The organism is Sanguibacter hominis ATCC BAA-789 (genome assembly GCF_012396185.1).
Lineage (GTDB): Bacteria > Actinomycetota > Actinomycetes > Actinomycetales > Cellulomonadaceae > Flavimobilis > Flavimobilis hominis.
On sequence record NZ_JAAXOW010000001.1, the window covers coordinates 689292 to 746962 of the forward strand.

Genomic DNA, 57671 nt, shown 5'->3' on the forward strand with positions numbered 1-57671 from the left:
CACCCGCGCGCGCGGCGGGCGCAGCGGCTACTGTCCGAGCATGGCTGACAACGACGTCATCATCATCGGTGCGGGCCTGTCCGGGCTCGTCGCCGCCGCGACACTCACGGCGCGCGGCACGCGCGTCACGCTCCTCGACGCAGAGCCACGCGCCTCGCTCGGCGGGCAGGCCTTCTGGTCGTTCGGCGGGCTGTTCCTCGTCGACTCGCCCGAGCAGCGCCGCCTCGGCGTGAGGGACTCTCCCGAGCTCGCGTTCGACGACTGGCTCGGCTCCGCGCAATTCGCCCCAGGCGCCGAGCGTGGGGAAGGTCCCGACCGGTACGGCTACGCGTGGGCGCGACGCTTCGTCGACTTCGCCGCGGGCGACATGCGGCCGTGGCTGCACGGCCTGGGCGTGCGCTGGTTCCCGCTCGTGCAGTGGGCCGAGCGCGGCGGTCACCTCGCCGGCGGGCACGGCAACTCCGTGCCGCGGTTCCACGTCACGTGGGGCACGGGGCCGGGCATCCTCGAGCCGTTCGTGCGGGCGGCCGTCGACGCGCACCGCGCAGGGCTGCTCGAGCTGCGCACGCGCCACCGCGTGACGTCGCTCGTGACGACGGACGGCCGCGTCACCGGTGTGCGTGCGGACGTCCTCGCGCCCGACGGCGTGGGTCGCGGCGAGCCGTCGAGCCGCGAGGTCGTGCGTCGGGTCGAGCTGGGTGCGGGCGCCGTCGTCGTCGCGACCGGCGGCATCGGCGCGAACCACGACCTCGTGCGGGCCTCGTGGCCCGCGAGCGCGGGCCGTCTGCCGGACGACATGCTCTCGGGAGTCCCCGACTCGACGGACGGCGAGATGCTGGCACGCGCGACCGAGGCTGGCGCGGCGCTCGTGCACACGGACCGGATGTGGCACTACCCCGAGGGCATCGCGATGCACACTCCGGTCTGGTCGCGGCACGGCATCCGCATCCTGCCCGGGCCGTCGTCGCTGTGGCTCGACGCCGACGGCGGCCGCCTGCCCGCTCCGCTCTTCCCCGGGTTCGACGCGCTCGGTGCGCTGCGGTACATCACCGGGCGCGGCGACTCCTACTCGTGGTTCGTGCTCAACCGGCAGATCATGGAGACCGAGTTCGCGCTCTCGGGCTCGGACCAGAACCCCGACCTGACGGGGAAGGACCTGCGCCTCCTCGCGGAGCGCGTGCTGCCGGGCGCCGTCGGGCCCGTCGCGCGGTTCGCCCAGGAGTCGGAGGACTTCGTGTGGGCGCCGACCGTCCGCGAGCTTGCTGCAGGCATGAACGCGCTCACAGGCGAGGACCGGATCGACGCCGGTGCGCTGGAGCGCATCGTGGCGCTCCGCGACGCGCAGGTCACGTCGGGCCTCGGCAAAGACCCGCAGGTCGTCGCGACGGCGCGGGCCCGCGAGTTCGTCGTCGACCGCCTGATCCGGGTGTCCCCGCCGCGTCCGTTCATCACGCCCGACGACGGTCCCCTCCTCGCCGTGCGCCTCCGCGTCCTCACGCGCAAGACCCTCGGCGGCCTGCACACCGACGTCGACGGTCGTGTGCTGCGTCCTGACGGCGAGGTGCTGCCGGGGCTGTGGGCGGTCGGCGAGGCCGCTGGCTTCGGTGGTGGCGGTGTGCACGGGGAGCGCGCGCTCGAGGGCACGTTCCTCGGCGGGTGCCTGTTCTCCGGGCGGACCGTCGGCGAGGCGATCGGCTGACGGCCGCACGCCCGGTGAAAGAGGGCGCGGCCCCGGTCGATGGGGACCGGAGCCGCGCTGACGGGCGGCGCGCGTTCGGAGTCTCGGGGGATGACTCCGAACGTCTGCGGCAAGGGTGGCAGCACATCTTCTTGGCAGTCGTCGTGGCCACCCGCACCCGTTCATCCCACCTATCGGACGCGCCGCAGGAAGTTGAGGGGTCCGCCAGGTGTGTTCTGACGCCCCTCGCGAGCCCCGTCTCCGCACGCCGCCGCGCGGTCAGGACAGCAGCTCGCGCACGTCCTGCGCGCTGAGGCCCGACCCTCCTGCCGCACCGCCGTCGAGCACCGACGTGAACAGCGCAGACTTGCCCGCCTTGAGCGCCATGACCTTCTCCTCGATCGTGTCCTGCGCGACAAGGCGGTACACCATGACCTGCTTGGTCTGCCCGATGCGGTGCGCACGGTCGACCGCCTGCGCCTCCGCCGCCGGGTTCCACCACGGGTCGAGCAGGATGCAGTAGTCGGCCGCCGTGAGGTTCAGACCGAAGCCACCCGCCTTGAGCGAGATCAGGAACACCTTCGTCCCGCCCGACGTGAACCGCTCGATCGTCTCCTGACGGTTGCGCGTGCGGCCGTCGAGGTACGAGTGCTCGACGCCGCGCGCGATCAGCCCGTCACGCACCTTGCCGAGGAACTGCGTGAACTGGCTGAAGATCAGCACCGAGTGCTCCTCGGCCAGGATGTCGTCGAGCATCTCGAACAGCACCTCGAGCTTGGACGACGGCGCATGATGCTGGCCCACCGCCCCGCCCCCACGGTCCGCGCCGAGTCCGTCGACGGCGTCGTCCCCCGGCTCCGCCGGCGCGATGTGCGGGTCCGCGTCCGCGACGAGCGACACGTCGAGGGCCGCCTGCCGCAGGATCGTCAGAGAGCGCAGCACCTCGAAACGGTGCCCGTCGAGGTCGTCGACGAGCCCGAGGACGCGGGCGCGCTCGCGGGCGAGCAGCCGGTCGTACACCTTGCGGTGCCGCGGGTTGAGGTCGACCTCCGTGACCGCCTCGATCTTCGGCGGGAGGTCCGCTGCGACGGCCTCCTTCGTGCGGCGCACCATGAACGGTCCGACCCGACGCCGCAGCTGCGCGAGCCGCACGTCGTCGCCCTTGCGCTCGATCGGCCGGGCGAAGTGCTCGGCGAAGCGGGTGGGGCTCGGGAACAGGCCGGGGCAGACGATCGACATGATCGACCACAGCTCCATGAGGTTGTTCTCGAGCGGAGTGCCCGTCAGCGCGATCTTCGTCGGCGTGCGCAGCTTGCGCGCGCACTGGTAGCCGACGGACTGGTGGTTCTTGACGAACTGCGCCTCGTCGAGCACGAGCGTCGACCACTCGAGCGAGTCGTACGACTCGAAGTCGAGGCGGAACAGCGCGTACGACGTCACGACGATGTCCGCGTCGCCGATCTCGTCCGCGAGCGTGCGGCCGCGCCGCTTCGCCGCAGTCGTCGAGACGGAGACGGTCGTGAGGTCCGGGACGAAACGCCGTGCCTCGGCGACCCAGTTGCCGACGACGCTCGTCGGCGCGACCACGAGCACGGGCGGGCGCCGCGTGCCCGGAGCTGCGCCGTCGGGCTGGTCCTCACCGAGGAGGTGCGCGACGAACGCGAGCGTCTGGATGGTCTTGCCGAGGCCCATGTCGTCCGCGAGCACACCACCGAGGTGGTGCTCGGCGAGGAACGCGAGCCAGTCGAGGCCGTCACGCTGATACGGGCGCAGCTCGGCGTGCATCGTCGCCGGGACGTCGATGCGCGTGGGCGCCCCGCCCTGCGCGAGGGCTCCGAGCGCGTCGCGCCACTGCGCGGCCTGGTCACCGACGACGCCGATCGCCTCGAGCTCCTCGAACAGCGTCGCCTGAAAGCGGGAGACGCGCAGCGGGCCGCCCGTGCCCTCCTGCATCGCGCGGGCCTCCGCGATGATGTCGCGCAGCCGCTCGAACCGTGGGTCGTCGAGCGCGAAGTAGGAACCGTCCGCCAGGAGGAGGTGGCTCGAGCCGGCCGCGATCGCCCGGAACAGCACCTCGTACGGGACCTCCTGGTCACCCACCGAGACGCGCACCTGAAGGTCGAACCAGTCCCGGTCGTTCTCACGCTCGGTCGTGTCGACCGTGACGTCGACGTGCTCGACGAGGCGATAGTCCACGCCCTCGCCGTGGACGTCGATCTCGAAACCGGGGATGCTCGCGGCTACGGCGTGCAGCTCGGGGAGCTCCTCCGCGAAGAACGTGACCGTGTCGAGACCGCTCAGCTCCTCCGTGCCGACGCCCTGCTCGAAGCCCCGCTCGACGTGCTGCAGCAGGCGTGGCACGACGTCGAGCACGCGATCGAGGATCGCGTTCTCCGCGGCTTCGTCACGCATCGCGCCGAGCGCGGGCGTGCCGAGGTCCGCGGTGAGCAGGGCAGGCCCGAGGGCCTGCGACGCGGCGTCGTCGGCGCCGGTCGGCGCGTACCGCCACTCCCAGCGCAGACGCGTGTCGTGCGACGGGCTGCGGTCGACGTCGAGCCACAGCGTCGGCTCGGGCGCGGCAGGCATCGCGACGCCGTCAGCGACGACCACCTGGTCGACGAGGCCGCGCAGGCGCGGCAGGACCTGCGCGAAGAACCGCTCGACGTCGTCCTCGGGCACGAGCAGCGGCGACGGACGATCGAGCAGGCTGACGACCGACGGGTCGAGCGGACGCGTCGCGGCGAGGCGCAGCGTCGTCGACCGGCCCGGCTCAGCCGTGCCACCCCAGCCGAGGATGCCCGCGGCCGGCTCGCCGAGCCGCACGAGGTTCGGCGTCTCGCGCCACTTGCGCGGCAGGTCGAAGCCCGCCGAGACGCGCAGGCCGCCCTCCTTGCGGCGGCTGTGCGAGATCTTCAGCACGACCGGCACGGGGCGCGGCTCGAAGACGAGCTCGCTGCGGTCCGGGTGCAGGAACGGCACGCCCGTGCGGTGCGCCTCCGTCAACGCTGCCCACAGCGCCGGGCCGGGGAGCCGCTCGATGTGGATGCCGAGGACGGACGAGTTGAGGTAGTCGACGTCGCCGAGAGCCGCGAGCGCACGCAAGGCGGTGAACTGCTCGGGCGGCAGCGAGATCGACGCGTCCGGGTAGCGGAAGTCTTGCCACGACACGCCCTGGCGCACCCACGTGCCCGTGCGGCCCTTCGCGAGAGGGCGGACCGTGACGTTGACTCCGGAGACACCAGCCCCGCGCGACGTGCGGGTCACCGGCGTGACCTCGACCATCAGCGCGACCTCGGTCGTCACGCGCGTCCCCCACGGGGTGAGCGCGGGCGGCGCGGCGCGAGGAGGAGGCGGGGCGTCGTCGAGCAGGCCCTCGAACGTGCGCTGCCACTCCGGCTTGGACGAGTAGTCGCGCGCGGTGCGCTCGCCCTCGCGGCCCGTGGCCGCGTTCGAGCCCGTCGCCCGAGCATCCGGAAGGGTGTCGAGCGAGCGTTCGCGCGCCATGAGCGTCAGGAGCGTCGCGGCGACGTGCTTGCAGTTGAGGCGGACCGGGCAGCTGCACGTACCGTGCCGCGGCCGCGCCGCGTCGCCCGTCCCGCTGAGGTTCACGACGGCGACGTACTGCTCGTCGTTCGACCCGGTCACGTGCCCGACGACGGTGCTCCCGTTGCGCGCGACCGACACGACACGGCCGTTCGCCCGCACGTCCTCGCCCCGGGCGAGCACGGTGCGGCCGACGAGCGCTGCGATCTGGGCGTCGGTGAGCATCTGACCAATTCTTCCACCAGTTGGGGCGAGATGCGGCACCGTCCGCCTCCCGGCCCGCGCACCGGTCGTGCCCGGGACGTAGATTCCTCCCGTGGCCACCGTCCCGATCGACCCCGAGACCCTCGGCCGGCTCCTCGCCGGACCGGGTGTGGTGCTCCTGGACTTCTGGGCTCCGTGGTGCCGGCCGTGCCACTACTTCAAGCCCGTGTTCGAGGCCGCGTCGGAGCGGCACCCCGACCTGGTGTTCGGCAGCGTCAACACGGACGAGCAGCAGGGCCTCGCCGCGCGCTTCCACGTCGCGTCGCTGCCGACGCTCGTCATCCTGCGCGACGGCGAGATCGTGTACTCCCGCGCGGGCGTCGCGCGGCTCACCGAGCTCGAGGCGCTCATCGACGCGGTGACAGCAGGCCGCTGAGCCTGGTCGTGCATGCGAGGCGGCGTCGCGGACGACTGTCGGACACGCCTGACAGACTGCCCGCATGCGCATCCTCGACGGGCGTCCCCTCATCAGCGCGAGCGACATCACCGTCGCCGCGACGTGCGAGCTTGCGCTGCTGCGAACCCTCGATGCCCGTCTCGGACGCATCCCCTCCCTGCCCGTCGACCCGGACGCGATGCTCGAACGCACCGCCGAGCTCGGCGCCGCCCACGAGGCTCACCTCCGCGAGACCTACCTCGGCCGCTTCGGCGCGTACGACCCCACGACGGGCCGCGGCCTCCTCGAGCTCCCCGGCGACCCGCCGCGAAGCACCCAGGACCTGCTCGACCGCCGCGACCTCACGCTCGACGCGCTGCGCGAGGGGGTCGACGCGGTCTACCAGGCCGAGCTCTTCGACGGCACGCTCTCCGGACGCGCCGACTTCCTCGTCCGCACCGACGACGGCTACGCCGTCTACGACACCAAGCTCGCCCGGCACGCCAAGGTCACCGCCGTCCTCCAGCTCGCCGCCTACGCCGACCAGCTCGAGCGGGCAGGCATACCCGTCGCCCCCGAGGCTCACCTCGTCCTCGGCGACCGCACCACGTCGTCCCACCGCGTCGCCGACATCGTGCCGCTCCTGCGGTTCCGTCGCGCCCGCGTCGAAGCCCTCGTCGAGCGGCACATGCGCGCGCCAGGACCCGTCGCCTGGGGCGCACCGGGCATCACCGCCTGCGGACGGTGCGACACCTGCCAGGAGGAGGTCGCCGCCCACCGCGACGTCCTCCTCGTCGCCAACCTCAGCGCCGTCCAGCGCGCCCGCCTCCACACGGCCGGCATCGAGACGATCGACGACCTCGCCGCGAGCGACGGCCCCGTCCCCGGCATCTCGGGCGGGACGCTCGCGACGCTGCGCGCCCAGGCCAGGCTCCAGGTCGTCCAGTCCCCGCCCGGCGGGGACGGCCCGCTCCACCCGGACGGCCGCCCGGTCGTGACGTTCGACGTTTTCGCACCCGAAGCCCTGCGCCGACTGCCTGCGCCCGACCCGGGAGACGTCTTCTTCGACTTCGAGGGCGACCCGCTCTGGCCGCAGGACGGCTCGACCGACTGGGGCCTCGAGTACCTGTTCGGCCTCGTCACCGAACCGACCGCCGGGAGCGACGACCCACCGTTCGTCCCCCTCTGGGCGCACGACCGTGCCGACGAGAAGAAGGCCCTCGAAGCGTTCCTCGCGCTCGTCGTCGAGCGGCGTGCCCAGCACCCCGGCATGCACGTCTACCACTACGCCCCCTACGAGACGACCGCGCTCAAGCGCCTCGTCGGCAGGCACGGCGTCGGCGAGGACGTGCTCGACGACCTGCTCCGGTCCGGCGTCTTCGTCGACCTCTACGCGATCGTGCGCGCGTCCCTGCGGACGTCGCAGCCGTCCTACTCGATCAAGTACCTCGAGCCGCTCTACGCACCAACCGCCCGTGCAGGCGTCACCAACGCCCAGGACTCCATCACCGAGTACGCCGAGGCGTGCCGGCTCCGCGACTCCGGCGACGTTGATGGATTCGCGACGAAGCTCGACCAGATCGGCGCGTACAACCGCGACGACTGCATCTCCACCCGTGACCTGCGCGCCTGGCTCCTCGACCGCGCGAGCGAGCACGGCGTCCGCCCTCCGCTCTCCGGGGCGCCCGCGCCCTCGACCGCCGACGACACGACCATCGCCCAGACCGCCCCGAACGAGCTCAGCCTGCGCATCGAGGCCGCCCAGGCGGCCCTGCATGCGCGCGTGCGCGACGACGTCGCGCGCGCCGACCGCACACCGGACGAGCAGGCGCTCGCGATGCTCGCCGCCGCGATGGACTACCACCGGCGCGAGGAGCGCCCCGCATGGTGGGAGCACTTCGACCGGCTCGCCACACCGGTCGACGAGTGGACCTCACGGTCCGTCTTCCGCCCGACCGAGACGACGCCAGGCACCCTCGACGTCCACGCGTCTGACTGGGTCGCACCGGTCAAGCCGAAGCGCACGTGGTCCCGCACGCTCACCGTCGTCGGCCAGCTCGAGCCCGGTACGGACCTCACCGAGGGCTCGACCGTATGGCCCGTCTACCGCGGACCCGCGTGCGACGGGATGAAGGACTCCGCGACAGGCGACCTCGTCTGGAACCCCTCCGGCGCGACGATCGTGGAGATCCGGTCCGACGGCGAGCAGACCGCGCTCGTCCTCACGGAGACCTGCCCGAGCGGACGGAGCGGCTGGGCCGCGGCCCCGGTCGCGCTCGCACCCTCGATCGCTTCCCTCGGCAAGCCGCTGTCCACGGCCATCACCGCGCTCGCCGAGCACGTCGTCGAGACCCTCGGCGCGCGCCAGGACGGCGAGCCTGAGCTTCCGGCGTCGGCCGTGCTCGACCTGCTCCGCCGCCTCTCTCCGCGGCTGCGCGACGGCGCCACCTGGCCGTCCGAGGACGAGCGCGAGAAGAACCTCCTCGGCGCGATCACCCGCACCGTCCGCGCGCTCGACGGTTCCTACCTGGCGGTCCAGGGCCCGCCCGGGACGGGCAAGACGTATACGGGCTCGCACGTGATCGCGGACCTCGTCGCCAGCGGCTGGAAGGTCGGCGTCGTCGCGCAGTCGCACGCCGTCGTCGAGAACATGCTCCGCGCCGTGGAGAAGGCTGGCGTCGCGCCCAACCGGATCGGGAAGAAGCCTGCCAACGACGCGCCCGCCGTCGCGGGCGACCCCGACCGGCCATGGGTGCCGCTCAAGGACGAGAGGACCTTCACCAGCTTCTTCGCCCGGCACGCGGCGGCCGGCGACGGATACGTCGTCGGCGGGACCGCGTGGGACTTCGCCTCGGCGCGCAAGATCCCCGACGGCGGCTACGACCTGCTCGTCGTCGACGAGGCCGGGCAGTTCGCCCTCGCCAACACGCTCGCGGTCGCAAGGGCCGCACGCAACGTCATGCTGCTGGGCGACCCGCAGCAGCTCCCACAGGTGTCGCAGGGCATCCACCCCGAACCCGTCGAGACGTCAGCGCTCGGCTGGCTCATGGGCGACCACACGACGCTCCCCGACGACCTCGGCTTCTTCCTCGCCCAGTCGTGGCGCATGCACCCCGCCGTGTGCGCCGCCGTCTCGCGGCTCTCGTACGACGACCGGCTCACGTCACGTCCCGGCACGGCAGAGCTGCGTTCGCTCGACGGAGTCGAGCCAGGCGTGCGCACCGTGCTCGTCGAGCACCACGGTGACGCGACCGTCTCGGACGCTGAGGCCGACGAGGTCGTCACCCAGGTCGCTGCGCTCGTCGGGCGCCGCTGGCACGACCCGGCCGCCAAGCCCCCGGAGGACCGGCCGCTCACCGCCGGCGACATCCTCGTCGTCGCGGCCTACAACGCGCAGGTCGACGCGATCCGGCGCCGCCTCGACCGCGCCGGGTTCCATGAGACCCGCGTGGGAACGGTCGACAAGTTCCAGGGCCAGGAAGCACCCGTCACGATCGTGTCGTTCGCTGCCTCGAGCGCCGCCGAGGTACCCCGCGGCATCGGGTTCCTGCTCAACCGCAACCGGGTCAACGTCGCCGTGTCCCGCGCCAAGCATCACGCCGTGATAGTCCGCTCCCCCAGGCTCGTCGACCACCTGCCCAGCACTCCCGACGGCGTCGCCGAGCTGGGCGCGTTCCTCGGCCTCAGCCCGCAGCATCAGGTGTCACCCGCCCCCACCCGGCCGAGAGGATCCCGGTGAGCCAGCCGCCGCCCCCGCACCGTCTTCCCGTCGCCCCAGGTCCGTGGGGCGCCAGCCGAGAGGCGAGCGCGTCGCTCCGCGGTGTCGAGTCGTGGCTGGTGATGGCGATCTTCACGCTCGTCGGCGTCGCGCTCCTCGCCGCCAGCCTGACCGAGCGACGCTGGCCCGCGGCTGTCGCCGGCGTCTGCTTCATCGCCTCAGGTCATCTCGCGCGCCGCGCCGCGCGCGCCCACCGGCGCCGCACCGACGCGATCAGCGACGTCGATGCCCCCTCGTTCCTCGTCAACCGCCCCCGCGACTACCTCCCCGAGATCCGCTCGCTCCTGGGCGCCATCGGCCTCGTCGCGGTCGCCGCCGCGACCATGGCGCTCACCGCGTGACGGCGCGGCCGTCCCACGGGCGCACGGCGAGATGGTGACGGCACCGCGCCGCATACGACTCCGCACCACCGACAAGCTCGGGCCGGGCCTCGCGGACCCCAGCACCCGAGCCCCCGGCAGCGTCGCCGGTAGTGACAGCGCCAGCAGCGACGACCCGCTCGTGGAACGCGGCGTCCGCGCCGCACACCGAGCACACCGCGGTCAGCCGCGTCACCGACTCCGCGAGCGCGGCGAGCGACGGCATCGGCTCGAACGGTCGAGCCTCGAACGTCACGTCCAGCCCCGCGACGATCACGATCAGGCCCAGCCCCGCGAAGCGCTGCACCGCATCGACCAACGCTGAGCCGAAGAACTGCGCCTCGTCGATCGCCAGCAGGTCCAGCCCTTCCGCGCGCACCGTCGCGACGTGCTCCTCGAGCGCCGCCACGTCCGAGATCGGCACCGCCGGGACCGCGAGCCCGCTGTGCGACGACACCGCGCCCGCACCGCGCCGCGTGTCCACCGCGTGGTGCACCACCTCGACCGACCGGCCCGCGAACCCCGCCCTCCGGACGCGCCGGAGAAGCTCCTCGGACTTGCCCGCGAACATCGGTCCGCTGATCACCTCGACCCTGCCCGCCGGAGCGAGCCGCCCGCGCACCACGTCGTCGACCATGACCCCAGTCAAGCACCCGCAGCAGCGACGCCGTAGGTCACGATCAGATGCGCTCAACCCCCCGATCACCTGGCGTGAAGCGACGTCCTGTGTGATCATCGTGCAACGCAATATTGCCGACGCATTTCCTGAAAGACACGATGTGGTGTCTTTCGGTCATCAGGGGTTATCAGGGCGCCCAGGCGCAGGCATGCTTCCGGTGTCCGACCGGACGCCGGGCAGCCGGAGCCCCTTTCGCCCAGGCCCCGCGTACGCCGCCGAACCCACCGGAGGAAACATGAATCGCAGGCTCTCCACGGCCGTCGCACTGACCGCCGCAGCCGTCCTCGCACTGACCGGCTGCTCCGACAAGTCAGCAGAGCCGAGCTCCAGCTCGACAACCACCGGCGGTGGGTCCACAGCCCCGGCAGACCTGTCGATCGTGCCGCTCCTCCAGATCGACAAGGACGGTGCCGAGGTGCCCGCCTCCTCCGGCGGAGACGTCGCCGACCCGGCCGGTGACGGCACAGCCAAGTGCGACCCCGTGACGATCGCGATCGCTGGCGCCTTCACCGGAGCGAACGCGGCCCTCGGACTCAACATCCAGTACGGCGCCAAGGTCGCCGTCGACGCGCACAACGAGGCCAACCCCGACTGCCAGGTCACGCTCAAGCCGTTCGACACCGAGGGTGACCCGCAGAAGGCGACCCAGGTCGCTCCGTCGATCGTCTCCGACGAGAACGTCATCGGCCTCCTCGGCCCGGCCTTCTCCGGCGAGACCAACGCGACCGGCTCGGTCTTCAACCAGGCAGGCCTGCTCTCCCTCACCGCCTCGGCCACCAACCCCGACCTGACGGGCAACGGCTGGAACAACTTCTTCCGCGGGCTCGCCAACGACGCCGTCCAGGGCCCCGCCGTCGCGAAGTACCTCGTCGACACGGCCGGCTTCACTAAGGTCTGCGTCATCCAGGACGACTCCGACTACGGCATCGGCCTCGCCGAGGAGATCACCGCAGGCCTCGGCGACGCCGCCACCTGCACCGGCTCCGTCAAGACCGGCGACAAGGACTTCTCCGCAACGGTCGAGGCCGTCAAGTCCGCCGCCCCCGACGCGGTCTTCTACGCCGGCTACTACGCCGAGGCGGCCCCGCTCGCGTCGCAGCTCAAGGACGGCGGCGTGACCGCGAAGTTCGTCTCCGCCGACGGCACGAACGACCCGCAGTTCGTCACCCAGGCAGGCGCCGCGTCCGAGGGTGCGCTGCTCTCCTGCCCGTGCGGCCCCGCACCCGCAGAGTTCGAGACGAAGTACACCGAGGTCAACGGGCAGGCTCCCGGCGTCTACTCGACCGAGGGCTACGACCTCGCGACGATCATCCTCAAGGGCATCGACTCGGGAGCCAAGGACCGCAAGGCGCTCGTCGACTTCGTCGCGAGCTACTCGGGCCAGGGCCTCGCCCGCAGCTACGAGTGGGACGACAAGGGTGAGCTCGCCAACGCGCTCATCTGGATCTACGAGGTGAAGTCCAGCTGACGACCCGAGCGGCCGGCCCTGCACACAGGGCCGGCCGCTCTCGTCCGTGCAGCTGACCGGCGCGGCAGCGCCCCACCTCCCCCGAGGACCCGCCCATGAACTTCTCCCCGTCTCTCGACGTGGCCCACGCAAGCAGCGCGGTCGCCGATCTCGCCGGCGCCGCCCCCACCGCACTCATCGACTTCAACGTCGACGGCCTGCTCAGCAGCTTCTGGGCACTGACCGTCTCCGGGCTGACCTACGGCGCGATCTACGCGCTCGTCGCGGTCGGCTACACGCTCGTCTACGGCGTCCTGCGCCTGATCAACTTCGCCCACTCCGAGGTCTTCATGGTGGGCATGCTCGGGCAGTACGCGATGCTGATGCTGCTGGGCTTCGGCCCGAGCGGGAACGCCTACGACATGGGCATCGCGATGACCGTCGTCTACCTCGGCCTCGCCCTCGTCGGTGGCATGGCCGTCTCCGGAGGCGTCGCCGTCGGCCTCGAGCGCGTCGCCTACCGTCCGCTGCGCAAGCGCGGCGCGACCCCGCTCGTCTTCCTCATCACGGCGATCGGCGCGTCGTTCGTGCTCCAGGAGTTCGTGCACTTCGTCCTGCCGAAGCTCACCGGCGGCTCGCTCGGCGGTGTCAACGCCCAGCAGCCGATCCGCCTCGTGACCCCTGAGACCCAGTTCTCGTTCCTCGGCGCGGACGTCACCAACGTCACGATCATCATCATCGTCGCCGCCCTGCTCCTCGCACTGTCGGCGGACCTCTTCATCAACCGGACGAAGTTCGGGCGCGGCATCCGCGCCGTCGCGCAGGACCCGGTGACCGCGACGCTCATGGGCGTGTCCCGCGAGCGGGTCATCATGCTGACCTTCCTCATCGGCGGCATCCTCGCCGGCGCCGCAGCGCTCCTCTACACGCTGCGCGTCCCCAACGGGATCATCTACTCCGGCGGCTTCATCCTGGGTATCAAGGCGTTCTGCGCCGCCGTCCTCGGCGGGATCGGCAACCTGCGCGGCGCCCTCCTGGGCGGCCTGCTCCTCGGCGTCATGGAGCTCTACGGGCAGACGCTGTTCGGCACGGAGTGGCGCGACGTCGTCGCGTTCGTGCTGCTCATCGTCGTCCTGATGGTCCGGCCGACAGGAATCCTGGGCGAGAAGATGGGGAGGGCCCGCGCATGAACGACACGACGATCAACCTCGGCGTGGGCGACCGCTTCCGCATGTGGTGGGACGCCCTCGCACGGCCCACGCAGTGGGCCATCGGCGCACCAGCCTTCATCCTCGTGGCGCTCCTGCCCGTGCTCCGCCCGCCGGGCATCGCCACGGTCGGCACCGACTTCGGTGGGGTCATGGCGCAGTTCGGCATGTACGCGCTCATCGCGATCGGCCTCAACGTCGTCGTCGGGCAGGCAGGCCTGCTCGACCTCGGCTACATCGGCTTCTACGCGATCGGCGCCTACACCGTCGGTCTCATCACGAGCCCCGCGAGCCCGTGGAACCAGACGGACGACTGGCTGTCGCGCGACTGGGCGTGGCTCGCCGCGCTACCCGTCGCCGTCGCCGTCACGGCGATATCAGGTCTCATCCTCGGATCACCGACGCTGCGCCTGCGCGGCGACTACCTCGCGATCGTCACCCTCGGCTTCGGCGAGATCGTCCGCCTCATGGCGGACAACCTCGGCGAGATTACGAACGGTGGCCGCGGCCTCAACCAGATCGCCTACCCGCTCGTCGGCGTCTCCGAGGACCGTCCCACCGGCGTCTTCTCCGCGGGCAACGTCTCCACGCCGCTCAACTCGGGCACCTGGTGGTTCTGGGTCAGCCTCGTGCTGATCGTCCTGGTGCTGCTGATGGTCGGCAACCTCGAGCGTTCGCGCGTCGGCCGCGCCTGGATCGCGATCCGCGAGGACGAGGACGCCGCCGAGATCATGGGCGTCCCGACGTTCAAGTTCAAGCTCTACGCGTTCATGATCGGCGCAGGCATCGGCGGGCTCTCCGGGGCGCTGTACGCGGGCCAGGTGCAGTTCGTCGTCCCGACGAACTTCAACGTCATCAACTCCGTGCTGTTCCTCTGCGCGGTCGTCCTCGGCGGTCAGGGCAACAAGCTCGGCGTGATCCTCGGGGCGTTCATCATCGTCTACCTGCCGAACTTCTTCCTCGGCCGGGAGAGCCTGTTCGGCATCCCGATCGACGGCAACGAGATCGCGAACTACAAGTACCTGTTCTTCGGGATCGCGCTCATGACGCTGATGATCTTCCGGCCGCAAGGGCTCATCCCGGCCCGGCAGAAGCTCCTCGCGTTCTCGCGTGAGCTCTATGTCGCCGCTCGCAGGTTCGCCCTCGGGCACGACGCCGACGCACGCACCGAGGGAGGGAGGACGCGATGAGGCTGCCACGCTGGCTGCGCTACTTCTCTCCCCGCCGCGGCAGGCTCGTCCCCGGCCCTGAGCTCGGCGCCCGCTCCGGCATCAAGGCAGGCGAGGCCCAGCTCGAGCAGGTCCGCGGGGTCGCCGGCTACCACCAGAGCCAGGCCGACATCCGCGAGGAAGACCTGCCCGACGGCGAGGTCGCCGAGCGCGTCGAGATCGACATCGAGGAGATCGTCCCCGCGCTCGCCGACCCGGACGTCGTCGCGGAGATGATCGCGCCCGAGCGTGCCGTCCGCGCCGAGATCGGGGAGGCGCTGCTCTCGCTGAGCAACGTCACCGTGAAGTTCGGCGGCCTCACCGCGCTCGACGACGTCACGTTCGACATCAAGCGCGGCGAGATCCTCGGGCTCATCGGCCCGAACGGCGCTGGCAAGACGACCGCCTTCAACGCGATGACCGGCGTCTACCGTCCGACGTCGGGCGACGTCGTCCTCGACGGACGTTCCGTCGTCGGGGCGAAGCGCAACGAGATCACCCGTCGCGGCATCGCGCGGACGTTCCAGAACATCCGCCTGTTCTCCGACATGACGGCGCTCGAGAACGTCGCCGTCGGCACGGACGCGCGGCACAAGACGTCCGTCCCGGGCGCCCTGTTCCGCTCGAAGCGCCACCGCTCCGAGGAGCGCGACGCGATCGACCGGGGCATGGCGCTGCTCGAGTTCGTGGGGATCGGTGCGCGCGCGACGCACCAGGCGCGCAACCTTCCCTACGGCGACCAACGCCGCCTGGAGATCGCGCGCGCGCTCGCGACAGAGCCCAAGCTGCTCTGCCTCGACGAGCCCGCCGCGGGCTTCAACCCGGCGGAGAAGGCCGAGCTCATGGGCCTCATCCGCAAGATCCGCGACGACGGCTACACGGTCCTGCTCATCGAGCACGACATGCGCCTGGTGATGGGCGTGTGCGACCGGATCGTCGTGCTCGAGTTCGGCCGCAAGATCGCCGAGGGCACGCCCGCCGAGGTCGCAGCCGACCCGGCGGTCGTGGCCGCCTACCTGGGGGTGCCTGACGATGCCACTTCTTGAGCTGGAGAACGTCTCTGTCGCATACGGGCGCATCGACGCCGTCCGGAACGTGTCGCTGACCGTCGAGGAGGGCGAGCTCGTCACCCTGATCGGTGCGAACGGCGCCGGCAAGACGACGACGATGCGCGCCATCTCCGGGATCCGCCCGCTCGCCGGCGGTGCGGTCCGGTTCAACGGCCAGGACATCACCCGGATGAAGGCGCACGAACGGGTCAAGGCCGGGATCATCCAGGCGCCCGAGGGTCGTGGCGTGTTCCCCGGGATGACCGTCGAGGAGAACCTCGAGATGGGTGCGTTCGCCCGGACCTTCCTCACGAAGGCAGAGCGCGCGAGCACGCTCGACCGCGTGTTCACGCTGTTCCCTCGGCTCGCGGAGCGGCGCAAGCAGCTCGGCGGGACGATGAGCGGCGGCGAGCAGCAGATGGTCGCGATCGGCCGCGCGCTCATGGCCCGGCCGGTGCTGCTGCTGCTCGACGAGCCGTCGATGGGCCTCGCGCCGATGATGATCCAGCAGATCTTCTCGACCGTGTCGCAGATCAACAAGGAGGGCACGACCGTCCTCCTCGTCGAGCAGAACGCCCGCCAGGCCCTCTCCCGCTCCGACCGCGCCTACGTGCTCGAGACGGGCGAGGTCACGCGTGCGGGCGGCGGCCGGGAGCTGCTGAACGACCCGGCGGTGATCGAGGCGTACCTCGGCGTCGCCTGACACGCCACACCGACACGGGAGGCCCCGGACCTACTGGTCCGGGGCCTCCCGTCGCGTGTGCGACCGCGCGCTACGCCGTCGTGCCCTCCCCCGCGACGACGGCGAGCACGCCGTTGCCGAACTTCTCGAGCTTGCTCGCGCCGACGCCGCTGATCTGGCCGAGGTCCGCGAGCGCGGCTGGCCGTGCAACGGCGATCTCGCGGAGCGTCGCGTCGTGGAAGACGACGTACGCGGGCACGCCAGCCTCCTTGGCGGTCGTGGCGCGCCAGGTCCGCAGCCGCTCGAACAGCCCGGCGGCTTCCGCGTCGAGCCCTTCGACGACGCGGGCGCCGCGGCCTCCGCCCGTGCTCCCAGCACTGCGCCGCGAGCGCGCCGGACGGGGCGCCTCGCGGCGCATCGGCACCTCGCGGGCGCCCGACAATATCTCGGCGGACGCGGCGGTGAGCTCGAGCGTCGAGTAGCCGCGTGCGTCGACGGAGAGCAGCCCTTGGGCGAGGAGCTGGCGCACGACGCCGCGCCACTCGCCGTCGGACAGGTCGTCGCCGATGCCGAACGTGCTCAGGGCCGTGTGCCCGAGCTGGGTGACGCGCGGCGTCTCCTTGCCGCGCAGGATGTCGATGACGTGCCCCGCACCGAAGTGCTGGCCGTGCTCGCGCTCGAGCCGGACGACGGTCGACAGGAGCTTCTGCGCGGGCACCGTCCCGTCCCACGTCTCAGGCGGCTGCAGGCACGTGTCGCAGTTCCCGCACGGCGCGGACTCCTGCCCGAAGTAGGCGAGGAGCCGCTGGCGGCGGCAGCCGACCGTCTCGCACAGGGCGAGCATCGCGTCGAGGTGCGCGGAGAGCTGGCGCTTGTGCGCGGCGTCGCCCTCGGACGTGTCGATCATGCGGCGCTGCTGGACGACGTCGGCCAGGCCGTACGCGAGCCAGGCGGTCGACGGCTGCCCGTCGCGGCCAGCGCGGCCGGTCTCCTGGTAGTACCCCTCGACCGACTTGGGCAGGTCGAGGTGCGCGACGAACCGCACGTCGGGCTTGTCGATGCCCATGCCGAACGCGATCGTCGCGACCATGACGAGGCCGTCTTCGCGCAGGAACCGCGACTGGTTCTGTGCGCGCACGGACGCGTCGAGGCCTGCGTGGTACGGGAGCGCAGGGATGCCCTGCGCGCTCAGGTGCTGCGCCGTCTGCTCGACGCTCGCACGCGAGAGGCAGTAGACGATGCCCGCGTCGCCCGCGTGCTCGGTGCGCAGAAGGTCGAGGAGCTGGGCGCGCGGGTTGTCCTTGGGGACGATCCGGTACTGGATGTTGGGCCGGTCGAAGCTCGCGACGAAGTGCCGGGCAGCCGTGAGCTCGAGGCGCTCGGCGATCTCGGTGCGGGTGGCCGACGTCGCGGTCGCGGTGAGCGCGACGCGCGGCACGGCGGGCCAACGCTCGTGCAGCACGGACAGTCCGAGGTAGTCGGGGCGGAAGTCGTGCCCCCACTGGGCGACGCAGTGGGCCTCGTCGATCGCGAACAGCGAGATGCCGGGGCCGTCGTGCGCGGCGGCGAGCAGGTCGAGCATCGAGGGCACGCGGAGCCGCTCGGGCGCGAGGTAGAGCAGGTCCAGCTCCCCGGTCAGGACGGCCTGCTCGACGGCGCGACGCTCGTGCGGCGCCTGCGTCGAGTTGAGGAAGCCGGCGCGCACGCCGAGCGCGGAGAGCGCGTCGACCTGGTCCTGCATGAGGGCGATGAGCGGCGAGACGACGACCCCGACGCCGCGCCGGACGAGCGCGGGCACCTGGTAGCAGAGCGACTTGCCGCCGCCGGTGGGCATGAGCACGAGCGCGTCGTCACCCCGCACGAGCGTGTCGACGACGTCCGCCTGGTCGCCGCGGAACGCGTCGTAGCCGAAGACGCGGCGCAGGACGTCGACCGGGGCCGCGCCCTCGGTCTGGTGCGCGGCTGCGCGGCTCGGGTCGTGGGTCGGGAGACCTGCGGGATGGGCGTCGCTCGTCGCTGCGGTCACCACCTCACTGTAGGTGGGCGGGCTGACGTCGAGGGGTCGACCGGCGTGCGCTGTGGACCTAGGGTCGAAGGATGGGGCACCACGGGGCACGTCGCACGATCCTCGTCACCGGCGCGGCCGGGCCGGCCGGCCGCGCGCTCGGCGTCCAGCTCGGCCGCCGCACCGAGAGCGTCCGCGCCGTCGGCGTCGACCTCGTCCCCACCCCGGTCCCCGGCATGGACGAGGTCCACGCTGCGCCGCCAGCCCGTTCCGCCGAGTACGAGGCACGGACGGTCGCGCTCCTCCGGTCTCTCGAGCCGAGCCTCGTCATCCCCACCGTGTCGGACGAGCTGCCGCGCATGGCGGTCCTCGCCCGGGCTGCGGGCCTCGGCGACCGCGTGGTGATCTCCGCACCAGGGCCGACCGCCGTCGCCGACGACAAGCTGCTGACCATGTGGGCGCTCGACCACGCCGGGGTGACGGTCCCGCGCCACGCCCCGGCAGCCGAGCTCGGCACCGCAGCCGACGCCCTGCGGTGGGCGGGTGGACCGGTCGTCCTCAAGCCGCGCGTGTCGCGCGGCGGGCGGGGCGTGCACGTGGTCACCGACCCGGCCGACGCCGCGTGGCAGCACGCGGACGCGAGCTGGATCGTGCAGGAGCTCGCTCCCGGTGACGAGTACAGCCCGCAGGTGTACCGGTCGCCCGCGACCGGTACGTGCGACGTCGTCGTGCTGCGCAAGACTGCCCTCGAGCACGGCATCGTCGGGAACGCCGCCGACGTCGAGCGGCTCCCCGCGGGGGCCGCCGCCGACGTCGAGGAGCTTGCCGCGCGCACCGTGGAGGTGCTCGGGCTCGTCGGACCGGTCGACATGGACGTCCGTCGTCTCGCAGACGGCACCCCGGTCGTGCTCGAGGTCAACGCGCGCTTCGGCGCGCTCTCGGCCTCCGCGCCCGAGCTGCTCGACGCCGTCCTCGAGTCCTGGCCGAGGTGACGCCGTGTCACCCGTGGTCGCGGTCCTCATGTCGCTCCTCGTGGTGCTCGGTGCGTCGATCCTGCTCATCGGGGTGGTCCGGCTCGCCATGGTCCCTGCCGCGCTCGTGTTCGAGGCGCGCGCTCGCCGAGCGTCCCGCAGGTCCACGGACGACCCGCCGGGCGGTCGACCGCTACCGTCCGTGACGGTCGTCGTCCCCGCCTACAACGAGGGGGTGGTCATCGACGCCTGCTTGCGTTCCATCCTCGCGAGCGACTGCCGCGACATGGAGGTCGTCTGCGTCGACGACGGCTCGACGGACGACACCTATGACCGGATGCGCGCGTTCGCGGCGGCGCACGAGAAGGTCCGCGCGATCCGGCAGGAGAACGCCGGCAAGGGCGCGGCGCTCAACACCGGGATCGCGGCCGCGCGCGGCGACGTTCTCGTGCTCGTCGACGCCGACGGGCTGTTCCGTCCCGACACCGTGAGCGAGCTGTTGCGGGGCTTCCGCGACGCCCGGGTCGGGGCTGTGTGCGGCAACGACCGGCCGGTGAACCTCGACAGCGTCCTGACCCGCCTCCTCGCGCTCGTGAGCCACGTCGGCACGGGACTCATGCGGCGCGCCCTGGACGTCCTCGGCTGCCTGCCGGTCGTGTCCGGCAACGTGGGCGCCTACCGGCGCGACGTCCTCGACCGTGTCGGTCCGTTGCGCACCGACACCCTCGGCGAGGACCTCGAGCTGACGTGGCGCGTGCACCGGGCCGGCTACCAGGTGGCGTTCGCGCCCGACGCGCTCGTGTACGCCGAGTCGCCGTCCACCCTCCGCGGGTTGTGGCGCCAACGTGTCCGCTGGGCCAGGGGCCTGCTCCAGTCGACGGAGATCCACCGCGACATGATCGGCAACCCGCGCTACGGACGCTTCGGCATCTACCTGCTCTACAACACGCTCGCCCAGGTGGTGGGCCCCGTGCTCCAGGTCATGGGGACCGTCGCGCTCGTCGTGGCCGTCCTCGTCGCGGGCCCCGACGTCCTGCCCACCGACGTCGCGGCGTGGCTGTTCTTCCTCGGGCTGCCGCTCTCCCTGCTGCTGCTCCTCCTGTCCCTCTTCCTCGACCGGTCCCTGCGGGACCTGCGACACCTGTGGACGGTCGGGCTCTGGCCGCCCTACTCGGCGCTCATGACCGTCGTGGTCCTGCACGCCTCTCGTCTCGAGCTCACTCACGCGGAGAACCGATGGAACAAGCTGGACCGCTCCGGGACGGTGTCCCTCCCCGGGCTCGGCGACGACCTGTCTGGCTCCTGATGACCGTGGCGGCCGTCGTCGTCACGATCGTGGCAGCCGTGCTCCTCGCGAAACCCTGGGACGGCGGTCGCACCGTGCTGCGCTCCCCCGGGCGCCCGGAGCAGGTGCGCTCCGTGAGCGTCGACCTCTCCGTCGTCACCGACCCAGCGACGGACTGGAGCGCGTTGAGCCACCGGCTCGACGTCGCGGGTGCGAACGCCGTCTTTCTCAACGCGGGCCGGGTCGAGTTCACCGCGTTCGACTGGGCCGCCCACCCCGACGCGGCGGCGTCGCCCGGCACCGACCATCTCGCGCGCGCGGCGCGAGCACTGCGTGACGGGGACGGCTGGGAGCCCCGCGAGATCGGGCTCATCGTCGACGCGTTCGTGCCCGAGTGGATCAAGGCTGATCCGACGATCGCCGGCGTGGCTCCTGACGGCAGGCTCGCCCGCTACCGGGCGTCCGCCTCTCAGCTCGCGCACGGCGAGGTGGGGGAACGGATCATCGATCTGGTCGCGGACCTCGGCGCGCGGTACGAGCCGGACCAGATCGCGATCACCGAGCTGTTCCTCGACCTCTACTCCTTCGGGGACGACGACCTCGCGCTCTTCCGGCAGATGACCGGCCGCACGGACTGGCCGCGTGACGCCGACGGGCTGCCGGACGACAGGTCGCCGATCGTCGGGGCGTGGCGCGCGGAGGTCATCGCCGACCTGCTTCGCCGGGCCCGCGCCGCTCTCGACGAGGTCAACGACGGCCGCGGCGCCGATATCGACCTCGTGATGGAGGCTCGGGTCGACTGGAAGGCGCCGACGGTCGGGCCTCTCGTCGCGGGTCACGACTACGAGACCCTGCTCGACGCGGCCGACCGCCTCGTCCTGTGGACCTATCTCTCCGGTGGTCGGCCGGGCACGGAGGCAGGCGAGCTCGCTCGGGCGCTCGCGGCAGCGGGCTACGACATGTCGCGCTTCACGTTCTCGCTGGGGCTCTGGGACCGCACCGCCGAGGCACCGTCGGGGCGGATCACGACCGAGGTGCTCGAGCAGGCTCTCGACGAGGCTCAGCGCGCGGGCGTGCGGGACCTCGACGTCACGCCCCTGACGCTCATGACGGACGCGGACTGGGCCGCGCTCGCGCGCGTGTGGCGCCCGACGACGCAGTAGCGTTCACGAGGTCGACCGTGGAAGGTCGTGCACGACCACCTCGACCCGGGTTCCCTCACCCGGAGCGCTGTCGATCGTGAGCGTCCCGTCGTGCTCGTCGACGATCGTCTGGACCAGGGACAGGCCGAGCCCCGCGCCCCGCACCCGTCGGCGTCGTGTCGCACGGCTGCGGTAGAAGCGTTCCGTCAGCCGCGCGAGCTCGTCCTTCTCGATGCCCGTGCCCTCGTCGACGACGCGGAGACGCACCGCGCGCCGCCCGTCCTCGGCGTCTGCTCGACGCACCTCGACGGTCACCGTGCCGTCGGCGAAGCTGTACTTGATCGCGTTGCTGACGAGGTTGTCCACGACCTGCGCCATGAGCTGAGGGTCCGACGTCAGGACCGCCGACGACTCCCCCGACATCTCGAGGCGCACGCCCGAGGCTCGCGCGATCGGGCCTTGGCTCAGGAGCGAGCTGCGCACGATCTCGACGACGTCGACCTCCTGGACCGAGAGCGTGGACGAGGCGGCGAGCTGGGCGCTCGTCAGGAGGTCGTCGACGAGGGAACGCAGCCGTGCCGCGTTGCGGCTCATGACGTCGAGGTAGCGGGCCTGCTCCTCGTCGAGCCTCTCCGGATCCATCTGCAGGATGTCCAGGTATCCGATGATCGAGGCGAGCGGTGTGCGGAGCTCGTGGCTGATGAGCCCGATGAACTCGTCCTGGCGCCGTTGCTCGTCGCGCCGTGCAGAGACGTCCGTGGCGACGACGAGGTACCCCGCCGCCCCCGCGCCCCCGGACCCCGACGAGGGACGAGCCGTGACGACGAGCTCAAGATAGGTCGTCGTTCCGTCGGGGAGGTTCGCACGCCACTCCTCGACGTGCGTGCCCCCGTGCGCTGCCCGGCCGACGAGCCGGGCGACGCCGTCCGGACCGGCCGCCGCGCCTGCGTCGGCATCGTCGCCGACGAGCGCGGTGATGCTGCTGCCGACCAGCGTGTCGGCCGGACGCGCGAGGATCCGTTCGGCCCCGCTGCTCGCCGCGACGACGACACCTGCCGCGTCCGTCGCGACGATGGCCTGCTCGGTCGCAGCCTCGAGGATGCTGCGGAGGTCGTCCCGCGACCGGCGCAGCGCACGCGCCTGCTCGGCGATCTCGTCACGAGCGTGCGCGAGGTCGTCCGCCTGCTTCCGGGCGGCTCGCACCACGACGTGCGCCCCCAGGACCATGGGCGCAATGACGAGGAAGGTGACGATCGCATGGAGCCCGGGCCGGTACCGGCCGATGTCCACGACGACGGGGGTGAGGAGGACGACGGCGCACGCCACGAGCGCGACGACGGCGCCGAGCTGCTCGGCTCGGAGGGCGAGCATGCTGAGCGGCAGGACGAGCAGGATGTCGAACTGGGCGTACGTCTGGCTCGCGGCTGCGTCGAGGACCGTGATCGCGGCGACCTGGGCGAGCGGCAGTATCACGCGCCAGCGGTACGGCCACCTGTGCCACGGGCACAGGTTCGCTGCGAGCTGGGCTGCCACGACGAGCGCAGCCGACACGAGGAGGAGCGCCCGGTCGGCCCGGACGACCGTGGACCAGACGATCACCAGCACGACAGCCATGACCACGGTCGACGGCATCTGCCGGAGCGCGACGGCGTCGCGTGCGAGCCAGCGCGCGGCGTGGTCGTCGGGCCGCACGGTCGTCGAGGACGTCGCACTCCCCGCCCCCGGGTTCGTGCCGGTCATCAGCGGTCCGAGCCGTGCGCCGGTCCGATCCGCTGGCTCTCGTCTGCGGCGCTCTCGTGGACGGTCGTCCTGCTGGCGACGGTCTCGCTCGCGCGGACCGTCTCGAGCGGCTCGACCTCGCGTGCGGGGCTGAAACGGGACCAGTAGCGTGCGGTCGCCCGCACCAGGTCGGGCTCCATGTAGTCGCGGTGCGACTGCGAACGGAACGCGGCGAGCATCGTCAGCTTGGTCTCGACGAAGCCGCTGACGTCGACGAACCGGTTGGGGGCGAACAGCACCGTCGACGACGGGCTCTGGAAGCACCACACGTTCGGGACCTGCCGCGCGGCGATCTGGACCGCTTCGTGGGTGGCGCGGTGGTCCTGGTGGCGGTCGTGCGCGCCGTGAGTGTAGACGCGGTCGGGCTCGACCTCGGCGATGACCTGCTCGATCGCGGTGATGATCCCGTCGGCGGGGACGAGCTGCGTGTCGGGGAAGTCGAGGTGGACGAGGCGGGCGCCGACGACGTCGGCGGCGGCCTGGGCCTCGGCGTGACGCTGGTCGGTCTCTCCGCCGACGGCTCCTCCGGAGAGCGTGAGGATCGTCAGCTCGTCACCGGCTGCGGCGTGTGCTGCGAGCGTCGCGCCGACCCCGATCTCGACGTCGTCAGGGTGGGCGCCGACTGCGAGGACGCGCTTGCGGGGCGCGTCCCTGCGCTTCCGGGTCCGTTGCGCGAGGGCGACGGCGCGGCTGACGAGATCGGCTGCGGTGACCGGCTTGACCAGGAAGTCGTCGACGTCCTGGCGGAGGGCTCCCACGGCGTTGTCGAACGTCGGGTAGGCGGTGACGACCAGGACCGCGAGCGACGGGTCGATGCGACGGACCTCGGGGAGGATGTCGAGGCCCGAGCGGCCAGGTAGCTGGATGTCGGTCACGAGGATGTCGTAGGGCGCGTCGTCCGCCAGGCGCGCGAGCGCCTCGTCGGCGGTGGAGGCGACGTCGACGGTCATCGACCCGAGCCGTTCGAGGGCGATGCGCATGAACGTCGCGGCGTCGGGGTCGTCTTCCAGGACAAGAGTGCGGATCGGCTGGTCCGTCATGGCAGCTCCATCGATGGTCTGGACTTCCATCGTAAGGAGGTCGGGCATTCGCGACCTCTCGAACCCTGGGCTGCTCGCACGGATCCTCGCCGAGCGACACGACACTTGCTCCGGCTCAGGGTGCGGCACCAGGATGTGCGCAGGCGAGCTCAGGGGGACGGGTGCACGACGGCGACACCGACGAGGGTGACCGCACGCGACGGGACGACGGCGGACGGGTCCCGCTCGACCTGTGGGCCGGCGTCGCTCGGCGCCCGCTGCCGCGGACGGCCCCACCACCGCCACCGCCTCCCCCGTCGGTGGCCGCCGCACCGCCACCCGCCGACCACCCGGTCCCGGTCACGTCCGCGATGGGCCCGGCCCTCGACGTCGCACGCGACGCCTCTCCCGCCCCGGCTGCCGCGCGCGGCCGGCGGCGGCGTCGACTCCTGCTCAGGGTGGGCGTCCTTGTCGTCGTGCTCGGCCTCGCGGCGGCGATCGTGGCGCCCAACCTGATGGACGATCCTGGGGAGCCGCGCCTCGCGCGCCCGACGACCCCGTCCAAGGTCGACCCGACCGCGCTGCTTCCCGACCTCGTCTTCGGCGAGGACCACGCAGCCGACGTGCCCCTCCCCGAGCCGCTCAGCGCAGCCCCCCAGGCACCCACGGGGACGGACGAGCGTTGGCGCCTGACTGCCGAGGACATCGCCGGCATCTGGGCGCAGGCCGCCCCGGACGAGGAGGGGGCGGAGACGCCGCTGCTCGTCACGGCAAGCCACGCGACGGCGGGAGCCGCACACGAGCCGAACGTGTCCGGCGTCGTGCCCGTGGTGCTCACGGGCATCCGCCCGTCGGAGACATGGCAGCCGCGCCGCCTCCTCGCGGCGCTCGACGCCGCGGACGGTGCGGTCCTGTGGACGTGGGCGTTCGACACGTCGTCGTTCAGCCCGTGCCAGGTCGTCGGGCGAGGCGCGAGCATCGTGTGCACGGTGATGCCGAGCGACCCGGCCTCGGCGACGACCGAGGTCACGGTCCTCGCTGCGCGCACCGGAGCGCAGGTGGCCGCGTTCACGACCGTGGGATGCAGTCCCATGGCTTTCGTCCAGCACGGCACCGGCCTGTACTGGGCGGGGATCGGGACGGACGGCGCTGACGTGTGCGTCGGCGGCGGGGCGGAGAGCTTTGCCACGCTGACCGGCGGCGGGATGCCCGACTCCTTCACCGAGATGCTCACCCTGACCGCGACAGGACCTCTCGTTAGGTCACCGGGCGCGTCCCTCATGCTCACCGAGGCCGGGTGGCGCGGCTATCGCGGATGGGTCGAGCCAGGACCTGACGGGCTGATCGTGCGCCAGATCACGGCCAGCGACGGAACCGGGGAGTACGACGAGGGCAGACCGCCGGCCCTGACGACCATCGTGTGCGACCTCGACGGCACCACCGTCGTGCGAGCATCAGGTCCTGCCTGGCGACGCCTCGACCTCGTGCCCGGGGGCACGGCCGATCCCCGGCTGGCCGAGCTGGTCGGGATCGGGGGCGACGCGTACGACACGTCGGGCGAGCGCCGCCTCTCGCTGCAGACCGGCGACCCGACGCCGTACACGGTGAACGGCTACGCGCCCGCGCCGACCGTCACGGGGTCGGGCGTCCTCGCGTACGTCACCATCGACGACTTCCTGGGCAGGGACACGACCGAGCGGTGGACGTCCGACCAAGTGGTCGGTGGTGAGCCGGGCGAGCGGCACGAGACGGCCCGCATGCTCGTCGCAGAGGTGGACGGCGTGATCGTCTCCCTCGACGGTGAGGGTGAACGGATCGAGGAGACCTCGTTCGCCGAGCTCGACTACTCGCAGCGGGACGTCGTCCTCGAGAAGGACGGGCGTACCTCGCGTCACAGCATCTCGGTCCTGTACGGCATGAGGCCGTCGGACGCCGAGCCGAGCATGGACGGGGGCATGTACACGATGCTCAGCGGCGGCTCGTCGCCCGTCGCCCTGGTCGGGGAGCTCGTCGTGGCGTCGGACGACGGCGGGCTCGTCGCCCTGGGCTGACCCCTGTACGCAGGTCAGCGCCCGCTGAGGGCACGCACGGTGTTCGCGGCTCTTGTCGTCGGGCCTGCGAACGGGAAGGATGGCGCGGGACGCGAAGGGGTGCGACGTGACTGACGGCGACGAGGACGCACGACCGCGCGACCTGTGGGCAGATGTCCCGCGACGCGGGCTGCCACGTCGTCGAGCAGTCGCCGAGGACGACGAGCTGTCCACCCCGAGCAGCGACGTCACCGCACCGCCGGTCAGCGCGGATGACCCGGCGCCCATCGCGCCGCGCCGCACGGCCTCGCCGCGTTCCGCCCGCCGTCGTCGCATCCTGCGCGTCGGCGTCCCGGTAGCCGCCCTCGGGCTCGTCGCCGCACTCGTCCTGCCAGACGTCCTGGACGACGACGAGGAGCCGCGACTCGCACGCCCGACCGCACCGTCCGTCGTCGACGCGTCCGCGCTGCTGCCCGACCTCGTGTTCGGGGAGGATCGGTCCGCAGACCTGCCCGTGCCGCCGGCTCTCACCGGGCCGGCAGAAGCACCGAGCGGCACCGGGGAGCGCTGGCGGCTCACCTCGGACGACCTGTCGGAGATCTGGCAGGACGCCGCGCCCGACGGGGCGGACGCTGGCTCGCCCGTGCTCGTCGTCGCGAACCCGGTCACGGCGGGTGCCGCGAACGAGGCGAACGTGTCCGGTATCGCGCCGGTCGTCCTGGACGCGTACGGGCCCCAGGGCAAGAAGTCGCAGACGAGCCTCCTCATGACGCTCGACACCGAGGACGGCTCGGTCCTGTGGACGCGGCCGTTGGAGGCTGTCATGCCCAGCTCGTGCCAGAGCATCGGACGGGGCGCGAGCATCGCCTGCCTCTCCCAAGGCGACGCTGAAGGGGACCGTGCGACGTTCCAGGTCACCGTCCTCGAGGCCGCCACCGGTCGGGACGCAGCCTCGTTCGCGACCGACGCCTGCATCCCGACCTCCTTCGTCCAGCAGGGCACCCGCCTCTACTGGGCGGGCGTCCTGCCCGACGAGATGGCGATGTGCCTCGGGGGTGGCGCTGAGCACTTCGCGACGCTGACCGGGAGCGGGTTCGTCGACACGTCCACCGACTGGCTCACCATGACTGCGACCGGCCCGCTCCTGCGGACTCCTGGATCCTCCGTCATGCTCACGCAGGACGGGTGGCGCGGGTACCGCGGCCGTGTCGAGCCCGCCCCGGGCGGGCTGATCGTCCGCGAGATCGCGGAGGACGACTCGGAGACCGTGCGTCTCGACCAGGACCGTCCTCCCGCGGTCAGGAGCGTCGTCTCGACGACCGCGGGCGCGACGGTCATGTGGGCGGCCGGCACCCCGTGGCGGCGGCTCGACCTCACCCCCGAGGTGTCCGGCACGAGCGACTTCGCCGGGACGATCGGGATCGGGGGCAGCGCGTACGACGTGACGGAAGGCGGGACGGTGGTCTCCAGCAGCCCCGTCCTGACGATCCCCGGCGTCGAGGACACGTCCCTCGACTACGGGGGCCGCATGCCGCCTAGCGTCACTCCGGCTGCCGTCATCGCGTTCGTCCCGGTCGACGGGGGCGTCGCCACCTACACGACCGAGCGGTGGACGGCGGCGTCGATGAGTGCGGGCGCGCCGGTCGAGACGCACGAGGAGCCTCGGTCGCTCGCGGCGGTCGTCGGGCGGACGACGCTCTCCTACGAGGGTGCCCGCGACTCGCTCGGCGAGGGTCCGCTCGGCGCGACGCACTTCGCGGAGCGCACCCTCGTCGTCGAGCAGGAGGACGGCTCGACCGACCGGGTGCCGTTCCGGCACCTCTACTCGGTGAGCCTCGCGGACGGGGCTGGCGAAATCGACCTGGCCACGACCGTGTCGCCGATCGCCGTCGTCGGACCGATGGTCGTCATCGCGGACGACGGCGGGCTCGTCGCCGTGTCCTGAGCGCGGCGCCCTGAGCGCCGGCACCCGAGGTGGCGGAGCACCGTTGCCGTCCGCAGCGCGCAGCGGGACGATGGGCGCGAGCACCTTGCGAGGACGACGATGACCGAGCACGAGCCAGACGAACCACCTCCCGACGGACCCGCCGCCGCCGACCGCACGAGCGACCGCGCCGGCGACAGCTCCGGCGCGGACGCCGCTGTCCCGGACAGGCCGCACAGCCTGTGGGACGACGTCGACGTGCACGCCGTGCACCCGGGGCTCTCGGCAGGACGCGGCGCCGCCGAGCCGCTCGGCGCGGCGGGCGACGCCAGGTCGCCGCACGGCGAACGCCTCTTCATCCCCGGGGCGCCGTCGCCCGTGGACCTGCCGTCCCTCGACGTCGGCCCCCGGTCCCGTCGCGCGACGGGCGGAGGTCCGCGCCGCCCGAGCCGGGCGGCCCTCGTCGCGGCGGCAGCGGTGGTCGCGCTCGTCGCCGCGACTGTCCCGCGCCTGGTCAGCACCGACGACGTCGTCCCGGCTGAACCGACGCCTCCGGTCGTGACCGCGCCCGTGCGGGGCACCGCGGTGGGAGGGCAGCGCCCGGGTCTGGTCGTCGGGCCCGACCTGTCGTCGCCGTCCGACCTGCCGCAGCAGCCGACGCACGTCCTCAAGCCGTTCGCCGACAACCCCGTGCGCTCGTGGCGGCTGACCCTCGCGGACGCGGTCGGCCTCACGCTCCGGGAGTCGCTCGCGCTGCCCGAGGCGGAGCGTCCCGACGCGGGGACGGCGTCGTTCGCCCTGCCTCTGCCCGCCGCGGCGGGGACGGCGAGCACGGCGGACACCCTCGTCGTCGCGGTGAACCCCGGCACGGAGCCCGTGTGGGAGTCCGTGTTCCACGGTCTCCCCACCGTCGGTGGCGGCAGGTCGACGTACCCGTCGACGACCCTCCTCATCGGCATCGACGCCGAGTCGGGCGAGCGGCGCTGGACGCGTAGCATCGCGGCCACGCGCGCGCAGCCGTGTCAGGTGCTCGCGCGCGGACAGCTCGTCGCGTGCCTGACGCGAAGCGGCGAGAGCGCCTCCGTCGTCGTCCTCGAGGCCGACACGGGACGTCCGACCTCGTCCTTCGCGACCAGCACGTGCGTCCCGGACCTGTTCCTGCAGGACGGCGGACGGCTCTACTGGGCAGGCCGCGACGCGGGGGGCGTGTGCCTCGGCGGCGGGCTGTCGGGCGCGCTCGTCGCGAGGATCCCGGGGGTCCGCGACCTCGCGTGGGACGACCTGACGATGGGCCCGACGGGCCCGCTGCTGCGGACCGCGGGCGGCTCGGTGCTGCGCGACGCCGAACGGGTGTGGCGCGGCTACGACGGCCGGGTCGAGCCCGGCCCGGACGGTCTCGTGATCCAGGAGGTGCCGGGGACCGAGCACGTCTACTCGGACGCGTCGGGCGAGCGGACGACGGCACGGTCGCACCCCTCGACGGTCGTGCTGCGCGCGGAGGACAACGTCGTCCTCGCGACGCTGGCAGGGGCCGCGTGGCGCCGGCCGGACCTGGGGCAGGACGCGACGCCCGTCGACGAGCTCTACGGCCTGGTCGGTGCCGGGGTGAGCGTCTACGTGCCGTTCGGTGCCGCGACGATGACGTTGCGCGACGGGGACGGCGGGCTGCTGCCCGCACCGGTCGCGGGGACGCCTGAGCGGATCGTCGCGTCGCGCATCGGGATCATGGGGACCACGACGATCGCCGGTACGACGACGCAGGCCGAGTGGAACCTCGACGGGAGGCTGCTGAGCGAGAGCGACATGCTGTCGACGGTGGTCGGCGTGCGCGGGGAGACGACGTTCGTCCTGTCGGGCATCCCTGGACGGGACGACTCGACGTGGTTGCGCGTGCTCGCGGAACCCGACGCGAACCTCTGGGTCGCGCAGGTCGCCGTGGACCCGGCGGCGACGCTCCTGCCGTTCACGGCGTCGAGCGCGGGAGCGCCGACGGTGCACGCGGCGCTCGGTCGGATGATCGTCGTGAGAGAGCCGGACGGCCTGGTCGGCTACCGGTGAGGTAGTCGGCCAGGCCGTCCGGGTGGTGTCCCTAGGGGCGGAGGGTCACCGCTTCTTGCCGCGCATGCTCAGGTAGATCGAGATGAACACGACGGACAGGATGATCGAGACGATCCAGCGGATCCAGTCGATGCCCTTGGTGTCGTCGACTCCCACGAGGCCCGTGATCCAGTAGCCCGCGAGGGCGCCGAGAACTCCGAGGATGATGGTCCACAGGACGCCGATGGGCTGTTCGCCCTTCATGAAGAGGCGCGCGAGCGCGCCGATGATCGCGCCGAAGATGATCAGACCGATGAGCTCACCCATGATGAACCTCCTGATGGTGCAGGTGTCGCGGTGTGCGTCGGGCCGCTGGTGGCGGCGCGACGCGCTGACCTGACGATCGTCACCCCGCGAGCGTGACCTCGCATCCTGGGAGCGCTCTGGGTGTTGTCAGGGTGCGACCCGCTGGCGGAGCTTTTCGACGGTGGTGGGGTCGTCGGTCCAGCCGCGAGCACCGGGGAACGTGACGGACGCGGTCGCGGCGTCGGACGCCGCGGCGAGAGCGTCGAGGAGAGACTCCCGCCCCAGCACGCCTCGGTGCGCGACGGCGGCGAGGAGGGCGCCGTGCAGCACGTCGCCGGCGCCGAGCGTATCGACGACGGCGGCCAGGTCGAGCTGCCGGACGTCGACCGTCCCACGGGTAGGTTCCGCACCCTCGTGGCCGTCGCGGTCCCAGAACGCCACCTCGATGGGCGCTGCGCCGTGCGACTGCGCGACGGTCCTCGGGCCGAGCTGGTGGACGGCCGCGAGCGTCGCGGCGTCGTCCGCGGCGCCGGGGGCGCGGAAGTCGGCGGACAGGACGGCGACGTCGACGTGCTCGAGGAGGGCGTCGAGCCCGGGCTTCCAGGAGCCGCCGTCGAGCAGCACGACGATCCCGGCCGCGCGGGCCGCAGCGGCGAGCGGGACGGCGAGGTCGAGGTGGTGCCCGTCGACGAGGACGGCGACGACGCCGTCGAGCACCCCGTCCGGGAGGCTCGCGGCAGCGCCGAGCGTCGTCGCGTTCGTCGAGACGACCGCGCGCTGCCCCGTGCTCGCGGTGACGAGCACGGTCGACAAGGCGAGGTTCCAGCCCTCCCCCGCGGCGTCGACCAGCTCGACGTGCTCCGCGGCGAGCTCGGACGCGACCGCGGCGGCGGGTGCGCCCGCGCCGACGCGGGACACGAGACGGGCGGTGCAGCCGAGGCGGGCGGCAGTGATCGCGGCATTGAGCGCAGGCCCGCCCGCGTGCACGTCGAGAGAGCGGGCGACGATCTTCTCGTCTGGCCCGGGCAGCGCGTCGACGACCTGCGTGACGTCGAGCGTCGCGAGCCCGCACGCGAGGACGACGGGCGCGGTGCCGCGCTCGCGGGAGGCGGCGGACGGCGTAGGCATGCCCCTGTTGTATCGCGCACGATGGGGGCATGGTCCCCGACCCGCCGGGCCCCGTCCCCGACCCTCCAGGCCTCGTGCCTGCGCCCCCGCACACCGAGCCGAGCCTCGCCGCGAGCGCGGCGACGCTCCGCGACGTCGACGCGCTCGTCGCCGGCTGCTTCGCGTGCCCGCGGCTCGTCGCGTGGCGGGAAGACGTCGCGGCTGTGCGCCGCTCGTCCTTCCGGGACCAGACGTACTGGGGACGCGGCGTCCCGAGCTTCGGCGACGAGGCGGCGCACACGCTGCTCGTCGGCCTCGCGCCCGCAGCGCACGGCGGCAACCGCACGGGACGCATGTTCACGGGCGACCCGTCCGGCGACTTCCTGTTCGCTGCGCTGCACCGCGCCGGCTACGCAAACCAGCCGACGTCCGTGTCCGCCGACGACGGGCTGGTCCTGTCGGGCATGCGCATCTGCGCGCCCGTGCACTGCGCGCCGCCGGACAACAAGCCGACCCCCGACGAGCGTCGCCGCTGCGCGCCCTACCTCGCACGCGAGCTGGCGCTGCTCGCACCGACGCTGCGCTGCACCGTCGTGCTCGGGGCGTTCGCCTGGCAGGCGCTCCTCGCGACGCTGACCGACAGCGGGTGGCGAGTGCCGCGGCCGCGGCCGCGGTTCGCGCACGGCGCGGAGGTCGACGTCGTCGGTCCGGACGGGCGCACCCTCACACTGCTCGGGACGTACCACGTGAGCGCCCGCAACACGTACACGCGCCTGCTCACCCCGGACATGCTCGACGCCGTCCTCGTGCGCGCCCGCCAGATCGCCGCCGGGTGACCCGCTACGCTCGCGGCATGATCCTCGTCACAGAGACCGACGTGTACCTGCCCGGCGAGCTGGGCTACGGCACGGACAATGCGCTCGACCCAGGCATGCCCGCCGGCATGACGGCCGCGATCGTCATCTTCGGGATCCTGTTCGTGGGCGTGATCGTCACGATGGTCGCCCTGTCCGTGCACCGGTTCCGGAAGGCGAAGAGCCAGGGCATCGACCTGCTCACGGTCGACCAGGACCTCGCGGCGCGGCTGATGCAGTCCGAGATGCTGCGCCCCGCCGACGGCACGGTTGGCGGCACGGCTGGCGGTGCGGCGAAGTCGGTCGAGGAGCGCCTGCGCGAGCTCGACGACCTGCACGAGCGCGGCGTCATCAGCGCGGAGGAGCGTGCGGAGGCCCGGGCCAAGATCCTGGGCAGCTGAACCGCTTTCCCTGCTCGGTCCCGGGAACGACGAAGGCCCCGTCCGCCGGACGGGGCCTTCGTGCTGTGGCAGCTGAGGGATTCGAACCCCCGAAGCATGACGCGGCTGATTTACAGTCAGCTCCCTTTGGCCGCTCGGGCAAGCTGCCTCTGCTCCGTCGCTCCCGGCGCAGGCCGGTCACTTCCAGAGCGCTGTCACCATACTAGGTGATGTGCCTCAGGTGGAAATCGGGAGCCTGCCCGGGGTCCGCGGTGCGATCCTGATCGTCTCGTCCTCCCGCTCTCGACCTGAGGAGCCCGTCACGTCCACGACCTCCGCCCCGTCGCCGCTCGACCGCACGGGCCTGGCCCTCGGCCTGGGCTGCTACCTGCTGTGGGGCTTCCTGCCCCTCTACTTCAACGTCCTGGACCAGACGGGCTCGGTCGAGATGATCGCGCAGCGCGCAGTGTGGGGTCTCGTGTTCTGCCTCCTCGTGCTGCCGGCGGTGGGTCAGTGGCGTCAGTTTGCCGCGGTGCTCCGGTCGCCGCGCACGCTCGCGGTCCTGGGGACGGCGGCAGCGCTCGTCGGCGTGAACTGGTACCTGTTCGTGTGGGGCGTGACGCACGGGCACGTGGTCGACGCGTCGCTCGGCTACTACGTCAACCCGCTCGTCACGGTGCTGCTCGCGGTGCTCGTGCTGCGTGAGCGCCTGCGGCGCGCGCAGGTGTGGGCGCTCGGCTTCGGCGCTCTTGCGGTCGTCGTGATCGCGACGGGGTCCGACGGCGCGCTGTGGCTCTCCCTCGGCCTCGCGCTGACGTTCGGCGGGTACGGGCTCGTGAAGAACCGGGTGGGTCGCACGGTCGGCGCGCTGCCCGGCCTCGCCGTCGAGACGGCGTTCCTCACGCCGTTCGCGCTCGCCTACCTCGTGTGGCTGGGTCCGCGTGAGTCGCTCGTCGGCAACGGCGTCGGCTACGGGCTGCTCGTCGCGTCGCTCGGCGTGGTCACGGTCGTGCCGCTGCTGCTGTTCTCGGGCGCGGCGCGGCGCTTGCCGCTGTCCGTCGTCGGGCTGCTGCAGTATCTGACGCCGTCGATGCAGCTCGCGATCGGCGTGCTCGTCCTCGACGAACCCATGAGCCCGACGCGGTGGGTCGGCTTCTCCCTGGTGTGGGTCGCGCTCGTCATCCTCGGCGTCGACGGTGTGCGCGCCGTGCGTGCGACGACCCCGCTCGACGGCGGGACGCCCACGACGCCGGACCCGTCCCGATAGGCTGGTCCGAGCCCCGCCCACCTGTGCGACAAGGAGAAGCAGCCGTGGCAGATTCCTCGATGGACATCGTCAGCAAGGTCGACCGCCAGGAGGTCGACAACGCCCTCAACCAGGCGGTCAAGGAGATCAACCAGCGCTACGACTTCAAGAACGTCGGCGCGTCGATCGCGTGGTCCGGCGAGAAGATCGTCATGATCGCCAACTCGGAGGAGCGTGTCCTCGCGATCCTCGACGTCTTCCAGACGAAGCTGATCAAGCGCAACATCTCGCTCAAGGCGTTCGACACGGGCGACAAGGGCCCGCAGCTCTCCGGCAAGGAGTACCGCCTCGAGGGTGTCCTCAAGGAGGGCCTCGCTGGTGAGAACGCGAAGAAGGTCACCAAGCTGATCCGCGAGGAGGGCCCCAAGGGCGTCAAGACGCAGATCACCGGTGACGAGGTCCGCGCGACGTCGAAGTCCCGCGACGACCTGCAGGAGGTCCAGGCGCTGCTCAAGGGCGCCGACCTGGACTTCGCGGTGCAGTTCACCAACTACCGCTGAACCATGAGCACCTCGGGGACGGCCCGCCCGGCGGCGGTCGCGACGGCGACCGCCCTCGGCGGGCTCCTGACGGTCGCGCGCCAGGCCGCCACCCGGTCGTGAGAATGCAGCCCCCTGGTCTCCCGAAGGTCGTCGCGACGGACCTGGACGGCACACTGCTGCGCCCGGACGGGTCCGTCTCCGACCGCACCCGGCGCGTGCTGCAGCGTCTCGACGACGCCGGGGTGCGGGTCGTGTTCGTCACGGCGCGGCCCCCGCGGTGGCTCGCCGAGCTCGCGGACGTGGCGGGCTCGCACGGCACGGCGATCTGCATGAACGGCGCCGCCGTCTACGACTTCGGGTCGGCGACCATGACGGACGTGTGCGGCTTCGAGCTGGGAGCGCTCGGGTCGCTCGTCGCCGACCTGCGCGCCTCGATCCCGGGGGTCGCGCTCGCCGTCGAACGGCTCGACGGGCCGGTGTACGACCCGACGTTCGCGACCGAGCACCCCGTCCCCGCCGACCTGAGGCGCCGCCGCATCGAGGACACGCTGAGCGCCGACCCGGCGCACACGGTCGGCAAGCTCCTCGCCGTGCTCGACGGTGCCCCTCCCCTGGACTTCTTCGCGCGCGTCGAGGCGACCGTCAGGTCGCGCGCGGTGCTCGCCTACTCGGGCGCCGTCGGCCTCGCCGAGATGACGGCGCCGTCCGTGACGAAGGCGGCGGCGCTCGCGAGGTGGTGCGCGTCGCACGGCGTCGCGCCGCACGACGTGTGGGCGTTCGGTGACATGCCGAACGACCTGCCGATGCTCGGCTGGGCCGGGCGTGGCGTCGCGGTGGCGAACGCCCACCCGGACGTGCTCGCCGCGGCCGACGCGGTCACGGCGTCGAACGTCGACGACGGCGTCGCTGCGCACCTCGAGCGCCTCCTCTGACCGAGGCGCCCGCGGGCCAGGTCAGAGCAGCGTGAGGATGCGCGGGCCGTCGTCGGTGATCGCGATCGTGTGCTCGACGTGCGCGGCGCGCTGGCGCGAGCGCGAGTAGAGCGTCCAGCCGTCCTCGCCGTGGCGGTAGCGGCCGGAGCCGCCGTGGATGAACATCGGCTCGAGCGCGATCACGAGGCCAGCCTTGAGCTCGAGGCCCTTGCCGGCACGGCCCTCGTTCGGGATGAACGGCTCACCGTGCATCTCCCGGCCGATGCCGTGGCCGCCGTGGTCCTCGAGGTTGCCGACCTTCGCCTTGCGGGCGACCCGCCCGATCGCCGCGGAGATGTCGCCCAGACGGTTGCCGACCTGGGCGGCGGCGATGCCGGCCTCGAGCGCGGCGGTCGTCGTCGCGATGAGCTCGAGGTCCTCCTGGCGGGGCGTCCCGACCACGAAGGAGATCGCCGAGTCGGAGGCCCAGCCCTTGAGGACGGCCCCGCAGTCGATCGACACGAGGTCGCCGTCCTCGATGACCTGGTCCGTCGGGATGCCGTGCACGACGGCGTCGTTGACGCTCGCGCAGATCACGCCCGGGAACGGCGTGGGCGCCCAGTCCGGGTGGTAGTTGAGGAACGGCGACGTGGCGCCCGCACCGAAGATCACGTCGCGCGCGACCTGGTCGAGCTCGAGCAGGGTCGACCCCACCTTCGCGGCGTCCTTGACGGCGGCGAGCGCCTTGGCGACCACCCGTCCGGACTCTCGCATCTCGTCGATCTCGGAGGGGGTGCGCAGCTCGATCATGGGAACCATCCTAGGTCCGCTGCGCGGCGCCGCGGGCGGAAACCGTCCCTACCCGCCGTACGCCATCTTCTCGAGCCGTGCGACACGCTCGTCCATCGGCGGGTGCGTCGAGAACAGCCGTCCGACGTCCTTGGCGCGGAACGGGCTCGCGATCATCAGGTGCGAGACGTTCTCGAGCGGCTGCGAGACCGGCAGGGGTGCCGCCTGGGTGCCCTGCTCGAGCTTGCGCAGCGCGGAGGCGAGCGCGCGCGGGTCGCGCGTGAGGGCGGCCCCGTCCTCGTCGGCGTCGAACTCGCGCGTGCGGGAGATGCTCATCTGGATGAGCGACGCCGCGAGCGGCGCGAGGATCGCCATCGCGATCGCGGCGGCCGGGTTGGCGTTGCGCCGGTCCCCGCCTCCGAAGAACAGCAGGAACTGCCCGAGCGACGTCACGACCCCGGCGATCGCCGCGGCGACGGACGACGTGAGGATGTCACGGTTGTAGACGTGCATGAGCTCGTGGCCGAGGACGCCGCGCAGCTCGCGCTCGTCGAGCAGCGTGAGGATGCCCTCGGTGCAGCAGACGGCGGCGTTCGCGGGGTTGCGGCCCGTCGCGAAGGCGTTGGGGGCGGCCGTCGGCGACACGTAGAGGCGGGGCATCGGCTGGCGTGCCTCGGTCGAGAGCTCGCGCACGATCCGATACATGGCTGGCTGCTCGAGCTCCGTGACGGGGTAGGCGTGCATCGCGCGGATCGCGATCTTGTCGGAGTTCCAGTACGAGTAGAACGTCGACACGAGACCAAGACCCACGAAGATCATCAGCATGCCGGAGCTGTCCCGGAAGAACAGCGCCCACAGCCCGAGCAGGACCGCCCACAAGACGCCGAACAGCGCCGCGGTCTTGAGCCCGTTGTTGTGCCTGTGCATCTCTCTCCCCTCGGACGACACCGCCGGGCAGTCGTGCCCCGGGACGATCGGCGTCGGCCTCATGGGTTTCAACGCGTGGGTGCGGCGCCGCGTTCCCGAGGCCGCCCCGCCGGTCGGCAGGGCGCCCTCGTGGAGGTGCGTCAGGCGGTGGGCGCGGTGACGCCCTTCGCGATCGCGATCATCTCCTCGCGCGGCACGACCTTGATGCGCTCACGGCCAGCGGCGACGCCGAGCGCGATCTCGTGCGCCTCGAGGTTGACGAAGTCGTTCCACTCGATGACGTCGACGCCCTTGTCAGCGAGGAACGTCGTGATGTCCTCGGGGGCGCCGTGCGGGGCGCGGGGCAGCGAGTCGACGTCCTCGACGAGGTGGCGGATCGTCTCCGACGCGTCGGACTTCGTGTGCCCGATGAGGCCGACGGGCCCGCGCTTGATCCAGCCGGTGGCGTACACGCCGGGGACCTGCTCGCCCGCCGCGTCGACGACGCGGCCCTCGCGGTTGGGGATGACCCCCTTGATCGGGTCGAACGGGATGCCGGGCAGCTCGGAGCCGAAGTACCCGACGGCCCGGTAGACGGCCTCGACGGGCCAGTCGTGGAACTCGCCGGTGCCGGTGACGGTCCCGTCGCCTGTGAGGCGGGTGCGCTCGGTGCGCAGCCCGACGACCTTGCCGTCCTCGCCGAGGATCTCGGCCGGGGCGTGCAGGAAGTGCAGGTGCAGCCGGCGGGACGCCGAGAAGCCGGACGGGTCCGCGAGGGCCCAGTCGGTGAGCGTCTTGACGACCTGTTTCGTCTGGTTGGAGGACTCGATCGCGGCCATCGAGCCTTCGTCGAACTCGTAGTCCTCCGGGTACACGATCACGTCGACATCGGGCACGTGGCCGAGCTCGCGGAGCTCGAGCGGCGAGAACTTCGCCTGCGCGGGGCCGCGACGGGCGAAGACGTGCACGTCGGTGACGGGCGACGTCTTGAGGATCTCGTAGACGTTGTCCGGGATCTCGGTCGGCAGCAGGTCGTCCGCGTGCTTGGACAGGATGCGCGCGACGTCGAGCGCGACGTTGCCCGCACCGAGGACCGCGACGTGCTGCGCCTCGAGGGGCCACGTGCGGGGCACGTCGGGGTGGCCGTCGTACCAGGAGACGAAGTCTGCGGCGCCGTAGGACCCGTCGAGCTCGGCGCCGGGGATGGCGAGCGGCGCGTCCTTGATGCAGCCGGTCGAGAAGATGACCGCGTCGTAGTGGTCGTGCAGCTCGTCGAGCGTGACGTCGGTGCCGAAGTCGATGTTGGCGAGGAGGCGGACGTCGCCGCGCTCGAGCACCTTGTGCAGCGCCTGGATGATCATCTTGATGCGGGGGTGGTCGGGGGCGACGCCGTAGCGCACGAGCCCGAACGGCGCGGGGAGCCGCTCGATGAGGTCGATCGAGACGTCGACGTCCGCCTTCGAGAGGATGTCCGAGGCGTAGATGCCGGCGGGGCCGGCGCCGACGACCGCGACGCGCAGGGGGCGGTTGTTGCTCACGAGTTGGTGCCTTCCGATCAAGGTGGTGTCCCGGGCGGTGCTGCGAGTGTCGGCCACCGACGCCCGCGTGTCACGGTCCGGGACGCGATGCTCACATCGCGGACATCCGGGCGTACCGCCCAGCCCCAGCCTAGTCCGCCACCTCCCGGTAGTCCCGAGAGGGTGACCACACGCACACACGATCCACCACACCCGCGCACCACGACGGCGCACGCCTCGACCGTCGCTCGGTCAGTCGCCTGCCCTGGCGCGCCGCGCCCGCCGCTCCGCTCGACGCGACCTCCGCGGCTGCACGACGGTCCCGCCCTGCCGCAGCAGCTCGGCACGCACGAGCGCCTCATGCTCGCGACGCTCCGCCCGCCGCTGCAGCGCCCGAGCCCGCAGGGACGCGACCGAGATCTTGCCGCGCAGCCGTTGCTGCCACGTGCCGTGCGCGGTGATCCCCGCGACGACCTCGTCGGCCTGCGCCCAGAGCGCCTCGGCGTCAGCCTCCGACGGCTCTCCCGGGCCGAACACGGCCGTGTCAGCGGCCCGTGCGAGCGGCTGCACGCGCACGCCCGCGAACGACGCCTCGAGCGTCCGCGCGCTCTCCGCGCGCGTCGCGAACCGCGACACGAGCTCACGGCGGTCGTGCGCGGCGTCGAGCACCTCGTCCCACGCGCCCGTCACCCGGTCGAGCGGCACTGCCGCCGTGCGACGCCGGCGCTGGCGCCGCGTCTTGGCCGCGATGACGAGCAGCGGCGGCAGCACGACGAGCAGGATCGGCACCGCGATCGACACGGTGACGACCGCGATCCGACGCCAGTCGATCGGCTCCTCGACGACCTTGTCGTCGGACTCGACGTCCGGGTTCTCGATGTCGTCCTTCGGCGGGGTCACCGGGTCCTCGGGCGGCGGCGGCGGCTGCACGACCTCGGGCTGCGGCTCAGACTCCTGCGGCTCCGTGTCCTCGCTCGGCGTGCGCGACTCGTCCGGGGTCGGGAAGTAGGGCACCCAGCCGTAGCGCTCGTAGCTGATCTCGACCCACGCCTGGATCTCGGTGCCGGTGATCTCGACGTCGCCCGTCGCGCCGTCGGGCGCACGGAAGCCCATGACGACGCGGGCGGGCAGGCCGAGGTGCCGGGCCATGAGCGCCATCGCCGACGCGTACTGCTCGCCGTCACCGACCATGAGGTCGCCGGTGAGGAGCTCGTCGATTCGCGCCGCACCGTGACCCGACAGGGACGGGTACTCCCCCGCCGCCTCGATGCCGTGGCTGAACCAGCCCTGCTGCAGCGTCGCCTCGACGGCCCGCGCGACGAGCGCCGGGCTCGCCGCCTCGGACGCGATCGTCGACGCGCGCTGCGCGACCGAGTCGGGCACGCGCTCGAGCTCGGGCTGGACCACGTCGGCGGCGACCGCCGACGCGAGCTCCTCGTCGGACGGGACGGTCGGCACGATCGTCGTCGCACGGTACGAGTCGCCGCTGCGCAGCCCCTCGGGCAGCACGGCGCCACCCGTCGCGTCGTTGAAGCGGAACGCGCGCTGCTGCTCGCGGCTGCGCCGCCCCTCGAAGCTCAGGCTCGTCGTCTGCCCGACCATCGGCATCCAGACGCCGTCGAGCCCTTCGATCGTGAACGCGACCTCGGCGGGGGTGCCGGTCACGTTCGTCGGGATCTCCTCGCCCACGCGACGGAACGCGCCGGTCGAGCTGCTCGCGGACTCGTCCGCGACGTTCCAGACGACGCCGTCGAACGCGTCCATCGTCGCGAGCCGGACGAGCGCTCCCTCAGGAAGGCCCTCGACCCGGAACAAGGGCGTCTCGGGGAAGTCCTTGACGTACCGGCGCCACGCGGCGAGCGGGCTCGCGTGGTCGTTCGGGTCGAACGGCGGCACGACCTCGTTGCGCAGGACAGTGCGTGGCGCGTCGCCCGCGACGTGCGGCGTCACGAAGAGGCCTGAGCCGACGCTGACCGCCGCCATGACGACGAGCGTGACGATGCGCCGAGGGTGCCAGGAGCGCAGCCGCCACGCGATCCAGGGCGTCAGGAGTACAGCCATGCCGAGCCCGACGACGGTCGCGAGCGGCGCCTCGACCGTGCCGAACAGGATCGCGACGACGAGCACCACCCCGGGCACGAGGCTCGCAGCGAGGACGGAGACCGCCGCCGCGCGCCGCGTCGCACCGTCGCTGCCGGCGGGCGCGCGCCCGCTGCGCGCGCCCTCAGCAGCCCAGCCCGTCCACGACGACGCCGCGACGGTCCCGAGCATGCCCGCGAGGACGGTCCCACCGAGGGCGAGGACGAACGGCGCGACCATGAGGTTGTCGACCGGCCCGATGGGCGGCTCGAGGGTGAGCATCTCCTTCCACACCGCGACGAGCCCGCCGACGAGCGACACGAGCGTCTCGAGGGACGGCACGACACGCGCGACCGTCGTCGACGGCGCGGCGAGCACCCCGCCGAAGAGGAGGTAGACGCCGAGCGTGAGACCGACGACGACGAACGAGGACCAGCCGCGCTCGCGTGCGACGAGCACGACGAGCGCGCCGAGGAGCACGCCGCCGACGATCGGCAGGAACACCGCTGACGTGCCGTAGACGGGCAGCAGCACGAGCAGCGCGAGGAGCACGGCGAGGCCGAGGACGGTGACGTCGACGACGCGCCGCACGCCGGGCGGTGTCGTGTGGACGCCCGACAGAGAGACGTCGCGGACCTTCTTCTCGGCGGTCCTCACGGCGACACCAGCCTCGAGACGAGTCGCGGCAGGTCGGTGAGGTCCCCGAGGTGGGCGACCGAGAGGCGTCCGAGCGTCTGCATGCGCAGCTCGTGGCCGAGCGAGACGACGATGATCGCGGTCCGCACGCCCGCGGGCACGTGCAGGGCGGAGCGGCGCAGCTCGGCGGCCTTGGGGATGGAGCCGGTGACGACGATGACCATCGACGCGTGCGGCACGGTCTGCGCGACCGTGCGGGTCACGCCGGGGCCGGGCGGCCCGGGCCGCGAGACGAGTCCTGCACAGTCGTCGAGGAAGCGCGGCGGCGTGCCGGTGCGCAGCACCTCGTCCCCGGAGAGCGCGGTGATCTCGAGCCCTTCGCGGACGGCCTGCGCGCCCACCGACGCGAACACCTCGACGGCGGCCTCGTACTCGTCCTCGTCGAGGTACGCGGCGCGCGCGTCCTCGAGCGCGAGCGCGGTGTGCGTGCGCCTCGTGTCCTCGTACTGGCGGACCATGAGCTTGTTGAGGCGGGCGCTCGTGCGCCAGTGGATGTTGCGACGGTCGTCGCCCGCGACGTACTCCCGCAGGGCGTGGAAGGACATGTCGTTCTCGGAGACGACGCGCGTCGCCTGCCCTTCGAGGTCGCGCATGACGCCGGTGCGGGCGGAGGCGAGCGAGACGATGCGCGGGTGGATGTAGAGCTGGTCGGGCTCGGTCCAGCGCACCTGGCGGCGCACGAGGCCGAGCGCGTCGCCGCGCACGGAGCGGACGGGGCCGACGACGACGACGGCGCGGCGCGCCGTCGGCACGGCGAAGACCTCTTCGTGGACGGCGCCGGCGGCCATCGACGGCATCTCGAAGCTCGCGGCGCCAGCGCCGACGGGCAGCTCGATCTCCGCGGGCAGCATGCGGGCGCGTCCGACGTTCGTCACGGCGATGCGGCCGAGGGCTCGCTGCCCGACGGTGACCCGACGGTCGGCGAGGTCGAGCTCGACCGCGTACGTGGAGCGGCCGAGCGTGAGGATGACGCTGACGAGCAGCAGCCCCGCGAGCGCGACGCCGCCCGTGACGAGCTCGTCCCAGCCGAAGCGGCGCCCGGCGCCGATGCCGACGACCGCGAGGGCGAGAACCACCCAGCCGAGCGGCGTGACGTGCGCGAGGGCGTGCGTGAGCGGGCGCCGGACGGCGGCGAGCCCGCGGACCACGGGTGCCGCCGCGCGCCTCAGCTCCGCAGGGGCGACCGGGACGGAGGGCATCGTCAGACGACCCGCTCCACGGGTGGCGCGGTCGTGGCGACGACGTCCTGGAGGACCTCGTCGCTCGTGACGCCCGCGAACTCCGCCTCGACGTCGAGCACGAGGCGGTGTGCGAGCACCGGCTCGGCGAGGTCCTTGATGTCGTCGGGGATGACGAACGGGCGGCCGAGCGAGGCCGCCCACACCTTGGCGCTGCGCACGAGGGAGAGGCAGCCGCGCACGCTCACGCCGAGGCGCGTGCGTGCGTCCTCGCGGGTGGCCTCGGCGAGACGCGAGACGTAGTCGAGGACTGCCTCGTCGACGTGCACCGTCGCGGCCATGTCGGCCATCTCGGCGAGGGCGTCGGTCGTGATCTTGGGCGCGAGGCGCGACGCACGGTCACGGTCGGCGGAGCCGGCAAGGATCCGCACCGTCGAAGCGTGGTCCGGGTAGCCGAGCGACGTCTTGATGAGGAAGCGGTCGAGCTGCGCCTCGGGGAGCTTGTACGTCCCGGCCTGCTCGATCGGGTTCTGCGTCGCGATGACCATGAAGGGCCGCCCGACCTCGTACGGCTCGCCGTCGACCGTGACACGCGACTCCTCCATGACCTCGAGGAGCGCGGACTGCGTCTTGGGCGACGCACGGTTGATCTCGTCGGCGAGCAGGATCGACGTGAAGACCGGGCCGCGGTGGAACGTGAAGGTCCCGTTCGACTGGTCGTAGACGGAGACGCCCGTGACGTCGGACGGCAGCAGGTCCGGGGTGAACTGGATGCGGTGGTGCGTCCCCTGGACGGTCGCCGCGATTGCGCGCGCGAGCGACGTCTTGCCGGTGCCGGGGGCGTCCTCGAGAAGCAGGTGCCCCTCCGCGAGCATCGCGGTCATGGCGAGGCGGATCGTGTGCTCCTTGCCGAGGACGGCCTTGCTGACGTTGGTGGTCAACGCCTCGAAGGTCTCGGCGAACCAGCCGGCCTGCTCGGGTGTCATCACGGTGCGGTGCCTCCGTGGTCAGGACCCTGAGTCGGGTCGGGCTGTCGGTGCTGTCGTTCTCTGCTGCGGCGGGGTCACTCTATCGACCGTCAGCCACCGGGGCGCACTACGGGCCTCCGCCAGCAGGCGGGGGCGCCGGTTCAGGCGTGATCGTGACCGTGGCGGTCGACGACCATTCGCCCTCACCGGCGGAGTTGACGGCGCGGACACGGACCTCGTACTCCGAGCCGCCGTCCGCCGCCGGCACCGAGAAGGTGGCGGTGCGCTCCGACCCGGACACGGTGCCGCTGTTCGACCAGATCAGCGAGCCGTTCTTGCGGGCCTCCCACCTGTAGCCCGTGATGTCAGCGCCACCCGTGTCACCCGGCGCAGCCCAGGTCAGGGTCACGCCGAGCGGGACCGGGGAGGTCGCCGTCAAGCTCCCAGGGGCCTGGGGCGGGTCCGGCGTGGTCGTGGTGCTCGCGGAGCTCACCTTGCTCGTGCCGATGTCGCTCCTCGCGGAAGCCGTCACGGTGACGTTGCCCTTGTAAGAGTCGCTGCCCTTGGCGGGCTTGCCGCACTCGGGCGCGGAGTCACCCTTCTTGACGCAGACGGTCAGGGTGGCGGGCGCGCCGCCGTCGCTCCCTGCCTTGACGGTCCACTCGAAACCGCGCCCGCCCGTGGCGACGAGGTCGACGGTCGGCGCCTGGGGCACGGTCACGACGCGGATGCCGTCGAGGCGCAGCGCGGCGTCCGCCTCGGCGCACACGTTGCCGCCGCCCTCGACGATGCACGGCCGCACGCTCACCGCGGGCGAGACGGCCTCGCTCGACTGGCCGCCCACCGTGATCGACGTGCCGTCGACGCGCTGCCGCTCGCCGTCGCCCACGCGGACCCAGTAGAAGTCGATGCCCTTGCCGGCACGGCCGGTGTTCGACGGCGGGTTCCAGGAGTAGCGCACCTCGCCACCGCCGAACTCGGCGCCGGTCGGGTTCGTCTGCACGACGTCTCCGCGTGTCGCCGACCCGGGGACGGCCCAGGTGCGGGCCTTGATCGTCGCAGGCTCCGAGTTGCCGGCGCGGTTCGTGGCGACGACCGTGAAGGTGTAGTCCTCACCGTTCTTGACCGCGAAGGTCTCGCTCGTCCGCGAGCTGTCCCGCGTTCGGGACTCCCCTCCGGAGACCGAGATCGTGTAGCCGCTGATCTTCGCGCCGTTCGGGTCAGCCCCCGACCACTCCACGGTGATCGTCCCGTCGCCCTGCAGCGTCTTGAGGGTGGGCGCACCCGGGCGCCCGGCGGGGGTCTCGGTCGTCGCAGGGCTCCACGGGCTCGAGTTGCCCATCGAGTTGGTAGCACGCACCTGGACGGCGTACGACGTGCCGTTGCGCAGGCCGGTGACCTCGCGGCTGGTCGTCGAGGACGCGACGACCAGGTTCGCGCCGGTCCCGCCGACGACCTGGACCTCGTAGCCGGTGATCGGCAGGCCCTCCGAGCGTGGCTCGCTCCAGCTCACCGCGAGCGCCTGGTCCTTGAACTGGACGGTGGGCGCGTTCGGTGCCTCGGGCGTGACCTCGAGCCGCACCGCGTTCGAGACGGGCGACCACTCGGACCAGCCGACGAGGTTGCGGGCGCGGACGGAGAACGTGTACTCGCGGTCGTACTGCAGGTCGCGGACCGTCAGGCGGGTCCCGACGGAACGCACGACCGTACCGTCGTTGAGCTTGACCTCGTACTCGGTCACGGGCGGCGCGGACACGGGAGCGTCCCACGAGAGGTCGACGGTCGGGCCGCTGCCTGCCTTCGCGACCGGAGCGGTCGGCGTGGCGGGCACCTCGGCGATCGTCACGGTGACGATGCCCTCGGCCTCGCGTGTCGGCACGTTCGTCACGTCGCGGACGCGGAACCGCACCTTCATCGTCCCGGTCGCGGTCACGGCCGGCGTGATCGCGAGCGAGCTCCCCGAGACGGAGACGGTCCCCTGCCCCGCGACGACGTCGGCGCTCACGACACGGAGCGGCTCGGGCGCGAACGGGTTGAACGCCCCGGCCAGCACGTTGACGGTGCTCGCGACGCCGGGGAGCGCGTCGACAGCGAAGTCCTGGACGCGCGGCGCCTGGCGGTCGCTCTGCGTGACGCGCACGTTCACGGCCTCGTCGAGGACTCCGCGCGCGCCGTACGAGATCCGGATGCCGACCTTGCCGACCGTCTCCGGCTGCACGCCCGTGCTGGCCTGGAGCGTGAGGACGGTCCCGTTGATCGTCGCCGTCACGCCTGCGGGCGGGGGTGTCGTGATCGCGAACGCGTAGAGGGCCTGGCCGGGCGTCTCGCCCTCGGGACCGCGCGTCACGGCGTTGAGGTCGAGCGAGATCGGCGCGCCACCTTGCGCGACGTCGAGCGTCGGGACGAGGAACTGCGGCGGGTAGTCCTCGGTCGCGTACACGGTGATCGGCAGGGTGAGCACCTTGAAGCGTGCGTCGAGCGCACCTGGCGCTGCGTCCGTCACCTCGAACGTGATCGACGCGGGGCCCGCGTAGGCCGGGTCGGAGACGTACCGCAGCGTGCTCTCGTCGACCGTCAGCGCGGAGCCGTCGGAGCGGGTCGCGGAGACGCCCTCCAGGTTCGAGATGCGTGCCGTGCGGCCAGGGCCGACCTGGACGAACTCGTCGAGGTCGATGAGCAGCTCCGCACCTGCGGCGACGCGCAGCTCGCGCGCCTTCGGGCGCAGGACCGGCGGGAAGTCGCCGAGCGCGGGCACGGTGATGAACGCGTACGACCCGACGTTGTTCGCCTCGGGCCGCGTGTTGGTGAGCAGGTACGGGATGGTCCGGGCCGTGTCGCCGAGCGTCACGACGACCTTCCTCGCGGCGTTGACCTGCGCAACCGCCGCGTGGCTGCTCGGGACGGACACCGCGAGGTCGGTCAGGGGGCCTGACGGGTTCTCGGCGACCGCGAGCACGTCGACCTCGACGGTCGTCTTGTCGATCGTGTCGATCGCAGGCACGACGACGTCGCGCGCGACCGGAGGCTCGATCGCCGCGTCCTTGACGGAGCGCACGGTCAGGACGGCGCTCGCGCGTCCGCCGACAGCGTTGCCGACGGTGTACGGGATGGCCCAGACACCCTCGTCGACGGGGGTCTGCACGACGATGCGGCGCCCCTCGACGCGCGCGTCGATCCCTTCGGGGGCCGTGAACGGCTCGATGATCGACAGCGCGCTGCCGGACGGGTCGACGTCGTTCGCGAGGACGCGCACCTCGATTCGCTCGCCGGGGCGCACCTGGACGGTCTCGTCGCGGGCGACGATCGGCGGACGCTCGGCCGAGCGGAGCGCGATGCCCACCCGGATCGTCGCGACGGAGCGCTGACCGACCCAGTCCTCGACCGCATAGGTGAACGTGTCGGTGCCGGACTCGCCCGGCAGCGCCTCGTACTCGAGGTAGTCGGCGCCGACCGACAGGATGCGGCCCTTCGTCGGTGCCGACGCCTGGCCGAGCAGCGTGACGCCGTCGCCGTCGCGGTCGATGCCGACGAGCGGCACGGAGATGCGGACGGTCTCGCCCTCGAAGACGCGCGCCATCAGGTCGAGCGGGCGCGCCGGTTCCTTGCTGGCACGGTCGGACGCGTGGACGTTGACCGTCAGCCGCGCGCTCGTCACGTTGCCGTTCGAGTCAGCGACCTGGAACAACGCTTGCGACCGGCCCGGGTTGGGACCGGCCTGATATCTCAGGACGTCGCCCGAGACGAACAGCAGCCCGTCCGCCGGTGCCTCCGCGATCTGGCGGACGAGCGTCATCTCGTCGCCGTCCGGGTCGAAAGCGTCCTCGAGCACGGGCACGGTCACGACCCCGCCGGTGCGCACCGTCACCTCGACGTCCGGGACGACCGGCGGGCGCTGGGCCGCGCTCGGGTCGGTCGGGATGACGAGGATCTCGCCGCGCGCCGTCTCCGGCCCGTTCGACACGACGTACTCGACCGTCTCCGGCCCGCCGAGAGACCGCTCTGACGAGATGCGCAGCTGACGGTGGTTGATGACGCCGAGGCGCAGGTCCGAGCCGGGGCGCGCGGTCGCGGACACGAGGACGAGGACGGAGCCGCTCGGGTCCGTGTCGTTCGCGAGCGGGTCGATCGTCACCTCGCCACCCAGCGGCAGGAGCGCGGTGTCCCGCACTGCGACCGGCGGCAGGATCGTCTCCGGCACCGCGACGACGTCGATGCGGGCGAGCCGCGCCGCCTGCTGCGTGCCCGCCGTCACGACGACCGGCACGTAGTACGTCCCGGTGACTGACGAGCGGAAGGTGAACGTCCCTGCAGCCGTGTCGGCCGCGACCTCGGTGCCCTCGACCGCGTCGACCGCGGCGAGACGCGGCGGCTCGTTCGACACGCTGCGCACCGACGCGAGGACGTCGACCGTGATGAGCTCGCCCTGACGGGCGGTCGCGTGGATCGGGTCGATCACCGGGGGCACCGTGCCCGGGGCGCGGATGTCGACGTTGACCTCGCCCTTGACCTGCTCCTCACCGTCGCTCACGGTGACACGGACCACCCGACGCCCGAGCTCGGCACCCGTCGCGTCGAACTGCAGGATCCCGTCGAGACGCGCCCGCACCTGCCCCGACCCCGAGACGACCGACGCCCCGACGAGCTGGAGGTCGTCCCCGTCCGGGTCGCTGAACGACGCGAGCACGTCCGCCCGCAACGACGAGCCCGCCTCGACCGTGAACGTCGGGCGACGGTCCTGGACCGGCGCCGAGTTCGCGCCGCTCGGCACGACCGTCAGGCGGACGCTCGTCGTCTGCGGGATGTTGCCAGCGCGACCGTCCGAAACCGAGTACGTGAAGTCGACCGACCCGGTCGCCCCCGGCTGGACGGCGAGCTGCAACGCCCGCCCGCCGTACACGGGCGAGATCGTGCCGAACGCCGCGGGGATCTCGTCGAGCTCGGTGATCGTCAGGACGCCGCACTCGACCGACACGTCGTTGTTGAGGACCTGCAGGATCCTCGTGCGGCCCGCCCGGACGCCGTAGTCGTCAGGCCGCGGCTGCGGCGTCGACGTCTGCTCCTTGCACTCCTCGAGGGTGTCCGTCGTGGACTCGACCTCGTCGGTCGCCTTCTCCTCGTCGCGGGACTCCTCCTCGCGGTCGATCGTGTCCCAGTCGGGCCGGTGCATCGTCGGGACGTCGGCCGGCAACCAGACCATGCCCTCGCGCACGTCGTTGAGCGCGATCACGTTCCGGTTCGTGCGGAACCGCAGCTCCGACGCGCCGTCGACGCCCGTGAGCGCCTCGATCTGCGGCTCGTCGTCGCCACAGCTGCGCAGGTAGCTGCCCGCCGTCGACGACCATGCGCCGTACTCGCAGCCCGCCAGGTATACGGGCGCCGCGGGCGTGCCCGACGCCCCCCGTCGGCACCTCCGCCACCTCGCCGTCGTCGAGCGAGACCCGCACGAGGCCGCTCGGCGAGCCGAGCAGCACGTGCTCGTGCGACGGCCCGGTCTGCTGCAGCACGACCCCGCCCAGGCTCGACAGGTCCGCGACCCAGCCGTCCGCGTGCAGGCGCCCGGCCGCGAGCACGACCAGCGCGTCCCCCACCGCCGCGACCGCCTCCGGCACGATCCCCTTCGCCCCCTCCAGCTCGGGGCCCGTCGTCACGACCTTCTCGCCGTCGACCACCTCGACGCGCGTGACCTTGCCCGTCGTCGGGTCGAACGCGAGCGCCGCACCACCCTTCGTCACGACCGTGACCGCCCCGGCCCCGAGGGTCGCGTCGGCGGCGCCCGGGTCGAGCGAGATTCCCGCGAGCGCGGAGAACGCCGAGACCCACAGCCCGCCCTCGGGCGAGGTGACCGCGACCGTCCCCGCGTCCATCGCGACCGCCGCCCCTGCCGGCAGCGCGACCGGCGTGCTGAGGGACACCGCCGCCGGGTCCACGACCGTCGCCGCACCCGCCTCGACGAGCAGCACGTCCGGACCGGACTGCAGCACGTCGAACTGGTCACGGTTCGCGACGACGCCGCCGTTGAGCTCCTTGATCTGAGCGTTGAAGCGTCCGAGCTTCTGCGCGCTCCGCGCGGTGATCCACACCGAGCCGTCGTGCAGGTCGACCTGGGCGACCTTGACGCCCGGGTTGACGAAAGCGAGCACGACGAGGAGCGCTGGCACGACGGCAGCAGCCACCGTCGTCATCCAACGTCGCCCTGTGCGGTCAGGACCGCCAGCAGCCTTCTGGAGCAGGGATGCGCGCGTACGAGTCATAGGTCTTCGCTCATGGGTAGCACGCACGCGCAGGAGAAGTCGACACCCGGCCGTCGGTCCTCACGACTGACACCTCGATGCACACGCTGTCTTCACCCTCGGGGAGCTCGACGGTCGCCGACGGTGACACCGTCACCTGGCGTGCGTCAGTCTCGTCATCGACTCCCCACAGGTAACGGTCACCCTCCTGCGGGTCCGGGTTCACCCACGAGAACAGCACCGAGCGCTCGCCGCTCAGCGCCCCGACGAGATCCGTCGGGACGGGCACGACGGTCGTCCCGACCGTCGTCGCCGACGGGGTGGGCGCCGCCGTCGTCGGACCCGTGCGCGGATCGCCGGTCGAGAGCACCGCTGCGGTGACGAGGACACCGACGACGACGAGCGCCGACGCGCCCACGCCGAGGCGGCGCCACGTGCGGCGCCGCGCCTCCGCCGAGCCGGGCCCGACGTCGTTCGGGGTGTCCGGGACGCTCGCCCCCATCGTGTGGCGCCCGACGGACGCCGGGCGCGCCCCCTCGGGCAGCGGCGGCGGCGCCAGGTACGTCGGCACGGGTGACGCCACTGCGGGCGGTGCCGTGTCCACCTCGACCGTCGACGCGGCCGTCGGCGCGCTCGTCGTGCTCGACACGGTCGGCGGCTGGACCGGGTCGATGCTGGTGATCGGACGCAGTCGCGTCACCTCGCCCTCAGCGAGACCCGGGACCGGCGCGCGCACGACCGTGCGCTCGAGGTCCTCGGGGACGTCGATCTGCGTGACCGTCAGCCCCATCGACCGCTCGACCTGCTGCAGCGCCTGCGCGACGGCGTACGCGGTCGGGTACCGGCGCACCGGGTCCTTGCTCATCGTCCGCGCGAGCAGCGCCTGCAGCCCGGCCGGGACGTCGTCGCGGTCGATGTTGGGCAGCGGGCTGCGCTCGATGCGGTTGATGAGGTCCGCGGGCCCGTTCGGCTGGCCCGGCACCTCGAACGGCGAGCGGCCGGCCAGCATCGAGTAGATCGTCGCGCCGAGCGAGTACACGTCCCCGCGCACGTCCCCCTGCGGGTCCTCGGCGAGGAGCTCGGGCGGCGACCACGGGATCGACATGCCCGTGCCGGCAGCGCTGTCGCCACCCATCGTCGCGGCGATGCCGAAGTCCGTGAGCGCGGGGTACCCGTAGTCGGTCGTCAGGATGTTCGCCGGCTTGATGTCCCGGTGCAAGATGCCCAGGCGGTGCGCAGCCTCGACGGCGGAGGCGAGGCGCACGCCCGTGCGCAGCGCCTCCGTGACCGTGATCCGCTCCGCGCGGTAGCGCGACCCGAGCCCGGGGCGCGAGCAGTACTCCATGACGAGGAACGGCCGGCCGTCCGCCGCGATGTCAGCGTGGTGGATCGTCACGATCGACGGGTGGTGCGAGAGCTGCGCCATGAGGTTTGCCTCGACGAAGAACCGCTCGCGCGTCGCCTCGTCGATCGAGCTCGCGAGGAGCACCTTGACCGCGACCGACCGCTGCGGCAGGTCCTGCCGGTACTCGAAGACGTCGGCGAAGCCGCCGAGCCCCAGCAGCCGCACGTACTCGAAGCCGGGGATCTCAGGCGGGGTCGACGCCTCTCGACGCGCCCTCATCAGGAGCGCACCACCCGGAACGTCACGCCGTCGCCGATGTCCACCGTCGCGTCAGGGCTGATCTCGACCGGGACGCCGGGACGCACGCGCTGCGGCGCCTGGCCGCGCGCGTGCAGCACCACACCGTTGGTCGAGTCGAGGTCCGTGACGAAGACGCGCTGACCTTCCTGGACCACTTGCGCGTGCGTGCGCGAGATGTCGTGGTGCGGGCTCGGCACCGTCACCAGCCGCGGCAGGTCGCGGTTCGCGACGCGGCTGACGACGGGCGCGCGTCCGATGAGGACAGCACGGTCGAGCGTCACGACGAGACCGCTCGACATGACGAGCTTCGCGGGCGCGATCTCCGTCGGCACCGCAAACGGGCCGGGCACCTGCGGGTGCGCCCAGCTCGACAGCGAGCGCCGGATCTCGACGAGGTCCGAGCTGAGGATCGTCTCGCCGTCGTGGTCCTCGACGGCGCGGACGCGAGCACCCGCCTGGTGCGCGGGTGGCGGCGTCGGAGCCGGCGGCGACGGGACGGACGGGCTGGGGGCCGTCGGCACGGAGAATGGCTGCGCGTCGACGCGCACCCTGGTCGCCTCGACGTCCTCACGGAGACCGGCCGGCATCGAGAGGATCGTGTCGCCGTACAGCTCTTCCTCGAGCTCCGCGTCGCCCACCGCAGCAGCGCCACCGATCGAGCTCGCGGGCAGGGAGACGGACAGGCGCAGGTGCACGGTCACGCACGCCGCGGGGACCACCCCGGCGAGCACGGTGTACCCGGTACCGCGGCGGGCCGACGCACCCGTCGGCGCCTCCTCGACGGCGCGGACGGTGAACTCGTCGACGTCCGCCCACTCGACCCCCACCCACGGCACGTCGGCCGTGCCGGCCGCGCGCAGCCGCGAGTCGTCGCCGAGCACGGTCGACGCGTCGAGCGCCCGACCGCCGACAGCCTCGAGCTCGACCTCGCCCCTCAGGTACGCGCGCACCGTCGGCCCCGACATCTCGACGAGTCCGAACGCGCCGTGTGCGCGGCTGCCCGTGAGCACCGGCAGGAGCGCGTCCATGCCCTCGCCGGCACGCAGCATGTCCCACACCGCGTCGAGGACGGACGGCAGCGTGCCCTCCGGGAGGAGCGCGACGCAGCCCTCGGCGACGACGGCGACCCAGCGGCCAGGAAGGTACCGGGGGACGATCATCGTGCCCCTCCCTCATCACCGCGCGGCACGGTGCTGCCGTGCAGCTCCTCGTTCCACGCAGCGCCGTCGGGCCCGTGCAGCGGCACCCGGTCTGCGTCCTCGATCCGGCCGCGCGTGATCGTCGCGTCCTCGGCGGGCAGCCCGCCCGGGAGCGCGACGACGTCGACGACGACGACGGTCACGTTGTCGCGGCCACCGCTCTCGACGGCTGCGCCGACGAGCCAGTCGGCGGCGACCTGCGGGTCGTCGAACGACCGCAGGCCGTGCTCGATCGTCGCGTCCGTCAGCTCCGTCGTCAGGCCGTCCGAGCACAGCAGGAAGCGGTCCGCCGTGGAGACGGGCAGCAGCCAGTAGTCCGGCTCCGGGAGCGAGCCCGTGCCGACCGCACGCGTGATCACGTGACGCTCCGGGTGGTTGCGCGCCGTCGCCGCGTCGATCTCGCCCGAGTCGAGGAGCTCCTGGACGACCGAGTGGTCGACCGAGATCTGCTCGAGCCCCGCCTCGCCGAGCCGGTACACGCGTGAGTCACCGACGTTGAACACGAGCCAGTACTCGCCGTCATCGATCACCGTGAGTGCGGCGCCCGCGACGGTCGTCCCGCCCGTGCGGTCCCCGAGCGCCTCCCGCATGCGGGACGCCGCGCGGATGATCGCGTCGTGCACCTGCTCGGTCGTCGCGTGGTCACGCCCGATGAGCGACGTGAACTCGTCGACGACGACCCGGCTGGCGACGTTCCCCGCGTCGTGACCGCCCATGCCGTCAGCCACCAGGAACACCGGCGGGTAGGCCAGCAGCGAGTCCTCGTTGATCGACCGGACCAGGCCCTGGTCGGTCGCGGAGCCCCAGAGTGTGCGCACGTCTCTCCTGGCTCAGTCGTTGCGGTGGACGAAGGACGCGGAGTAGTCGCCGAAGGTCACGGTCGCCCCCTCGGGGAGACGCACGACCTGGTGCTCCGCGCAGATGATCTGCTGACCGTCGGTGAGCGTCACGACGGTGCCGTTCGTGGACCCGCGGTCGACGACCCACACGCCGTCGGCGTCGACACCGACGAGCAGGTGGGTCTTGGACACCGACCGGCCCGGGTCCTGGACGCGGACGAGCTGCCCGATGCTCTCCTCGGGTGCCGGGGACGGGTTGCGGCCGACGAGCACGGTGTCCGTGATGGTCATCTCGGTGCCGTCAGAGATGCGCAGGAGCGCCGACGGCGGGATGTACGCGGTAGCAGCACGATCCCGCGGCGGGTCCGTGCGCAGGCGCGTCATCTCGGTCTCGTCGTCGAGCTCGACGTACGGCTCGGACGGTGCGAGGCGCGCAGGAGCCGCAGCGGCGACCGGCGGTGCCGCGGGCGGGGCGGCCCCGGCACGGCCGGCCGGTGCCTGCGGTGCCGCATACCCGAAGTGCGGGACGGCGGTGATGACGCCCGTGTCGGGCGCGGGCACGGCCGCCGTCGGGGCGGTCGACGCGCTCGCACCGGACCCCGGAGCGTCCGGAGACATCTGGGGCGCCGGAGCTGGCACGGGGGCAGACGCGGACGGCGCGTGCGCGGCCGCGGCGGGGACCGCAGGCAGGGGCTGGGCGGTCACGTGCTGCGCGAGATGTGCAGGCTGCTCGACGGGGCCGGGCGGCGGGGGCACCGGGGACGGCGCGGCCGGGACGGGGGGCGGCGGGAGGGGCACAGGCCGAGGCGCGGCCTGAGGGAGGGGCGCAGGCTGAGGGACAGGCACCGACGCGTGCGTCGGAGCCGTGGTCTGCGGCTCGCCGAGGTATGCGGGCAGGGGCGGCACCCCGCTGCGGGTCGCGGGGGGCGGCGGGACCGGAGCGTGGGCCGACGTCGAGGCAGGCACGGGAACCGGGACGGGCACCGGAGCCGGGACAGGAGCAGACGCGCCCGGGGCGGGGGGCACCGCGAACGGGACCGAGGCCACCGTGGGCTGGGCGCCACCGGGTGGGGGCGGCACCATCTCGTCGCTGCCCCGGGCGACACGCTCGGCGCGGCGACCCGCATCGTCCGCGGGCGCCTCCGTGACTGCCGTGCTCGCGGCGCGGTCGTGCCAGCCGCGCAGCCTGCCTGAGCTGTCGAACAGCGGTGACAGCAGACCCACGAGGATCCCACCGGTCGCACCCAGGACGAGCTGACGCAGCAGGAACCGGCCCATGCCGACGGGCTGGCCCGTGAGCTCGTCGAGCACCCGGATCTTCACGAGGCGCTTGCCGATCGTGTAGCCGCGCGTGCCGCCGAGCCACCACTGCACGATCCCGAGCACGAAGGTCAGCAGCATGCCCAGACCGACGGACACCGGGGGCGCAGGCGCGACCACGCCGATGTCCCCCGCCGCGGTACGCCGGGCGGCGTCGAGCACGTCGAGGTACCAGGGCGCCACGAACGGCACGAGCAGGACCCACGACAGGAACCCGTCGATGAGGAACGCAGCCACGCGCCTGCCGTACGACGCTGTCGTCAGGCTCGGCGCCGAGGGGCCCCGGGATGAGTACCGTGCATTCACCTGTGGAAGTCCTGTCCCTGTTCACCGTCGATGCGACTGACTGCCGACTGTCGCGAGAGCACCGCTCAAGAACCGGCGCACCGCGGAATCAGGTTACACGGCAGCCCGGCGAGCGCCTCTTGGCGGCCACAGGTCAGGAAGCCCGGTCGACCAGGGCGTTCGCGAACGACTCGAGGGCCGCCCGGACAGGCCCCTCGGGAAGCCCCGCCACCTGGTCGACAGCCTCGCGCGCCCAGCGCGTCGCGACCTGGCGGGTCTCCTCGACCACGTCGTGCCGGCGCAGGCGCTCGACGACGCCCGCGAGGACCTCGTCCGAGCTCAGGTCACCGTCCAGCAGGGCGGCGAGCTCAGCATCCTCGGCCGAGCCCTCCCCCGACGCGACGCGGGCCCGCAGCAGCAGCGTCGGCATCGTCGGCACGCCCTCCCGCAGGTCCGTGCCGGGCGTCTTGCCCGTCACCTCCGCAGGCGACGTGAGGTCGATGACGTCGTCGGCGAGCTGGAACGCCACACCCACCCGCTCGCCGTACTCCGCGACCATGTCCGCGTACGCCTCGTCGGCGCCCGCGAACCACGCACCGAAGCGCGCGGAGGTCGCGAGGAGCGACGCCGTCTTGTCCGCGAGGACCTGGATGTAGTGCGCGACCGGGTCGTCACCCTCACCCGGGCCGACAGACTCGCGCAGCTGGCCGAGGCACAGCCGCTCGAACGTTCGCGCCTGCAGCTCGACCGCCTGCGGGCCGAGGCCCGCGACAGTGAGCGAGGCACGCGCGAAAAGCAAGTCTCCCGTGAGGATCGCGACGTTGTTGCCCCACAGCTCGTGCGCCGCAGGAGCACCCCGACGCAAGGGCGCGGAGTCCATGACGTCGTCGTGGTAGAGCGACGCGAGGTGCGTCAGCTCGACCACGACCGCGGCGTCGAGCACCTCGGTCGCGTCCGCCTCGCCCAGCTCGGCGCACAGGAGCGTCAGCAGCGGCCGCAACCTCTTGCCCCCCGCGCTCATCAGGTGCCGCGACGTGGCGTCGGCGAGCGAGTCGGCGTGGCGTGCTGCGTCGTGCAGGCGCTCCTCGACCGAGGCGAGGCGGGTAGCTAGGCGCTGCGCGAGGGCGTCGTCAGGAACGGGGAAGCCGACTGCGCCGCGGGCGTCGTGGGAACGGGTCACGGTATGAACTTAGCCGCCTCAGCGACCAGATCGAGAACCGGCCCCGGGAGGACACCGAGGACGATCGTCGCGACCGCGCACACGGCGATCGACACCCGGCTGCCGACGGAACCCTTGAGCACCGTGACGCCGCCGCTCGTCCGCACGGGCGCCGTCGCGAGCTGCAGCCCCACGCCTGCCTCGCGCGGCTCGCCGGCCTCCGACGTGACGGCCTCGGCCGCGACGACCTCGGCCGCAGCGCCGTCCGCCTCCGTGTCGTCCGCCGGAGCGGGGTCCACGAAGAACATGAGCACGATGATGCGGACGTAGAAGAACACCGCGATCGCGGAGCACAGGACACCGACGAGCGCGAGCCACCACAGGCCCGCGTCGACCGCGACCGAGAACGCCGAGAACTTCCCGATGAAGCCTGCCGTGAGCGGGATGCCCGCGAACGACAGCAGGAACAGCAGGAACGCGCCCGCGAGCCACGGGCTGCGCTTGCCGAGCCCCGTCCACTGGGACAGGTGTGTCGCCTCACCGAGGACGACGACCTCGCCTGCGGCACCAGAGGCCGGCGCGGTCTCCCGGACGAGGTGCACGACGGCGAACGCGCCGACCGTCGCGAGACCGTAGGCCAGCAGGTAGAAGAGGATCGCCGGGAGCGGAGCCATGTCGAGCGCCGCAGTCGGGTCCAGAGCCTGGACCGAGCCCACCGCGACCAGGACGAAGCCCGCGTGCGCGATCGACGAGTAGGCGAGGACGCGCTTGACGTCGTGCTGGACCACCGCGACGACGGAACCGACCAGCATCGTGAGGATCGCGACGGTCCACAGGCCCACGAGGAGGGCGTCCTGCGGCTCGGGCAGCATGAGCGGGATCGTCCAGTACGCGACGCGCACGGCGACACCGAACGCCGCGAGCTTGGTGCAGGCCGCCATGAAGCCCGTGATCGGGGTGGGCGCACCCTGGTAGACGTCGGGCGTCCACTGGTGGAACGGCGCCGCGCCGACTTTGAACAGCGCACCGACGAGCATCATCAGGACACCGGT

41 protein-coding genes and 1 tRNA gene (1 of these 42 only partly in view) are annotated in these 57671 nt (G+C 72.5%); 20 read left to right on the top strand and 22 right to left on the bottom strand.

The features are described from left to right. Nucleotides 1-40: 40 nt before the first annotated feature. Nucleotides 41-1699 carry an FAD-binding dehydrogenase gene (locus HF995_RS03220; protein ID WP_168446336.1) on the top strand — a complete coding sequence of 553 codons (1659 nt, stop codon included), beginning with the start codon at nucleotides 41-43 and terminating at the stop codon, nucleotides 1697-1699. A 258-nt stretch (nucleotides 1700-1957) separates the two neighbouring features. On the opposite strand, the gene HF995_RS03225 is transcribed toward HF995_RS03220, so the two are convergent. Further along, nucleotides 1958-5446 (bottom strand): DEAD/DEAH box helicase, encoded by a 3489-nt coding sequence (locus tag HF995_RS03225; protein ID WP_168446337.1) that lies wholly within the window; start codon nucleotides 5444-5446, stop codon nucleotides 1958-1960. Nucleotides 5447-5537: 91 nt separating this feature from the next. Between HF995_RS03225 and HF995_RS03230 the strand changes: the two genes are divergently transcribed. The 3 genes from HF995_RS03230 to HF995_RS03240 all read left to right on the top strand — a co-directional run bounded on the left by HF995_RS03230 (nucleotide 5538) and on the right by HF995_RS03240 (nucleotide 9980). Continuing rightward, entirely contained in the window at nucleotides 5538-5861 is a 324-nt protein-coding gene (locus HF995_RS03230) for a thioredoxin family protein (protein ID WP_168446338.1), read from the top strand. Between the two features lie 64 nt (nucleotides 5862-5925). Next, nucleotides 5926-9600, top strand: coding sequence for a TM0106 family RecB-like putative nuclease (locus HF995_RS03235; protein WP_168446339.1), 3675 nt, complete (start codon nucleotides 5926-5928; stop codon nucleotides 9598-9600). Next, nucleotides 9597-9980, top strand: a complete 384-nt coding sequence (locus tag HF995_RS03240; protein WP_168446340.1) for a hypothetical protein — start codon at nucleotides 9597-9599, stop codon at nucleotides 9978-9980. The genes HF995_RS03235 and HF995_RS03240 overlap by 4 nt, the downstream gene beginning before the upstream one ends. Here the strand turns inward: HF995_RS03240 and HF995_RS03245 are convergent. Beyond that, nucleotides 9970-10635 carry a thymidine kinase gene (locus HF995_RS03245; RefSeq protein ID WP_168446341.1) on the bottom strand — a complete coding sequence of 222 codons (666 nt, stop codon included), beginning with the start codon at nucleotides 10633-10635 and terminating at the stop codon, nucleotides 9970-9972. The genes HF995_RS03240 and HF995_RS03245 overlap by 11 nt on opposite strands. Before the next feature lie 277 nt (nucleotides 10636-10912). Between HF995_RS03245 and HF995_RS03250 the strand changes: the two genes are divergently transcribed. From HF995_RS03250 to HF995_RS03270, 5 genes are all read left to right on the top strand, one after another. Continuing rightward, nucleotides 10913-12145, top strand: a complete 1233-nt coding sequence (locus tag HF995_RS03250) for a branched-chain amino acid ABC transporter substrate-binding protein (protein WP_168446342.1) — start codon at nucleotides 10913-10915, stop codon at nucleotides 12143-12145. Nucleotides 12146-12240: 95 nt separating this feature from the next. Then, nucleotides 12241-13314, top strand: a complete 1074-nt coding sequence (locus HF995_RS03255; protein ID WP_168446343.1) for a branched-chain amino acid ABC transporter permease — start codon at nucleotides 12241-12243, stop codon at nucleotides 13312-13314. Beyond that, nucleotides 13311-14522 (top strand): branched-chain amino acid ABC transporter permease, encoded by a 1212-nt coding sequence (locus HF995_RS03260; protein WP_168446344.1) that lies wholly within the window; start codon nucleotides 13311-13313, stop codon nucleotides 14520-14522. Before HF995_RS03255 ends, HF995_RS03260 begins: the two co-directional genes overlap by 4 nt. 251 nt (nucleotides 14523-14773) lie before the next feature. Then, a complete protein-coding gene (locus tag HF995_RS03265; RefSeq protein WP_286189292.1) occupies nucleotides 14774-15586 on the top strand; it encodes an ABC transporter ATP-binding protein in 813 nt (270 codons plus the stop codon). Beyond that, complete coding sequence (locus tag HF995_RS03270) at nucleotides 15573-16292, top strand: ABC transporter ATP-binding protein (protein WP_168446346.1); 720 nt, start codon at nucleotides 15573-15575, stop codon at nucleotides 16290-16292. Before HF995_RS03265 ends, HF995_RS03270 begins: the two co-directional genes overlap by 14 nt. A gap of 70 nt (nucleotides 16293-16362) precedes the next feature. Here HF995_RS03270 and recQ read toward each other — a convergent pair whose 3' ends face one another. Continuing rightward, nucleotides 16363-18297, bottom strand: coding sequence for a DNA helicase RecQ (recQ, locus tag HF995_RS03275; RefSeq protein ID WP_168446347.1), 1935 nt, complete (start codon nucleotides 18295-18297; stop codon nucleotides 16363-16365). Nucleotides 18298-18368: 71 nt separating this feature from the next. Here recQ and HF995_RS03280 point away from each other — a divergent pair, with 71 nt between their 5' ends. Genes HF995_RS03280 through HF995_RS03290 form a run of 3 tightly spaced genes read left to right on the top strand, consistent with a single transcriptional unit; the run spans nucleotide 18369 to nucleotide 21695 of the window. Then, nucleotides 18369-19268, top strand: a complete 900-nt coding sequence (locus tag HF995_RS03280) for an ATP-grasp domain-containing protein (protein WP_168446348.1) — start codon at nucleotides 18369-18371, stop codon at nucleotides 19266-19268. A gap of 4 nt (nucleotides 19269-19272) precedes the next feature. Then, nucleotides 19273-20553 (top strand): glycosyltransferase family 2 protein, encoded by a 1281-nt coding sequence (locus HF995_RS03285; RefSeq protein WP_350308710.1) that lies wholly within the window; start codon nucleotides 19273-19275, stop codon nucleotides 20551-20553. Then, nucleotides 20553-21695, top strand: a complete 1143-nt coding sequence (locus HF995_RS03290) for an alpha-amylase family protein (protein ID WP_168446349.1) — start codon at nucleotides 20553-20555, stop codon at nucleotides 21693-21695. Before HF995_RS03285 ends, HF995_RS03290 begins: the two co-directional genes overlap by 1 nt. Before the next feature lie 3 nt (nucleotides 21696-21698). Here HF995_RS03290 and HF995_RS03295 read toward each other — a convergent pair whose 3' ends face one another. Further along, the gene (locus tag HF995_RS03295; RefSeq protein ID WP_168446350.1) at nucleotides 21699-23414 is read right to left on the bottom strand and encodes a sensor histidine kinase; all 1716 of its coding nucleotides are present in this window, start codon (nucleotides 23412-23414) and stop codon (nucleotides 21699-21701) included. Next, nucleotides 23414-24493 carry a PIG-L family deacetylase gene (locus tag HF995_RS03300; protein ID WP_168446351.1) on the bottom strand — a complete coding sequence of 360 codons (1080 nt, stop codon included), beginning with the start codon at nucleotides 24491-24493 and terminating at the stop codon, nucleotides 23414-23416. Before HF995_RS03300 ends, HF995_RS03295 begins: the two co-directional genes overlap by 1 nt. 161 nt (nucleotides 24494-24654) lie before the next feature. On the opposite strand from HF995_RS03300, the gene HF995_RS03305 reads away from it, so the two are divergent. The 3 genes from HF995_RS03305 to HF995_RS03315 all read left to right on the top strand — a co-directional run bounded on the left by HF995_RS03305 (nucleotide 24655) and on the right by HF995_RS03315 (nucleotide 30484). Continuing rightward, the gene (locus HF995_RS03305) at nucleotides 24655-26523 is read left to right on the top strand and encodes a hypothetical protein (RefSeq protein ID WP_168446352.1); all 1869 of its coding nucleotides are present in this window, start codon (nucleotides 24655-24657) and stop codon (nucleotides 26521-26523) included. 106 nt (nucleotides 26524-26629) lie between these two features. Continuing rightward, nucleotides 26630-28447 (top strand): hypothetical protein, encoded by a 1818-nt coding sequence (locus tag HF995_RS03310; protein WP_168446353.1) that lies wholly within the window; start codon nucleotides 26630-26632, stop codon nucleotides 28445-28447. Nucleotides 28448-28546: 99 nt separating this feature from the next. Next, nucleotides 28547-30484 (top strand): thioesterase domain-containing protein, encoded by a 1938-nt coding sequence (locus HF995_RS03315; protein ID WP_168446354.1) that lies wholly within the window; start codon nucleotides 28547-28549, stop codon nucleotides 30482-30484. Nucleotides 30485-30529: 45 nt separating this feature from the next. Here HF995_RS03315 and HF995_RS03320 read toward each other — a convergent pair whose 3' ends face one another. Together HF995_RS03320 and HF995_RS03325 are read right to left on the bottom strand one after the other, a co-directional pair. Beyond that, nucleotides 30530-30790 carry a GlsB/YeaQ/YmgE family stress response membrane protein gene (locus HF995_RS03320; RefSeq protein ID WP_168446355.1) on the bottom strand — a complete coding sequence of 87 codons (261 nt, stop codon included), beginning with the start codon at nucleotides 30788-30790 and terminating at the stop codon, nucleotides 30530-30532. A gap of 126 nt (nucleotides 30791-30916) precedes the next feature. Next, nucleotides 30917-31897, bottom strand: coding sequence for a PfkB family carbohydrate kinase (locus HF995_RS03325; protein WP_168446356.1), 981 nt, complete (start codon nucleotides 31895-31897; stop codon nucleotides 30917-30919). 29 nt (nucleotides 31898-31926) lie between these two features. On the opposite strand from HF995_RS03325, the gene HF995_RS03330 reads away from it, so the two are divergent. Both HF995_RS03330 and HF995_RS03335 read left to right on the top strand, forming a co-directional pair. Further along, nucleotides 31927-32712 carry a uracil-DNA glycosylase gene (locus tag HF995_RS03330; protein ID WP_168446357.1) on the top strand — a complete coding sequence of 262 codons (786 nt, stop codon included), beginning with the start codon at nucleotides 31927-31929 and terminating at the stop codon, nucleotides 32710-32712. Between the two features lie 17 nt (nucleotides 32713-32729). Beyond that, complete coding sequence (locus HF995_RS03335; RefSeq protein WP_168446358.1) at nucleotides 32730-33131, top strand: SHOCT domain-containing protein; 402 nt, start codon at nucleotides 32730-32732, stop codon at nucleotides 33129-33131. A 66-nt stretch (nucleotides 33132-33197) separates the two neighbouring features. Here HF995_RS03335 and HF995_RS03340 read toward each other — a convergent pair. After that, nucleotides 33198-33279, bottom strand: a tRNA-Tyr gene (locus tag HF995_RS03340). Nucleotides 33280-33351: 72 nt separating this feature from the next. On the opposite strand from HF995_RS03340, the gene rarD reads away from it, so the two are divergent. The 3 genes from rarD to HF995_RS03355 all read left to right on the top strand — a co-directional run bounded on the left by rarD (nucleotide 33352) and on the right by HF995_RS03355 (nucleotide 35830). Then, nucleotides 33352-34377, top strand: coding sequence for an EamA family transporter RarD (rarD, locus tag HF995_RS03345; protein ID WP_350308711.1), 1026 nt, complete (start codon nucleotides 33352-33354; stop codon nucleotides 34375-34377). A 44-nt stretch (nucleotides 34378-34421) separates the two neighbouring features. Next, nucleotides 34422-34916 carry a YajQ family cyclic di-GMP-binding protein gene (locus HF995_RS03350; protein ID WP_168446359.1) on the top strand — a complete coding sequence of 165 codons (495 nt, stop codon included), beginning with the start codon at nucleotides 34422-34424 and terminating at the stop codon, nucleotides 34914-34916. 104 nt (nucleotides 34917-35020) lie between these two features. Continuing rightward, entirely contained in the window at nucleotides 35021-35830 is an 810-nt protein-coding gene (locus HF995_RS03355; RefSeq protein WP_168446971.1) for an HAD family hydrolase, read from the top strand. 21 nt (nucleotides 35831-35851) lie between these two features. On the opposite strand, the gene map is transcribed toward HF995_RS03355, so the two are convergent. The 14 genes from map to nuoN form a co-directional block, all read right to left on the bottom strand. Beyond that, nucleotides 35852-36619 (bottom strand): type I methionyl aminopeptidase, encoded by a 768-nt coding sequence (gene map / locus HF995_RS03360; RefSeq protein WP_168446360.1) that lies wholly within the window; start codon nucleotides 36617-36619, stop codon nucleotides 35852-35854. Nucleotides 36620-36667: 48 nt separating this feature from the next. Continuing rightward, complete coding sequence (htpX, locus tag HF995_RS03365) at nucleotides 36668-37525, bottom strand: zinc metalloprotease HtpX (RefSeq protein ID WP_168446361.1); 858 nt, start codon at nucleotides 37523-37525, stop codon at nucleotides 36668-36670. Nucleotides 37526-37665: 140 nt separating this feature from the next. After that, on the bottom strand, nucleotides 37666-39042 hold the full coding sequence (locus HF995_RS03370) for an FAD-dependent oxidoreductase (RefSeq protein ID WP_350308712.1): 1377 nt from the start codon (nucleotides 39040-39042) through the stop codon (nucleotides 37666-37668). A 231-nt stretch (nucleotides 39043-39273) separates the two neighbouring features. Continuing rightward, complete coding sequence (locus HF995_RS03375) at nucleotides 39274-41757, bottom strand: transglutaminase domain-containing protein (RefSeq protein WP_168446363.1); 2484 nt, start codon at nucleotides 41755-41757, stop codon at nucleotides 39274-39276. Next, on the bottom strand, nucleotides 41754-42995 hold the full coding sequence (locus HF995_RS03380; protein WP_168446364.1) for a DUF58 domain-containing protein: 1242 nt from the start codon (nucleotides 42993-42995) through the stop codon (nucleotides 41754-41756). Before HF995_RS03380 ends, HF995_RS03375 begins: the two co-directional genes overlap by 4 nt. A gap of 2 nt (nucleotides 42996-42997) precedes the next feature. After that, nucleotides 42998-43960 (bottom strand): AAA family ATPase, encoded by a 963-nt coding sequence (locus HF995_RS03385; RefSeq protein WP_168446365.1) that lies wholly within the window; start codon nucleotides 43958-43960, stop codon nucleotides 42998-43000. A gap of 109 nt (nucleotides 43961-44069) precedes the next feature. Continuing rightward, complete coding sequence (locus HF995_RS03390) at nucleotides 44070-49085, bottom strand: Ig-like domain-containing protein (protein ID WP_434060840.1); 5016 nt, start codon at nucleotides 49083-49085, stop codon at nucleotides 44070-44072. Continuing rightward, nucleotides 48970-50193, bottom strand: a complete 1224-nt coding sequence (locus tag HF995_RS13755) for a hypothetical protein (RefSeq protein WP_286189146.1) — start codon at nucleotides 50191-50193, stop codon at nucleotides 48970-48972. The genes HF995_RS03390 and HF995_RS13755 overlap by 116 nt, the downstream gene beginning before the upstream one ends. Nucleotides 50194-50203: 10 nt before the next feature. Continuing rightward, the gene (locus HF995_RS03395) at nucleotides 50204-51796 is read right to left on the bottom strand and encodes a serine/threonine protein kinase (RefSeq protein WP_168446367.1); all 1593 of its coding nucleotides are present in this window, start codon (nucleotides 51794-51796) and stop codon (nucleotides 50204-50206) included. Then, the gene (locus tag HF995_RS03400; RefSeq protein ID WP_168446368.1) at nucleotides 51796-52977 is read right to left on the bottom strand and encodes an FHA domain-containing protein; all 1182 of its coding nucleotides are present in this window, start codon (nucleotides 52975-52977) and stop codon (nucleotides 51796-51798) included. The genes HF995_RS03395 and HF995_RS03400 overlap by 1 nt, the downstream gene beginning before the upstream one ends. After that, entirely contained in the window at nucleotides 52974-53834 is an 861-nt protein-coding gene (locus HF995_RS03405; RefSeq protein ID WP_168446369.1) for a PP2C family protein-serine/threonine phosphatase, read from the bottom strand. Before HF995_RS03405 ends, HF995_RS03400 begins: the two co-directional genes overlap by 4 nt. A gap of 12 nt (nucleotides 53835-53846) precedes the next feature. Next, complete coding sequence (locus HF995_RS03410; RefSeq protein WP_350308713.1) at nucleotides 53847-55481, bottom strand: RDD family protein; 1635 nt, start codon at nucleotides 55479-55481, stop codon at nucleotides 53847-53849. A gap of 133 nt (nucleotides 55482-55614) precedes the next feature. Continuing rightward, entirely contained in the window at nucleotides 55615-56640 is a 1026-nt protein-coding gene (locus tag HF995_RS03415; RefSeq protein ID WP_168446371.1) for a polyprenyl synthetase family protein, read from the bottom strand. Continuing rightward, nucleotides 56637-57671, bottom strand: the 3' portion of a protein-coding gene (gene nuoN / locus HF995_RS03420) for an NADH-quinone oxidoreductase subunit NuoN (protein ID WP_168446372.1). Its footprint extends 753 nt past the window's final position; only the last 1035 of its 1788 coding nucleotides appear in the window; the start codon falls outside the window, past its right edge; its stop codon occupies nucleotides 56637-56639. The genes HF995_RS03415 and nuoN overlap by 4 nt, the downstream gene beginning before the upstream one ends.

Excerpts from the sequence above, each read along its gene's own strand:
- HF995_RS03220 (WP_168446336.1), top strand. The coding sequence starts at position 41 with ATGGCTGACAACGACGTCATCATCATCGGTGCGGGCCTGTCCGGGCTC.
- HF995_RS03225 (WP_168446337.1), bottom strand. The coding sequence starts at position 5,446 with ATGCTCACCGACGCCCAGATCGCAGCGCTCGTCGGCCGCACCGTGCTC.
- HF995_RS03235 (WP_168446339.1), top strand. The coding sequence starts at position 5,926 with ATGCGCATCCTCGACGGGCGTCCCCTCATCAGCGCGAGCGACATCACC.
- HF995_RS03245 (WP_168446341.1), bottom strand. The coding sequence starts at position 10,635 with ATGGTCGACGACGTGGTGCGCGGGCGGCTCGCTCCGGCGGGCAGGGTC.
- HF995_RS03250 (WP_168446342.1), top strand. The coding sequence starts at position 10,913 with ATGAATCGCAGGCTCTCCACGGCCGTCGCACTGACCGCCGCAGCCGTC.
- HF995_RS03255 (WP_168446343.1), top strand. The coding sequence starts at position 12,241 with ATGAACTTCTCCCCGTCTCTCGACGTGGCCCACGCAAGCAGCGCGGTC.
- HF995_RS03260 (WP_168446344.1), top strand. The coding sequence starts at position 13,311 with ATGAACGACACGACGATCAACCTCGGCGTGGGCGACCGCTTCCGCATG.
- HF995_RS03265 (WP_286189292.1), top strand. The coding sequence starts at position 14,774 with ATGATCGCGCCCGAGCGTGCCGTCCGCGCCGAGATCGGGGAGGCGCTG.
- HF995_RS03270 (WP_168446346.1), top strand. The coding sequence starts at position 15,573 with ATGCCACTTCTTGAGCTGGAGAACGTCTCTGTCGCATACGGGCGCATC.
- HF995_RS03280 (WP_168446348.1), top strand. The coding sequence starts at position 18,369 with ATGGGGCACCACGGGGCACGTCGCACGATCCTCGTCACCGGCGCGGCC.
- HF995_RS03290 (WP_168446349.1), top strand. The coding sequence starts at position 20,553 with ATGACCGTGGCGGCCGTCGTCGTCACGATCGTGGCAGCCGTGCTCCTC.
- HF995_RS03295 (WP_168446350.1), bottom strand. The coding sequence starts at position 23,414 with ATGACCGGCACGAACCCGGGGGCGGGGAGTGCGACGTCCTCGACGACC.
- HF995_RS03300 (WP_168446351.1), bottom strand. The coding sequence starts at position 24,493 with ATGACGGACCAGCCGATCCGCACTCTTGTCCTGGAAGACGACCCCGAC.
- HF995_RS03315 (WP_168446354.1), top strand. The coding sequence starts at position 28,547 with ATGACCGAGCACGAGCCAGACGAACCACCTCCCGACGGACCCGCCGCC.
- HF995_RS03320 (WP_168446355.1), bottom strand. The coding sequence starts at position 30,790 with ATGGGTGAGCTCATCGGTCTGATCATCTTCGGCGCGATCATCGGCGCG.
- HF995_RS03325 (WP_168446356.1), bottom strand. The coding sequence starts at position 31,897 with ATGCCTACGCCGTCCGCCGCCTCCCGCGAGCGCGGCACCGCGCCCGTC.
- HF995_RS03330 (WP_168446357.1), top strand. The coding sequence starts at position 31,927 with ATGGTCCCCGACCCGCCGGGCCCCGTCCCCGACCCTCCAGGCCTCGTG.
- HF995_RS03335 (WP_168446358.1), top strand. The coding sequence starts at position 32,730 with ATGATCCTCGTCACAGAGACCGACGTGTACCTGCCCGGCGAGCTGGGC.
- HF995_RS03355 (WP_168446971.1), top strand. The coding sequence starts at position 35,021 with ATGCAGCCCCCTGGTCTCCCGAAGGTCGTCGCGACGGACCTGGACGGC.
- map (WP_168446360.1), bottom strand. The coding sequence starts at position 36,619 with ATGATCGAGCTGCGCACCCCCTCCGAGATCGACGAGATGCGAGAGTCC.
- htpX (WP_168446361.1), bottom strand. The coding sequence starts at position 37,525 with ATGCACAGGCACAACAACGGGCTCAAGACCGCGGCGCTGTTCGGCGTC.
- HF995_RS03380 (WP_168446364.1), bottom strand. The coding sequence starts at position 42,995 with ATGCCCTCCGTCCCGGTCGCCCCTGCGGAGCTGAGGCGCGCGGCGGCA.
- HF995_RS03385 (WP_168446365.1), bottom strand. The coding sequence starts at position 43,960 with ATGACACCCGAGCAGGCCGGCTGGTTCGCCGAGACCTTCGAGGCGTTG.
- HF995_RS13755 (WP_286189146.1), bottom strand. The coding sequence starts at position 50,193 with ATGACTCGTACGCGCGCATCCCTGCTCCAGAAGGCTGCTGGCGGTCCT.
- HF995_RS03395 (WP_168446367.1), bottom strand. The coding sequence starts at position 51,796 with ATGAGGGCGCGTCGAGAGGCGTCGACCCCGCCTGAGATCCCCGGCTTC.
- HF995_RS03400 (WP_168446368.1), bottom strand. The coding sequence starts at position 52,977 with ATGATCGTCCCCCGGTACCTTCCTGGCCGCTGGGTCGCCGTCGTCGCC.